At 39.0% G+C, this 57671-nt stretch carries 55 protein-coding genes (1 of these 55 running past the window's edge); 25 read left to right on the top strand and 30 right to left on the bottom strand.

Annotated features, from left to right (window positions below; all coding sequences use genetic code 11):
* Positions 1-358: the final stretch of an N-acetylmuramic acid 6-phosphate etherase gene (gene murQ / locus KP713_RS07635; protein WP_215770317.1), read on the top strand. The gene continues 554 nt to the left of window position 1, outside the view; only the last 358 of its 912 coding nucleotides appear in the window; its start codon lies off the left edge, out of view; its stop codon occupies positions 356-358.
* A 30-nt stretch (positions 359-388) separates the two neighbouring features.
* Here murQ and KP713_RS07630 read toward each other — a convergent pair whose 3' ends face one another.
* Positions 389-1231, bottom strand: coding sequence for a divergent polysaccharide deacetylase family protein (locus KP713_RS07630; RefSeq protein WP_215770316.1), 843 nt, complete (start codon positions 1229-1231; stop codon positions 389-391).
* Positions 1231-2463 (bottom strand): murein hydrolase activator EnvC, encoded by a 1233-nt coding sequence (gene envC, locus KP713_RS07625; RefSeq protein WP_215770315.1) that lies wholly within the window; start codon positions 2461-2463, stop codon positions 1231-1233. The genes KP713_RS07630 and envC overlap by 1 nt, the downstream gene beginning before the upstream one ends.
* A gap of 175 nt (positions 2464-2638) precedes the next feature.
* Between envC and KP713_RS07620 the strand changes: the two genes are divergently transcribed.
* Both KP713_RS07620 and KP713_RS07615 read left to right on the top strand, forming a co-directional pair.
* Positions 2639-3322: a 2,3-diphosphoglycerate-dependent phosphoglycerate mutase gene (locus tag KP713_RS07620; protein ID WP_005625827.1), complete on the top strand. Its 684-nt coding sequence runs from the start codon at positions 2639-2641 to the stop codon at positions 3320-3322.
* A 78-nt stretch (positions 3323-3400) separates the two neighbouring features.
* A complete protein-coding gene (locus KP713_RS07615; protein ID WP_215770314.1) occupies positions 3401-3997 on the top strand; it encodes a hypothetical protein in 597 nt (198 codons plus the stop codon).
* Positions 3998-4038: 41 nt separating this feature from the next.
* Here KP713_RS07615 and KP713_RS07610 read toward each other — a convergent pair whose 3' ends face one another.
* The 3 genes from KP713_RS07610 to lptM all read right to left on the bottom strand — a co-directional run bounded on the left by KP713_RS07610 (position 4039) and on the right by lptM (position 6242).
* Positions 4039-4668 carry a response regulator gene (locus KP713_RS07610; protein ID WP_048953116.1) on the bottom strand — a complete coding sequence of 210 codons (630 nt, stop codon included), beginning with the start codon at positions 4666-4668 and terminating at the stop codon, positions 4039-4041.
* Between the two features lie 164 nt (positions 4669-4832).
* Entirely contained in the window at positions 4833-6080 is a 1248-nt protein-coding gene (gene lysA, locus KP713_RS07605) for a diaminopimelate decarboxylase (RefSeq protein WP_215770313.1), read from the bottom strand.
* Between the two features lie 45 nt (positions 6081-6125).
* Entirely contained in the window at positions 6126-6242 is a 117-nt protein-coding gene (lptM, locus tag KP713_RS07600; RefSeq protein ID WP_080950702.1) for an LPS translocon maturation chaperone LptM, read from the bottom strand.
* Positions 6243-6339: 97 nt separating this feature from the next.
* On the opposite strand from lptM, the gene cyaY reads away from it, so the two are divergent.
* The 3 genes from cyaY (at position 6340) to proS (ending at position 10306) form a co-directional block, all read left to right on the top strand.
* The gene (gene cyaY / locus KP713_RS07595) at positions 6340-6645 is read left to right on the top strand and encodes an iron donor protein CyaY (RefSeq protein WP_140450067.1); all 306 of its coding nucleotides are present in this window, start codon (positions 6340-6342) and stop codon (positions 6643-6645) included.
* A gap of 1 nt (position 6646) precedes the next feature.
* A complete protein-coding gene (recQ, locus tag KP713_RS07590; protein WP_215770312.1) occupies positions 6647-8506 on the top strand; it encodes a DNA helicase RecQ in 1860 nt (619 codons plus the stop codon).
* An 84-nt stretch (positions 8507-8590) separates the two neighbouring features.
* Entirely contained in the window at positions 8591-10306 is a 1716-nt protein-coding gene (gene proS / locus KP713_RS07585) for a proline--tRNA ligase (protein ID WP_215770311.1), read from the top strand.
* Between the two features lie 47 nt (positions 10307-10353).
* Here proS and asnC read toward each other — a convergent pair whose 3' ends face one another.
* Positions 10354-10806: a transcriptional regulator AsnC gene (gene asnC / locus KP713_RS07580; protein ID WP_065265182.1), complete on the bottom strand. Its 453-nt coding sequence runs from the start codon at positions 10804-10806 to the stop codon at positions 10354-10356.
* Between the two features lie 153 nt (positions 10807-10959).
* Here asnC and asnA point away from each other — a divergent pair, with 153 nt between their 5' ends.
* A complete protein-coding gene (gene asnA, locus KP713_RS07575; protein WP_215770310.1) occupies positions 10960-11952 on the top strand; it encodes an aspartate--ammonia ligase in 993 nt (330 codons plus the stop codon).
* A gap of 117 nt (positions 11953-12069) precedes the next feature.
* Here the strand turns inward: asnA and slyD are convergent, their stop codons facing one another.
* The 3 genes from slyD to rraB are packed head-to-tail and all read right to left on the bottom strand — an operon-like array spanning position 12070 to position 13943.
* Positions 12070-12690, bottom strand: coding sequence for a peptidylprolyl isomerase (gene slyD / locus KP713_RS07570; RefSeq protein ID WP_215768178.1), 621 nt, complete (start codon positions 12688-12690; stop codon positions 12070-12072).
* Between the two features lie 54 nt (positions 12691-12744).
* Positions 12745-13467: an SIMPL domain-containing protein gene (locus tag KP713_RS07565; protein ID WP_215770309.1), complete on the bottom strand. Its 723-nt coding sequence runs from the start codon at positions 13465-13467 to the stop codon at positions 12745-12747.
* A 53-nt stretch (positions 13468-13520) separates the two neighbouring features.
* On the bottom strand, positions 13521-13943 hold the full coding sequence (gene rraB, locus KP713_RS07560; protein WP_005638439.1) for a ribonuclease E inhibitor RraB: 423 nt from the start codon (positions 13941-13943) through the stop codon (positions 13521-13523).
* Positions 13944-14051: 108 nt separating this feature from the next.
* On the opposite strand from rraB, the gene truD reads away from it, so the two are divergent.
* From truD to tusA, 6 genes are all read left to right on the top strand, one after another.
* On the top strand, positions 14052-15071 hold the full coding sequence (gene truD / locus KP713_RS07555) for a tRNA pseudouridine(13) synthase TruD (protein ID WP_215770308.1): 1020 nt from the start codon (positions 14052-14054) through the stop codon (positions 15069-15071).
* Positions 15072-15080: 9 nt separating this feature from the next.
* The gene (surE, locus tag KP713_RS07550; protein WP_005644202.1) at positions 15081-15821 is read left to right on the top strand and encodes a 5'/3'-nucleotidase SurE; all 741 of its coding nucleotides are present in this window, start codon (positions 15081-15083) and stop codon (positions 15819-15821) included.
* A 29-nt stretch (positions 15822-15850) separates the two neighbouring features.
* Complete coding sequence (locus KP713_RS07545) at positions 15851-16429, top strand: YqaA family protein (protein WP_009500691.1); 579 nt, start codon at positions 15851-15853, stop codon at positions 16427-16429.
* Between the two features lie 9 nt (positions 16430-16438).
* Positions 16439-16624: a hypothetical protein gene (locus KP713_RS07540; protein ID WP_215770307.1), complete on the top strand. Its 186-nt coding sequence runs from the start codon at positions 16439-16441 to the stop codon at positions 16622-16624.
* A gap of 23 nt (positions 16625-16647) precedes the next feature.
* On the top strand, positions 16648-17961 hold the full coding sequence (nlpD, locus tag KP713_RS07535; protein ID WP_215770306.1) for a murein hydrolase activator NlpD: 1314 nt from the start codon (positions 16648-16650) through the stop codon (positions 17959-17961).
* A 67-nt stretch (positions 17962-18028) separates the two neighbouring features.
* Positions 18029-18268 (top strand): sulfurtransferase TusA, encoded by a 240-nt coding sequence (tusA, locus tag KP713_RS07530; RefSeq protein WP_106013821.1) that lies wholly within the window; start codon positions 18029-18031, stop codon positions 18266-18268.
* A gap of 44 nt (positions 18269-18312) precedes the next feature.
* Here the strand turns inward: tusA and htpX are convergent, their stop codons facing one another.
* The 3 genes from htpX to KP713_RS07515 form a co-directional block, all read right to left on the bottom strand.
* Positions 18313-19167 (bottom strand): protease HtpX, encoded by an 855-nt coding sequence (gene htpX / locus KP713_RS07525; RefSeq protein ID WP_215770349.1) that lies wholly within the window; start codon positions 19165-19167, stop codon positions 18313-18315.
* Positions 19168-19314: 147 nt separating this feature from the next.
* Positions 19315-19704 carry a RidA family protein gene (locus KP713_RS07520; RefSeq protein ID WP_140585824.1) on the bottom strand — a complete coding sequence of 130 codons (390 nt, stop codon included), beginning with the start codon at positions 19702-19704 and terminating at the stop codon, positions 19315-19317.
* A gap of 50 nt (positions 19705-19754) precedes the next feature.
* Positions 19755-20498 carry an MlaA family lipoprotein gene (locus KP713_RS07515; protein WP_215770305.1) on the bottom strand — a complete coding sequence of 248 codons (744 nt, stop codon included), beginning with the start codon at positions 20496-20498 and terminating at the stop codon, positions 19755-19757.
* Between the two features lie 172 nt (positions 20499-20670).
* Here KP713_RS07515 and KP713_RS07510 point away from each other — a divergent pair, with 172 nt between their 5' ends.
* Positions 20671-22593, top strand: coding sequence for an ABC transporter ATP-binding protein (locus tag KP713_RS07510; RefSeq protein ID WP_048953123.1), 1923 nt, complete (start codon positions 20671-20673; stop codon positions 22591-22593).
* Between the two features lie 43 nt (positions 22594-22636).
* Here the strand turns inward: KP713_RS07510 and KP713_RS07505 are convergent, their stop codons facing one another.
* The 6 genes from KP713_RS07505 to glpT form a co-directional block, all read right to left on the bottom strand.
* A complete protein-coding gene (locus KP713_RS07505; RefSeq protein ID WP_048953100.1) occupies positions 22637-23311 on the bottom strand; it encodes a phosphoglycolate phosphatase in 675 nt (224 codons plus the stop codon).
* A 21-nt stretch (positions 23312-23332) separates the two neighbouring features.
* Complete coding sequence (rpe, locus tag KP713_RS07500) at positions 23333-24010, bottom strand: ribulose-phosphate 3-epimerase (RefSeq protein ID WP_048953099.1); 678 nt, start codon at positions 24008-24010, stop codon at positions 23333-23335.
* 124 nt (positions 24011-24134) lie between these two features.
* Positions 24135-25646 (bottom strand): glycerol kinase GlpK, encoded by a 1512-nt coding sequence (glpK, locus tag KP713_RS07495; RefSeq protein ID WP_215770304.1) that lies wholly within the window; start codon positions 25644-25646, stop codon positions 24135-24137.
* Positions 25647-25666: 20 nt separating this feature from the next.
* Positions 25667-26461: an MIP/aquaporin family protein gene (locus KP713_RS07490; protein ID WP_215770303.1), complete on the bottom strand. Its 795-nt coding sequence runs from the start codon at positions 26459-26461 to the stop codon at positions 25667-25669.
* A gap of 230 nt (positions 26462-26691) precedes the next feature.
* Positions 26692-27786 (bottom strand): glycerophosphodiester phosphodiesterase, encoded by a 1095-nt coding sequence (gene glpQ / locus KP713_RS07485; protein ID WP_005626929.1) that lies wholly within the window; start codon positions 27784-27786, stop codon positions 26692-26694.
* Positions 27787-27889: 103 nt separating this feature from the next.
* The gene (gene glpT / locus KP713_RS07480; RefSeq protein ID WP_005644150.1) at positions 27890-29332 is read right to left on the bottom strand and encodes a glycerol-3-phosphate transporter; all 1443 of its coding nucleotides are present in this window, start codon (positions 29330-29332) and stop codon (positions 27890-27892) included.
* Positions 29333-29625: 293 nt separating this feature from the next.
* On the opposite strand from glpT, the gene glpA reads away from it, so the two are divergent.
* From glpA to KP713_RS07450, 6 genes are all read left to right on the top strand, one after another.
* A complete protein-coding gene (glpA, locus tag KP713_RS07475) occupies positions 29626-31317 on the top strand; it encodes an anaerobic glycerol-3-phosphate dehydrogenase subunit A (RefSeq protein WP_215770302.1) in 1692 nt (563 codons plus the stop codon).
* Positions 31307-32605 (top strand): glycerol-3-phosphate dehydrogenase subunit GlpB, encoded by a 1299-nt coding sequence (glpB, locus tag KP713_RS07470; protein WP_215770301.1) that lies wholly within the window; start codon positions 31307-31309, stop codon positions 32603-32605. The genes glpA and glpB overlap by 11 nt, the downstream gene beginning before the upstream one ends.
* Positions 32606-32616: 11 nt before the next feature.
* Positions 32617-33897 (top strand): anaerobic glycerol-3-phosphate dehydrogenase subunit GlpC, encoded by a 1281-nt coding sequence (glpC, locus tag KP713_RS07465; protein WP_005632254.1) that lies wholly within the window; start codon positions 32617-32619, stop codon positions 33895-33897.
* Positions 33898-34056: 159 nt separating this feature from the next.
* Entirely contained in the window at positions 34057-36585 is a 2529-nt protein-coding gene (locus KP713_RS07460) for a class I adenylate cyclase (protein ID WP_215770300.1), read from the top strand.
* Positions 36586-36669: 84 nt separating this feature from the next.
* Positions 36670-37473: a serine O-acetyltransferase gene (gene cysE, locus KP713_RS07455; protein ID WP_048953091.1), complete on the top strand. Its 804-nt coding sequence runs from the start codon at positions 36670-36672 to the stop codon at positions 37471-37473.
* A 9-nt stretch (positions 37474-37482) separates the two neighbouring features.
* A complete protein-coding gene (locus KP713_RS07450) occupies positions 37483-38298 on the top strand; it encodes a shikimate 5-dehydrogenase (protein WP_215770299.1) in 816 nt (271 codons plus the stop codon).
* A 63-nt stretch (positions 38299-38361) separates the two neighbouring features.
* On the opposite strand, the gene KP713_RS07445 is transcribed toward KP713_RS07450, so the two are convergent.
* The gene (locus tag KP713_RS07445; RefSeq protein WP_215768181.1) at positions 38362-39186 is read right to left on the bottom strand and encodes a 5'-nucleotidase, lipoprotein e(P4) family; all 825 of its coding nucleotides are present in this window, start codon (positions 39184-39186) and stop codon (positions 38362-38364) included.
* Between the two features lie 223 nt (positions 39187-39409).
* On the opposite strand from KP713_RS07445, the gene ftsB reads away from it, so the two are divergent.
* Genes ftsB through ispF form a run of 3 tightly spaced genes read left to right on the top strand, consistent with a single transcriptional unit; the run spans position 39410 to position 40832 of the window.
* On the top strand, positions 39410-39688 hold the full coding sequence (ftsB, locus tag KP713_RS07440) for a cell division protein FtsB (protein WP_215770298.1): 279 nt from the start codon (positions 39410-39412) through the stop codon (positions 39686-39688).
* Positions 39688-40365: a 2-C-methyl-D-erythritol 4-phosphate cytidylyltransferase gene (ispD, locus tag KP713_RS07435; RefSeq protein WP_215770297.1), complete on the top strand. Its 678-nt coding sequence runs from the start codon at positions 39688-39690 to the stop codon at positions 40363-40365. The genes ftsB and ispD overlap by 1 nt, the downstream gene beginning before the upstream one ends.
* Positions 40362-40832, top strand: coding sequence for a 2-C-methyl-D-erythritol 2,4-cyclodiphosphate synthase (gene ispF, locus KP713_RS07430; protein WP_215770296.1), 471 nt, complete (start codon positions 40362-40364; stop codon positions 40830-40832). Before ispD ends, ispF begins: the two co-directional genes overlap by 4 nt.
* A 598-nt stretch (positions 40833-41430) precedes the next feature.
* Here ispF and KP713_RS07425 read toward each other — a convergent pair.
* On the bottom strand, positions 41431-43083 hold the full coding sequence (locus tag KP713_RS07425) for a phospho-sugar mutase (RefSeq protein ID WP_215770295.1): 1653 nt from the start codon (positions 43081-43083) through the stop codon (positions 41431-41433).
* A 235-nt stretch (positions 43084-43318) separates the two neighbouring features.
* Between KP713_RS07425 and dnaE the strand changes: the two genes are divergently transcribed.
* Positions 43319-46798, top strand: a complete 3480-nt coding sequence (gene dnaE, locus KP713_RS07420) for a DNA polymerase III subunit alpha (protein ID WP_215770294.1) — start codon at positions 43319-43321, stop codon at positions 46796-46798.
* A gap of 38 nt (positions 46799-46836) precedes the next feature.
* Here the strand turns inward: dnaE and ilvA are convergent, their stop codons facing one another.
* The 10 genes from ilvA to metN all read right to left on the bottom strand — a co-directional run bounded on the left by ilvA (position 46837) and on the right by metN (position 56646).
* A complete protein-coding gene (ilvA, locus tag KP713_RS07415) occupies positions 46837-48378 on the bottom strand; it encodes a threonine ammonia-lyase, biosynthetic (protein ID WP_215770293.1) in 1542 nt (513 codons plus the stop codon).
* Between the two features lie 8 nt (positions 48379-48386).
* On the bottom strand, positions 48387-48881 hold the full coding sequence (locus KP713_RS07410) for a GNAT family N-acetyltransferase (protein ID WP_215770292.1): 495 nt from the start codon (positions 48879-48881) through the stop codon (positions 48387-48389).
* A gap of 84 nt (positions 48882-48965) precedes the next feature.
* On the bottom strand, positions 48966-50804 hold the full coding sequence (ilvD, locus tag KP713_RS07405) for a dihydroxy-acid dehydratase (RefSeq protein ID WP_215770291.1): 1839 nt from the start codon (positions 50802-50804) through the stop codon (positions 48966-48968).
* 59 nt (positions 50805-50863) lie between these two features.
* Positions 50864-51082: an acetolactate synthase 2 small subunit gene (gene ilvM, locus KP713_RS07400; RefSeq protein ID WP_215770290.1), complete on the bottom strand. Its 219-nt coding sequence runs from the start codon at positions 51080-51082 to the stop codon at positions 50864-50866.
* A complete protein-coding gene (gene ilvG / locus KP713_RS07395; RefSeq protein ID WP_215770289.1) occupies positions 51082-52740 on the bottom strand; it encodes an acetolactate synthase 2 catalytic subunit in 1659 nt (552 codons plus the stop codon). Before ilvG ends, ilvM begins: the two co-directional genes overlap by 1 nt.
* Positions 52741-52902: 162 nt before the next feature.
* A complete protein-coding gene (locus KP713_RS07390; RefSeq protein WP_215770288.1) occupies positions 52903-53538 on the bottom strand; it encodes a DUF421 domain-containing protein in 636 nt (211 codons plus the stop codon).
* On the bottom strand, positions 53538-53993 hold the full coding sequence (locus KP713_RS07385; protein WP_215770287.1) for a DUF3290 family protein: 456 nt from the start codon (positions 53991-53993) through the stop codon (positions 53538-53540). Before KP713_RS07385 ends, KP713_RS07390 begins: the two co-directional genes overlap by 1 nt.
* 76 nt (positions 53994-54069) lie before the next feature.
* The gene (locus KP713_RS07380) at positions 54070-54891 is read right to left on the bottom strand and encodes a MetQ/NlpA family lipoprotein (RefSeq protein ID WP_215770286.1); all 822 of its coding nucleotides are present in this window, start codon (positions 54889-54891) and stop codon (positions 54070-54072) included.
* Between the two features lie 38 nt (positions 54892-54929).
* Positions 54930-55619, bottom strand: a complete 690-nt coding sequence (locus KP713_RS07375; protein WP_005629721.1) for a methionine ABC transporter permease — start codon at positions 55617-55619, stop codon at positions 54930-54932.
* Positions 55609-56646, bottom strand: a complete 1038-nt coding sequence (gene metN, locus KP713_RS07370) for a methionine ABC transporter ATP-binding protein MetN (protein WP_215770285.1) — start codon at positions 56644-56646, stop codon at positions 55609-55611. The genes KP713_RS07375 and metN overlap by 11 nt, the downstream gene beginning before the upstream one ends.
* Positions 56647-56821: 175 nt before the next feature.
* Between metN and gmhB the strand changes: the two genes are divergently transcribed.
* Positions 56822-57376 carry a D-glycero-beta-D-manno-heptose 1,7-bisphosphate 7-phosphatase gene (gene gmhB, locus KP713_RS07365; protein ID WP_140527968.1) on the top strand — a complete coding sequence of 185 codons (555 nt, stop codon included), beginning with the start codon at positions 56822-56824 and terminating at the stop codon, positions 57374-57376.
* Positions 57377-57671 lie beyond the last annotated feature (295 nt).

Below are 57671 nucleotides of genomic sequence, written 5' to 3'. Positions count from 1 at the left end.
AATTGAGACTATTGTTGGGCCTGAAATATTGACGGGTTCTAGCCGCTTAAAATCTGGTACCGCACAAAAAATGGTTTTGAATATGCTGACTACGGCAAGTATGATTTTACTTGGTAAATGTTACGAAAATTTGATGGTTGATGTACAAGCCAGTAATGAAAAGCTTAAAGCACGCGCTGTGCGTATTGTGATGCAAGTAACGGATTGTGATAAAGTGCTCGCTGAGCACACATTAATTGAAGCAGATCAAAATGCCAAACTTGCAATTATGATGATTTTGAGTAATTTATCGAAATTAGAGGCGAAGGCATTATTAGAAAGACATCAAGGTAAATTAAGAAATGCATTTTCCAAATAAGACAAAAAACCTGATTGTAAAATCAGGTTTTTATTTTGGAATTCCACGTAGTAATCCTACGGGTTCAAAAGGTTCCATTGAGGTTGGCGCAGGCATTTCTGTAAATAATAAAATAAATGGTTTAGGCGGGATTACTTTTTCATTGCGCCATAAGTTACCCATTCCGACAAGTTGGATATCTCCAGGTAAATTGTTAATTCCTGCTTGTAACACCGCAATGGTATTTGGACGAGGATGTCCTATCGCAATCGCGGTACCATGTTTCCTTGCATATTGAATTGCTGCTTGAAATTGATGTTGAACCTCAGCTAGTTCGTTACTGTCATCTAAAAATATGTGGCGATCTAATGAACGAACACCTTGTTCTTTTGCTATTTTTCCTGCTACAGATTTTCCTATTGTTCGACTATCTAAAAAGAATAAATGTTTTTCTTGAAGTGCGGTCATTAAATAAGTCATTAATTGGGGATCCGCTGTAGCTGCACTACCCATGTGATTATTCATGCCAATTGCATAATTCACGATATTTTTGGCTGTATTTACCCGATCATTGACCTGCGCTGAAGACATTCCTAAATGTAGTCCTCCATCTTCTATTTTCACCGCACTCATAGGTTGCATCGGCATATGAATTAAAATGTCTCGGCCTCGAGATTTTGCTTCTTGATTACGTGCTCGAGCATGAGGTGCAGCAGGAATAATTGCTACGGAAATTTCACGCGGCATTGCAAAAATAGCCGCATCTTCTTTGAGATGATAGCCTACATCATCAATAACAATAGCAAGTTTATTTTGCGCAAGGGAGATAGAAGTATAAAGTGCGGTAGAAAAAATGATGAAATTTTTCACCGTACTTTTTATGAGAAGTTTCATTAACGGATCCATCCAGCTGGATTCACTGGTGTGCCTTTTCGGCTAATTCCAAAATAGAGTGCGGAACGAGAGATTTCACCAGTATTACCCACTTGAGCAATAATTTGTCCAGCAGAAACTAGTTGACCAACTTTTACCAATACGGCTTGATTGAAACCATACAAACTTAAGTCGGTTTCTCCATGTTTAACGATGACCATATAACCGTAGCCATTCAAATACCCAGCTAAAATTACACGTCCAGCAGCAATGGCTTTGACTGCAGTTCCGGCTGCTGCCCCAATAACCATACCTTTCCAACGAACTTCACCTGCCTGAATCGTTCCAAAATTATGTAAAGTTGGCCCTGAAACTGGTGCTGAATATTGTTTTTTGGCAATCCCTAAACCACTTGTGCTGTTAAGCAATTGACGTTCTTGTGCTGTCGGTTGATAAGGTTTTGAAGTCCTTTTTTCTTCAGCTTTTTGTCGTTGTGAAAGCGCTTCACGCTCTCTTTTTTCTTGTTCTAAAGCCGCTTTTTCGGCACGTTGAATTTCTTGACGGAGCGCTTGTTCATTAGCCTTTAGGTTATCCAATTTATTTTGATCTCTCGCCAAATTTTTATTAAGTTCATTTAGTGTAGATTGACGTTCTTGTTGTGATTTTTGTAATTCTTGTTGCTGTTTTTTTTGCGTTAAAAGTTGATCTCGATGATTTTTTTGCTGACCTAAAATTGATTCTTTTTGAGATACAATTTGAGCTTGTGTTGCTTTTAAACTATCAATTATTTCGATTCGAACTTGGTTTAAATGTTGATAGTACACTTTCATGCGTTCTGCTTTTTCCGCATTTTTAGAAAACATTCTTTCAATGACGGAAGGATTTAAACCTGAGCGATAAATCATATCCATTTGTTTCGCTAAGCGTGTTTTTTGTTCAGATTCTTGTTTTTCCAATTGTTTGAGTTGTTTATCTGAATCAGAAATTTGCTTACGAATTTCTTTCAAGCTCATTTCTGTTTCATGTAACTCCCCCACGACAGCATTAATTTTACTTTCATGGTTTTTCAAATTAGCTTGCAACTTAGCTTGCTCGCGTTTTTGTTCAGCAATTTTAGATTCTTGTTGCTTAATTTGCTTTTGAATCTGGTTAAGATCGGAGGCATGGCTTATTGGGGAAAAAATCAACAAACCGCAGCCAAAAAGTGCGGTGAAAAATGGCGATATTTTTTTGTTTAATCCCGAATACAGCATAATTTTTCCTAAATTCTTAAAATCGCATAAATCTTATCATATTTGTTAAAAGGCAAAAAAGTTTAGCTCCTATTTTTTGCAAAAGATCAGGAAAACACGCCTTTTTGCTTTTAAACATACTCAATTTTTGCTATAAAGTGCGAGTTATCTTTTACTTAAATTTTAGGAGATTCTTATGGAATTAGTATTTATCCGTCACGGTTTTAGTGAATGGAATGCGAAAAACTTGTTCACTGGCTGGCGTGATGTAAATTTAACAGAACGCGGCGTAGAAGAAGCAAAAGCAGCGGGCAAAAAATTATTAGATGCTGGCTATGAGTTTGATATCGCATTTACATCTGTGCTAACTCGAGCAATCAAAACTTGTAACATCGTGTTAGAAGAATCCCATCAATTATGGATTCCTCAAGTGAAAAACTGGCGTTTAAATGAACGTCATTATGGTGCTTTACAAGGTTTAGATAAAAAAGCGACTGCGGAACAATACGGTGACGAACAAGTTCATATTTGGCGTCGTTCTTATGACATTTCTCCACCAGATTTAGATCCACAAGATCCAAATTCTGCACACAATGACCGTCGTTACGCAAATATTCCATCTGACGTAGTGCCAAATGCAGAAAACTTAAAAATTACTTTAGAGCGTGCACTTCCATTCTGGGAAGACCAAATTGCACCAGCAATGCTTTCTGGTAAACGTGTTTTAGTGGTTGCTCACGGTAACTCACTCCGTGCGTTGGCAAAACATATTATCGGTATTTCTGATGCTGAAATTATGGATTTTGAAATCCCAACAGGTCAACCTTTAGTGTTAAAACTTGATGATAAATTAAATTACGTAGAACACTACTACCTTTAATTTATCGCTTTATTTTTTTTAATTTAACATTCAAAGTGCGGTTAGTTTTAACCGCACTTTATGTTTAAGGAGACATGAATGAGAAAATTGATAACGTTCATTTTGGCATTGTTGCCATTTTTTACAACATCAGTTACTGCAGCACCAGTACATAAAAATCAAATAAATAAAAAAATTGTAGTAACCAAATCTTTAGATAAAAAACAACAAACTAAAAAAACGAAAGAAACTAAATTATTTCTAACCAAGAAAATGAGCACTAAAAATAAAAAACAAGCTGTGAAATTGACAGACAAAAAGCCCAAAGTTTTGGTAAAGGAAATTAGCTCGAAACCTAAGGTATCTATTGAGAAAAAACCGACAACAGTTGTTTCAACAAAACATGAAAAAACAGCAAAGGAGAAACCAGTTTATAAGCCAGTGATTGTGCCACAATGTAATGATTTTTCTGTGTCAAAAGTGCTATCTGATGCATTTAAGCAGCAAGGAGATTCAACCAAAACTAGCATGATGGTGAAACAAATTCTTCAAGCAAGAGAAACGCAATTTTATCCACAAAAAGGTATTAGAAGTTGCCATGCTTTAGTGGTGACGGATGGAAAAAGTTATCAAACAGATTACAGTGTTATTTTGAATGATAAAGGATTTTTTATCCAAGTAGAAAATGCTCAGTAGAAAAATGCGCTTGGCTTTTTAACCTTGCGCATTTTTGTAAACTATTTATTATTTTGTTCAAAAAAGAGTACAGTTGCAGCTACACGAGAGTGCACATTGAGTTTACGTAATAAATTACGAATATGTACTTTCACGGTTTCTTCTGAAATAAAAAGTTGGGCTGCAATTTGTTTGTTTGATAATCCTGTCGCAATTTGACGAAGTACATCCATTTCACGATCTGTTAAGCTATCTAATGGATTTTGCTCATGTCTTCGTTCAAGTAATAAATCTTTAATAGAATCACTTAAGATCACTTCACCTTGCGCTATTTGCTTAATTTGTTCTAGTAAGGTTTCGGGTTCTGTATCCTTTAGCAAATAGCCATCAGCGCCGGCGTCAATTAACGTATAAATATCATTTTTAGCATCAGAGACAGTTAAAATTAGGATCCGCGCATCAACGCCTTCTGCGCGTAATCCTTTGAGCGTATCTAACCCTGAAAGTCCTTTCATGTTGAGATCTAAAATGATCACATCAGGTGATGTTTGTAATGCCACAGAAATCCCTTCTGTACCGCTGCCTACGTCAGCCACCACTTCAAAGTTATCGTCTAATTCTATAAGTTGTTTAATGCCACGACGCATTAATGGATGATCGTCAATTAATAAAACGCTTAGTTTTTCTTGCATAAATTCCCCCTTAGTGACGATAAACGTGCCATTTTATAAATAATTTCTATTAGTTCCAATGACGAACCGATAGAAATTTGATTTTACGCATAAAGTTACTGTTTTTTAGGTATATTATAAGTGAATAAATTATATGGTTAGATTAAAATTTAATCAAAAGGTGATTAAATGGTTGACTCTAATGCCCAAAGTTCCTGTAAGGTTTCTCGACGACGAATTAAATAAGATTTATCGCCATCTACTAAAACTTCTGCAGAACGAGGTCTTGAGTTATAGTTTGATGACATGCTTGCTCCATAGGCGCCAGCTGAGCATTGAGCAATATAATCACCTTCAGAAATAGAAAGTTCCCGTTGTTTACCCAAGAAATCAGACGTTTCGCAAACTGGCCCCACAACATCATAAATGGCTTTTTCTCTTACTAAAGTGCGGTCAATTTCTACGATATTCATATAAGCCTCATACAACGCAGGGCGGATCATATCGTTCATTCCAGTGTCGGTAATCGCGAAATTACGACTTTCATTATTTTTTAGGTATTGCACTTTGGCCACTAAAATTCCCGCATTTGCAGAAATTGCTCTGCCAGGTTCAAGAATAATTTCAAGTTCAGGATAATTTTGTAGTTTTTCTAACAATGCATTCGCGTAATCACTTGGATGCGGTGGTGTTTCATCCGTATAAGTCACGCCTAAACCACCGCCCAGATCGAGATGTTTTAATTTTATTCTATCTTCTTTTAATTGTTCCATTAGGACAATTAAGCGATCCGTTGCATCTAAAAATGGTTGTAATTCAGTGAGCTGTGATCCTATGTGGCAATCCATCCCTGTTATTTTTATATTTGGCAACGTTGAGGCTAATTTATATACCTCTCGAGCTTCATTTACGCTTACACCAAATTTATTTTCTTTTAACCCTGTTGATATATAAGGGTGTGTATGCGCATCAACATCTGGATTCACTCGTAAAGATATTGGCGCAATCCTCCCCATCTCGCCTGCGATCTGGTTAATGTGTTTGAGTTCAGAAACTGATTCTACATTAAAGCAACGAATTCCAACTTCTAGTGCCCGTATAATTTCTTCTCGGGATTTAGCAACGCCCGAAAAGACTACTTTTGATGCATCGCCACCCGCTGCAAGTACACGCTCAAGTTCGCCTTGCGAAACAATATCAAAACCTGAACCTAGTTTTGCCATGATATTTAATACGCCGATATTCGAGCAAGATTTTACGGCAAAGCAAATTAAGTGAGGATGCTTACCGAAGGCTGAGTCAAAAGCATGCCAATGGCGTTCAAGTGTTGCGCGAGAATATACATAAAGAGGTGTACCGAATTGTTCAGCAAGCTGTTGAACCGAAATATCTTCAGCATAAAGCTTATTATTTTTATATTGGAAGAAATTCATGTTGTGTTCCTGTTTTTTATTTTAGGATTGTAACTGGATAATCGCTTATTTGGTTTGTTGTGCTTGTTCTTTTTCTGGGAAATATAAAGGACCTTTTACGCCGCATCCTGTTGCCATAATGCAAATTGCACTAAGCACTAAAATTGATAGTAGTTTTTTCATTTTTCTCTCTCTTACTTATTGGTAAATCCGCCTTTCACAAGCTTAAGAAAGGCTTTATAATTTGCCGCATTCTATCAGATTTAAACAGGAACATTTTATGAATATTGCAGAATTTCACCAAAATATTGAACAAGTTTGGCAAAAAATTGAAGAAAAATTAGAAGAGCAAGGTGCGGATATAGATTGTGAAACGCAAGGTTCAGTATTTACCATCACCTTTGATAATCGCACACAAATAGTGATTAACAAGCAAGAACCATTACTTGAGCTTTGGATTGCGAGTAAATTAGGTGGTTTTCATTTTGCTTTTAAAAATGGCGACTGGGTTTCTAATGACGGAAAACGTTTTTGGGATTGTTTAGTAGAAGCTTGTGCTGCACATGGCGAGAACGTGCAGTTCTAAGATGCTTGATTCTCCTTTATCACCAAAAATAATAGAAAAACCGACCGCACTTTCTGTTTTGAAATCGGTTTTCGGTTATCAATCTTTCCGTAAAGGACAGGAAGAAGTCATCAATGCCGCATTAAACGGACAAGATGCTTTGGTGGTAATGGCAACAGGGAATGGCAAATCGCTTTGTTACCAAATTCCCGCACTTTGTTTTGAGGGTTTAACTTTAGTGATTTCTCCGCTGATTTCCTTGATGAAAGATCAAGTGGATCAGCTTCAAGCTAATGGAATTGAGGCGGATTTTCTTAATTCTAGTCAGACTTTAGAACAGCAGCAACAAGTACAAAATAAGCTTATTTCTGGGCAACTTAAACTGCTTTATGTGTCGCCAGAAAAAGTGATGACGAACACTTTCTTTCAACTTATTTCTTATAGCAAAGTCAGCTTTATTGCGATTGATGAAGCACATTGCATTTCTCAATGGGGGCATGATTTTCGCCCTGAATATACCCAGCTTGGCGGTTTAAAAGCTAGTTTCCCTCATGCGCCGATTATGGCGCTCACCGCGACAGCAGATTATGCCACTCGCCAAGATATTTTGACTCACCTCAATCTAGAAAATCCACATATATATATTGGTAGTTTTGATCGACCAAACATTCGTTATACCTTGGAAGAAAAATATAAACCAATGGAGCAACTGACGCGTTTTGTGTTAGCTCAAAAGGGCAAGAGTGGGATTATTTATTGCAACAGCCGAAACAAGGTTGAGCGAATTGCGGAAAGTTTACGTAATAAAGGCGTCTCTGCTGCTGCTTACCACGCGGGAATGGAAACGGCACTGCGTGAGCGCGTGCAACAGGATTTTCAGCGTGATAATGTTCAAGTAGTCGTCGCAACCATTGCTTTTGGAATGGGGATTAATAAATCCAATGTGCGCTTTGTTGCCCATTTTGATTTACCTCGCAGCATTGAATCTTATTATCAGGAAACAGGGCGAGCAGGACGTGATGATTTACCTGCAGAGGCCGTTTTGTTTTATGAGCCAGCGGATTACGCTTGGTTACAAAAAATTCTTTTAGAAAAACCAGAAACGTCACAGCGTCAGATTGAGCAACATAAATTAGAAGCTATTGGTGAATTTGCAGAAAGCCAGACCTGTCGCCGTTTAGTGCTTCTCAATTATTTTGGTGAACATCGACAAACACCATGCAATAACTGTGATATATGCCTTGATCCTCCTAAAAAATATGATGGTTTAGTCGATGCACAAAAAGTAATGTCTACTATTTATCGAGTGGGACAATGTTTCGGTGCACATTATGTCATTGCGGTGTTGCGTGGAATGCACAATCAGAAAATTATTGAACGCCAGCACGATAAACTTTCAGTGTATGGCATCGGAAAAGATAAAAGCAAAGAGCATTGGCAGTCTGTCATTCGCCAGCTTATTCATTTGGGTTTTGTGCAACAGGTCATTGGTGAATTAAATCCAACGTTGCAACTTACTGAAAGTGCAAAAGCGATTCTGAAAGGTGAAGAACCATTAGAACTGGCAATGCCTCGTATTTCTTCAATCAGTAAAATTGTCCATAATCCACAACGTCAAGGTGTTGCAAATTACGATAAGGATTTATTTGCACGCTTGCGTTTCTTACGCAAACAAATTGCCGATAAAGGAAATATTCCACCGTACATTGTCTTTAATGATGCGACTTTGCAAGAAATGGCACAATATATGCCAACAAGCAATATTGAAATGCTGCAAATTAATGGCGTAGGCTCTATCAAATTAGAACGGTTTGGCCAGCCGTTTATGGCATTGATTCAGGAACATAAAGCAATTTTGGCGAAAGCGCAAAATAATCAGTAAGTATCGAAAGTGCGGTTAAAAATCACCGCACTTTTTGTTATACTTGCGCCAATTTTTTCAGTTCTTAGAATCTAAGGTTAAACAATGCGTACAAGTCAATATTTATTCTCCACCCTTAAAGAAACGCCAAATGATGCTCAGGTCGTGAGCCACCAATTAATGTTGCGTGCTGGTATGATTCGCCCGATGGCGTCCGGTTTATATAACTGGTTGCCGACAGGCATTCGCGTATTGAAAAAAGTAGAAAAGATTATTCGCGAAGAGATGAACAAAGGTGGTGCAATTGAGGTATTAATGCCAGTGGTGCAACCTGCGGAATTATGGGAAGAGTCTGGTCGTTGGGAGCAATATGGTCCTGAGCTCCTTCGTTTCGAAGACCGCGGAAACCGTAACTTTGTACTTGGTCCAACTCACGAAGAAGTGATTACTGATTTAGTGCGCCGAGAAGTTTCTTCATACAAACAACTTCCACTTAACTTATATCAAATTCAAACTAAATTCCGTGATGAAGTGCGCCCTCGTTTTGGTGTAATGCGTTCGCGTGAATTTATTATGAAAGATGCGTACTCATTTCACACTACACAAGAAAGTTTACAAGAAACCTATGATGTAATGTATCAAGTGTACAGTAACATTTTCAACCGTTTAGGGCTAGATTTCCGTGCGGTGCAAGCGGATACGGGGTCTATTGGTGGTTCAGCTTCCCATGAGTTCCAAGTGTTAGCTTCAAGCGGTGAAGATGACGTGGTATTCTCAACAGAATCGGATTTTGCCGCGAATATTGAGCTTGCTGAAGCGGTAGCTATTGGTGAGCTTCAAGAGCCAACCGCAGAAATGACACTGGTTGATACACCAAATGCGAAAACTATTAATGAACTTGTAGAACAATTTAAGCAACCAATCACTAAAACGGTGAAAACGTTGATTGTAAAAGGTGCCGATGAAAACCAACCGCTTGTTGCGTTGATTATTCGTGGTGACCATGAATTAAATGAAATCAAAGCACAAAAACATCCATTAGTGGCAGATCCTCTTGAGTTTGCCGATGAAGCAGACATTAAAGCGAAAATTGGTGCGGGCGTGGGTTCATTAGGTCCCGTGAATTTAAATATTCCTGCAATTATTGACCGTTCAGTGGCGTTAATGTCTGATTTTAGTTGTGGCGCGAATATCGATGGAAAACATTATTTCAATGTAAATTGGGAACGCGATGTAGCAATGCCTGAAGTATTTGATTTACGTAATGTAGTGGAAGGTGATCCAAGTCCAGATGGTAAAGGCACTCTTCAAATCAAACGTGGTATTGAAGTGGGCCATATTTTCCAACTGGGCAAAAAATACTCCGAAGCAATGAAAGCGACCGTTCAAGGTGAAGATGGTAAACCTCTTGTGATGACAATGGGTTGCTACGGTATCGGCGTAACTCGCGTGGTGGCTTCAGCGATTGAACAGCATCATGATGATCGCGGTATTATTTGGCCTTCAGATGAAATTGCACCATTTACTGTAGCGATTGTGCCAATGAACATGCACAAATCTGAAGCCGTGCAAAAATACGCTGAAGAACTTTACCGCACTTTACAATCACAAGGCGTAGATGTGATTTTTGATGATCGTAAAGAACGCCCAGGCGTGATGTTCGCCGATATGGAATTGATTGGCGTGCCACATATGGTGGTAATCGGTGAGAAAAACCTAGACAACGGTGAAATTGAATATAAGAACCGTCGTACCGGTGAAAAGAAAATGATTGCTAAAGATGAGCTATTGGCATTTTTAGAAGAGAATGTGAAGGCATAATTTTCTTATCAAGCAAAAGTGTGGTGAACGTTCACCGCACTTTTATTTTATGGCTTAATATCTCTTAAAATTGGATTTTGCATTGAAATCAAGGTTTCAGTGGACTGAATTTCATCTATTAACTGAATCTTGGTCGCCAAAACAGAATGTAATTCTGCAATTGTGTGTGTCATCACCTTTAAGAAAATCGAGTAATTGCCCGTTGTATAATAGGCTTCCACTACTTCATCGAAACTTTCTAGCTTTTTGATCACTTTCTCATAATCTTTTGCGCTTTTTAGAATAATGCCGATAAAACAGCATACGTCATAACCTAATTTACGCTCATCAATAATCACCTTCGTGCCTTCAATAATACCCGATTGGCGCATTTTTTCTACACGTACATGTATTGTTCCTGGGCTTACACCAAAGTTTTTAGCCATTTCGGCATAGGGAGTTCTCGCATCTTTGGTTAGTACACGTAAGATTTGCTGATCTAAATTATCAATGTTGTGCATAAAATCATCTCCTTTAGATTTTATTTAATTTTTATACCTTAGATTAGATAATATTTAACTTATAAAAGAAAGTAAATAAAATACTTGAAATAATGCTCGATTTTATTAAATAATACGTAAAGAATAAAACAACAGATTAAAAAGGTTATAAAAATGAAAAAGACATTTATTTTACAACAACAAGAAATCAGCTTTGTGAAGAATACCTTCACCCAAAACCTTATTGAACAACTTGGCATTATTGAAGTACAAGGTCCGATCTTGAGCCAAGTGGGTAACGGAATGCAAGATAACTTATCTGGCTTTGAAAAAGCCGTTCAGGTTAACGTGAAATGTATTCCAAATGCAGTATTTGAAGTGGTGCATTCCCTAGCAAAATGGAAACGCCATACCCTTGCTCGCTTCAATTTTAAAGAAGGCGAAGGCTTGTTTGTTCATATGAAAGCATTACGTCCAGATGAAGACTCTCTTGATCCAACTCACTCTGTTTATGTGGATCAATGGGACTGGGAAAAAGTGATTCCTGAAGGTCGTCGCAATTTTGAATATTTAAAAGAAACGGTAAATTCTATTTATCGTGCTATTCGCTTAACGGAATTAGCCGTAGAAGCACGCTTTGATATCCCTTCAATTCTTCCAAAACACATTACCTTTGTGCATAGCGAAGATTTAGTAAAACGCTATCCAGATTTAAGCAGTAAAGAGCGTGAAAACGCAATTTGTAAAGAATACGGTGCAGTATTCTTGATCGGGATTGGCGGCAAACTTTCAGATGGCAAACCTCATGATGGTCGAGCACCAGACTATGATGACTGGACAACTGAATCTGAAAACGGCTACAAAGGATTAAACGGTGATATTTTGGTATGGAATGATCAATTAGGCAAAGCATTTGAACTTTCCTCAATGGGTATCCGCGTAGATGAAAGTGCATTACGTTTACAAGTTGGTATAACGGGTGATGAAGACCGTTTAAAAATGGATTGGCACCAAGATTTATTAAACGGAAAATTACCATTAACTATCGGCGGTGGTATCGGTCAATCTCGCTTAGCGATGCTTTTACTTCGTAAAAAACATATCGGTGAAGTGCAATCAAGCGTATGGCCAAAAGAAATGTTAGAAGAGTTTGCCCATATTTTATAAGATAGGTATTAATACAAAGATACAAAAAACACGATGATTTCTCATCGTGTTTTTTATTTCAGAAAGCAATAGCAGACTTCATTACTAAAGTGCGGTAATGTTTTCGGCTGTTTTTAATTAATGACCGCCGCAGCCACAGCTGCCGTGACCGTGTCCATGCCCGTGACCACCGCCGCAGCATCCGCTGTGCTCGTGATCATGATCGTGATGGTGGTGATGACCACCACAGCCACAACCGTGACCCTCTTCGTCATCATCGTGGTGGTGGCTATGCGCACCGTGAACGTGGCCGTGTGCGATTTCTTCTAACGTTGCTTCACGAGTTGCGACAACTTCAACGGTGAAGTGTAATTCTTGACCCGCTAACATGTGATTTCCATCAACCACAACTTCATCGCCATCGATTTCAGTAATCACCACTGGAACTGGACCAATGTCAGTATCTGCTAAGAAACGCATGCCGACTTCAAGCTCATCAACACCTTGGAATACATCTTTTGGTACACGTTGAACCATATTTTCGCTGTATGCGCCGTAACCTTCTTCAGGTTGTACACGTACTTCAAATTTGTCGCCTACTTTTTTACCTTCAAGCGCTTTTTCAAGACCGATCACTAAATTATTGTGGCCCTGTAAATATTCTAGTGGTTGATTCGCTGGAGCTTCATCTACCAATACGCCATCTTGTGTGCGAACTTGGTAAGCAATGCTCACCACTACATTTTTTGCTACTTTCATTATGTTTTCCTTATAAAAAATCGGTTAAAAAAAGTTGTACCATTGTAGCGAAAATTATTCCGCGCGCAATGCAATTCGCGCACTAATGCGTGCTTTTATTTTCTCTTTACCATTTTCCAGATAACCATCGCCAGAAGAATCCACCGCACTCATATCGGCAGATTTCGCCATCGCCATCATATAAGGCCTTGGGCTCATGGTTTGTTCATTCACGGAAGACACATCTAAATCTAAAATTTTATAGCCTTTCATATTCAACGAATTTTGAATTAATGTGGCTTTGTTTTTAAATTTATCCAATGCGGCTTGAGTTAATTCATTTTCTAAACTCATTAATTTTTCTGATGAAATAAGTGCATTCGTACTTTCCACCGCCATAACGCCATCAAGCTCACTGATCACTTTAGAGATGGCTTGGAAATCTTTGCTCTCTAATACAAGTTCTACACGGTCAATCCAGCCAGATTGTTTGCCTTGATTGTTATAACGCACACTGGTATGACGAAAATGATCTTTAATTTCTACCGCACTTTCGTTTTTCGCGATAGAAAGTGCTTTGCTTAATTTCTCATTGATCGTTTTATTTAAGGTTGAAAGAGAAGTGCCTTCCGCTTGATAAAAAAGCGTAACCTGTAACAAATCTCGTGAAACTTCTTTTTCAACTTCAGCATTAAAAGAAACAATATTATTTTGCACCGCACTTTGCGGATTATCCGCCAATGCAGGCACAGCAAAAGGCAACGCCAATAATGCTAAGGAAAGCGATTTTAATTTCATATTGAAACTCCTAAAAAATAACCGCACTTATTAAGTGCGGTTAAAAAGAATAATTAATGCACACGAGGCTCTTCGACATCCTCGTCATCAAAAAATTCCCCATCATCGCCGTATTCATCGTCATCGGCATTCGGATCTTCAAAATAGGTGCCCCAACCATCATAAATGCCTTTATGTTTTTCTAATAACGGAAGGATTTCTTTTTGTTGCGCATCAATAATTTCCGCTTTTAATTCTACTTCACTGATAATGTCAAAACAGAAAATTGGTTTGCCATCATCATCTTCAAATTCTTCCGCTTCGGAAACTTCATAACCAGCTTTAAACGCATCTACTGCGATTTTTTCTAACAAATCAAAATCGTGATGAGCAATGTGATGCTCAATAATATAAAGCGCATCCGGGTCACTACCATCGTTAAGTAAATCAGCGATAATTTCACGGGTTTCTGCTTGTAATTCAGCCAATTTTGACATAATAAAATCCTTCAACAAGAACAAAAGTGCGGTTATTTTAGTGGATAAATCACCAAAAGTCGCATAAAATTTCGCGCAATTATTTTCTATAAAAAAGAACCCTTAATCATGCTCGAACAACTCCCTTATTTGGCATTAAAAACACCGCCAAAAACCACCGCACTTTTAAAGGCTGAATGCACGGATTTTATTGTAAAAGAGCATTTAGGCTATGAAATGTCAGGCGAAGGTGAGTTTGTTGCGTTATATGTACGCAAAACAGATTGCAACACCTTATTTGTTGGCGAAAAATTAGCTAAATTTGCCGGTGTTTCTGAACGCAATATGGGATATGCGGGGTTGAAAGATCGTCGAGCGGTGACAGAACAATGGTTTTGTTTACAAATGCCAGGAATGGAAACGCCCGATTTCAGTCAATTTGAATTAGATGGCGTAGAGATTTTAACGGTTACTCGACATAACCGAAAAATTCGAACGGGTAGCCTTGAGGGAAATTATTTCGATATTTTATTGCGTGGCGCAGAAGAATCTGATGAGTTTAAAGTGCGGTTAGATTTTGTGGCAAATTTTGGTTTCCCCAATTATTTTACGGAACAACGTTTTGGTCGAGATGGTCATAACCTCACGCAAGCATTGCGTTGGGCGCAAGGAGAAATTAAGGTAAAAGATCGCAAAAAACGCAGTTTTTATCTTTCCGCCGCGCGCAGTGAAATTTTTAATTTAGTTGTGGCGGAACGTATTGCAAAGGGCGCAACAAATGAAGTTTTGCCAAACGATATTGTGCAATTAGCCGGTTCGCACAGTTGGTTCAAAGCGGACGAAAAAGAAGACTTAAATGCCTTGCAAGTGCGGTTAGAAAATCAAGATATTTTACTCACCGCCCCTTTAATTGGCGAAGATGTGTTGGCCGCAAGCGATATTGAAAATGAAATTGTAAGTAAACATTCAGTTTTCGATCCTTTAATGAAACAAGAGAGAATGAAGGCAGCGCGTCGTCCATTATTAATGAAAGCAAAAGCGTTTTCTTGGGCATTCGAGCCAGAAGGCTTGCGTTTGAAATTTTATTTGCCATCGGGCAGTTATGCCACGGCATTAGTTCGTGAGTTAGTAAATTACACAGAAGCATAAGGAAGTACAATGCGAATTTTAGTCAGTAATGATGACGGTTTTCACGCGGAAGGCATTCAAGTTTTAGCAACAGAATTAAGAAAAATTGCAGAAGTCATTGTTGTTGCACCTGATCGTAATCGAAGTGCAGCATCAAGCTCGCTTACATTAGTGGAGCCACTTCGCCCACGCCATTTAGACAATGGCGATTATTGTGTGAATGGTACGCCAGCAGATTGTGTACATTTAGCGTTAAACGGATTTTTATCTGGCCAAGTGGATTTAGTGGTATCGGGCATTAATGCAGGTTGCAATATGGGCGATGATACGATTTATTCTGGCACATTAGCCGCAGCTCTTGAAGGGCGTCATTTAGGCTTGCCTGCTATTGCGGTTTCATTAGATGGTCGTCAACATTATGAAACTGCAGCACGAGTGGTGTGTGATCTCATTCCAAAATTACATCATCAATTATTAAATCCTCGTGAAATTATTAATATCAATGTGCCAGATTTACCTTTTGAAGAATTAAAGGGTTACAAGGTGTGTCGTTTGGGTTACCGTGCTTCGTCTGCAGAAGTCATTAAACAAAGGGATCCTCGTGATGAAACGATTTATTGGATTGGCCCTTCAGCATTACCTGAGGATGAAAGCGAGGGAACGGATTTCCATGCGGTGAAAAATGGTTATGTGTCTATCACGCCAATTCAAGCAGATCTTACTGCGCATCATTCACTTTCGGCTTTACAAGATTGGTTAGAGCAGGAATAATGGCGCGTTTTACCAAATAGAGAAGAAATATGAAAATTTTCGGTACGATGTACGATAAAACCATGCAATGGTCAACGCATCGCTTTGCGACTTTTTGGCTATCTTTTGTTAGTTTTATCGAGGCGATATTTTTTCCTATTCCGCCTGATGTGATGTTGATCCCAATGTCTATGTCAAAGCCAAAAAGTGCGGTGAAATTTGCATTTTATACGGCAATTGCTTCTGTCATTGGTGGGGTTATTGGTTATGCAATTGGTTATTATGCAACGGATTGGGTAGAAAACATTGTACAACAATGGGGATATGGTGCGCATTGGGCAAAAGCCATAAATTGGTTTGAGCAATGGGGCGTATTAGTTGTGTTTGTAGCGGGTTTTAGCCCAATTCCTTACAAGGTATTTACTCTCTGCTCTGGGGTAATGCAAATGGCATTTTTCCCTTTTGCCATTACCGCATTTGTTTCACGTTTAGCGCGTTTCTTGCTGGTGGCAAAATTAGCCGCTTGGGGCGGTGAAAAATTCGCAGCAAAATTGCGAAAATCTATTGAAATTATAGGTTGGTCAGTCGTTGTGCTGGCTGTCATTGCTTACTTTATATTGAAAAACTAGGATAGAAAAATGAATAAATTAGGTCTTATTTTAATGGCTGGATTCGTATTAGTTGGATGTGCATCAGAACCAGTTAAAGATCCAGATGCGTTGTCAAACGGCATCATGCAACCAGTAGAAGGCACAGGCGCTGTTGCTGGCGGTAGCTTTATGCCAGAAATTCAAAAAAATACAATGCCAGCGCAAACGAAATAATAAAGGAACAATAAGGAATTGTTATGAAAAAATCATTTCTCTTACTCCCTTTGAGTCTTGTTGTATTATCGGCTTGTACCTCTAATTCTCCCGCTCCAATCAGCAATGCTGATGGCAATCTTTCCCCTGGCATCATGCAACCAGTCAATGGCGAAAGTGCGGGCGGTTCTTGGCAACCAGAAATTCAAAAAAACACGGTACCAGCGATGGGCGGTGTACCAACAAGCGTGCAAACTCCACAGCCAAATTTCCAACCAACCTATCAACAGCCTGCCATGCCAGCAGCGCCTACTCAACCGGCATTCAAACCTGCACAGCCAGCATTTCAGCCAGCTCAAAAACCAGTAGCGCCAACACCAGCTCCTGCGCCAGCTGTGCAAACAAAAACTATCACTAAAACAGTTTCTGATTGCGTAGGTTCACAACATATTAATGTTCCACGCAATCCAAATACCAATGCACCAGATTATAGCCAAATTGAAAAAGGCTCTTACAAAGGCAATACCTATAAAGTGAACAAAGGCGATACCATGTTCTTAATAGCCTACCTGGCAGGGATTGATGTAAAAGAATTAGCTGCATTGAACAACATGACTGAGCCTTATAGTTTGAGTCTAGGACAAACTTTAAAAATCTCTAATTGTGGTACAAAAACCGTGACAACAACGGTTCCTGTAAAACAACCTGCGGCAGCAACGACAACAACTACTGCGGCTGTATCGACAACACCAGCAGAACCGGCAGTCACCTATACGCCAGGCGCAAACGGTACGCAAATAGGATCAGATGGCACAATCATTGGCCCAATTAAATCTGGTGCAGGTGTAGCGAATAGAGCACCAGCAATGGTACCGGTTGCGACAACACCAGTTGCCCCTGCGACAACACCATCAGCACCAACTACGCCAGTAGATAACACCAATAGCACACCGATTAATGCCAATGTTGTTGCGCCAATCGCATCAAATGTTGCATGGCAATGGCCGACTTCAGGTAATATTATCCAAGGTTTCTCAGATACTGATGGTGGAAATAAAGGAATTGATATTAGTGGTTCTCGTGGACAGTCTGTTAAAGCGGCTGCATCAGGTCGCGTCGTGTATGCTGGCAATGCTTTACGTGGTTACGGTAATTTAATCATCATCAAACATAACGATGATTTCTTAAGTGCTTATGCGCATAACGACAAAATTCTTGTAACCGATCAACAAGAAGTTAAAGCTGGTCAAGAAATCGCAAAAATGGGTAGCTCCGGTACAAATACTGTGAAGCTTCATTTTGAGATTCGTTATAAAGGTAAATCAGTTGATCCTATTCGCTATTTACCAAGACGTTAAGCTAAGTTATAGAGTGCGGTAAAAATACTGTGGTTTTTACCGCACATTTTTAATGATAAAAAAGAAAATGTCTGAAATTATTATTACTCAAACCCTTGATACCATGGGGCTTCGTTGCCCAGAACCTGTCATGCTTGTACGTAAAAATATTCGTCATTTAAATGAGGGAGAGGTATTACTTATTATTGCTGATGATCCAGCCACAACGCGTGATATTCCTAGTTTTTGTCAATTTATGGATCATACGTTGTTGCAAAGTGAAGTCGGAACACCACCATTCAAATATTGGGTGAAGAAAGGAAAATAAAAAATCGGTCATCACGAAAGGGTGACCGATTTTTTATCTATTTTTTAAAGATTACGTAATGCTTCAATGCGTTTTTCAAGCGGTGGATGGCTCATAAAGAGTTCACTACGTTTGCCATTAATCATGAAAGCATTGAGTGAACCTTCAAGGTTTTGTGGTTCATGTAATTGTTGTAAACGCTGTAATGCCATAATCATTTTTTCTTTGCCGACAATGCTTGCAGAACCCGCATCTGCTCGAAATTCACGATAACGTGAGAACCACATTGCAATAATGCTAGCAAGTACGCCAAATACCATCTCTAACACCATTGACACTAAAAAATATAAGCTAGAACTACGCGTTTCCTCACCGTTATTATTACGTGAGCTTGCGACTGCTGTTGCAATAATACGTGATAAGAAAATTACAAAAGTATTTAACACACCTTGTAATAAAGCCATAGTTACCATATCACCATTTGCTATGTGAGAAATCTCATGAGCAAGTACGGCTTCCGCTTCTGCTTCTGTCATGTTATTCAATAAGCCAGTACTCACTGCGACTAATGAATTACTTTTTGTTGCACCGGTTGCAAAAGCATTGACATCTGGTGAATGGTAAATTGCTACTTCTGGCATTGGAATCTCCGCAAGTTGTGCTTGTCGAGCAACGGTATCCATTAACCAATGTTCTGTTTGGTTACGAGGTTGAGTAATAACTTCTCCATCAACTGAACGCAATGCCATTGTTTTTGACAGAAATAAAGAAATTAAAGATCCGGCAAAACCAAATAGTAAGGCCATAATTAAAACACCACTGGTACTGTTTCCAGCTATGCCTGTGACACTTAAAATAATTCCCAGCACCAACATAACGGCCATATTGGTAGCAAGGAAAAGAAGAATACGCATCATAATATGTTCTCTCTAAGTTAGGATTAATCTTCCTCTTTTAGTGGGGAAGGGTTATTAAAATTCAAGGTAGAATAGAAAAATTTATATAAAAATGCGGTCAGAAACACGCAAGTTTATGACCGCATTTTTGATAATTGGTTGCAGAAGTTATTATTTTCGTATTGCAATGGCTTCGATTTCTAACCCTACATCTTTTGGTAATCGCGCTACTTCTACGCAAGAGCGTGCGGGAAAGTGAGGATGATGATTTTCTTTGAAAAAACGTTCATATTCAGCATTTACTGCTGTGAAGTCATTGAGATCTTTTACAAAAACTGTTGTTTTGACAATATCTGCCACAGTTAAACCTGCTTGTTCAATGATTGCTTTTATATTTTCTAAGGATTGGCGTGCTTGTGCTACGATGTCTGTTGGTATATCGCCTGTTGTTGGATTGACAGGAATTTGACCCGATGTAAGTACTAAATTGCCTAAATCAATGGCTTGAACATAAGGGCCAATTGCTGCAGGGGCATGCTCGGTATGAATAATTGTTGTCATGGTTTTTTCCTTAATTAATAAAAGTGAGGAGAAAATTACCGCACTTTTGTTTATTGATCAATTTCTTTTAGCACATCATCAGGAAGTGCCTCTTGATGATCTTCAGCTTTTCCATCACTGACTTTGAATTGAAGATTTTGGTAATAAGCCTCGCGAAATGTTACGTATGGATCTTGGGCTTGACGTAATAGCTCTGCGTTATCCAGATTTTTAGCACGGGTATCTACAGCTTGAACACCATATTTAACGAGGGACCATGGCCCGCCTATCCATTCCCAGAAAGGATACATATAAGTGGCATCTACTACGGCACCAGTTAATTGGCGCGGTGTAGTGGCATTATAGATAGGTAAAACAATATATGTGCCAGCATCAACGCCATAGCTTCCAAGTGTTTCACCAAATCCGCGTTGGTGATCAATACGTAATTCTTTACTTGCACTCGCAAAATCAACAAAACCACCTAAACCAAATATAGTGTTGATCCAAAAACGGTTAAAATGTACAAAGGCTTTTTTCGGTTCACCTTCAATTAATCGGTTTACAAAGCTTACAGGCTCATCAAGATTGTTCGCCATACTTGTAAGGCCTGAAGAAACGCGCTTAGGGACGTAATTATTCCAGCCCTTAGCTACAGGTTCAAGAACATAACGATCCATCACATTATAGTTAAACTTCCACATTGTTCTATTGAACCCTTCAAGGGAGTCATTACGTTCTCCATCAGGTTTATTTGCACATCCTGTTAGTAAGAATGTACCTAAAAGTGCGGCTAAAATTGCTTGTTTTTTCATTCATAATCTCCAGTATAAAATTTGGCTTATTCTACCTAATTTGCCTAGTAACAACAAAATAAATCTGCCGTAAGTAGTTATTTCTTACTGATTGAAATTGATTTTGTAATAAGTTTTGCATATTGAACATAATGTTGCAAAATAAGCAAAAATTAAGATGTGTTTTAGAAAAATGATTGTATTTAATAATATTTCCTTAAAGCGTGGACAAACGGAATTACTCGACAATGCGGTAGCTACGATTACCCCTAAACAAAAAGTTGGTTTAGTGGGTAAAAATGGTTGTGGTAAATCCTCTCTTTTGGCGTTGTTAAAAAAAGAACTTCAGCCAGAAGGCGGAGATGTGACTTATCCATCAAATTGGGCGGTATCTTGGGTGAATCAAGAAACGCCTGCACTGGATGTTTCTGCAATTGATTATGTAATTCAAGGTGATCGAGAATATTGCCGCTTACAGCAAGAATTAGCTTGGGCGAATGAACAAAACGATGGTAATGCGATTGCACGTATTCACGATAGACTTGATGCTATTAATGCGTGGACAATTCGCTCTCGTGCGGAAACACTTTTACATGGTTTGGGCTTTACTCAGGTAGAAACCAGTCATGCTGTGAAATCCTTCTCCGGTGGTTGGCGAATGAGATTGAATTTAGCACAGGCGTTGCTTTGCCCGTCAGATTTATTGTTACTTGATGAGCCGACGAACCACTTAGATTTGGAGGCAGTGATTTGGTTGGAACGTTGGTTAGTGAATTATCAAGGTACATTGGTGCTGATTTCTCACGACCGTGATTTTCTTGATCCGATCGTGAATAAAATTTTGCATATTGAACATCAAAAACTGAATGAATACACCGGTGATTATTCGTCTTTTGAGGTGCAGCGCGCGACTAAACTTGCACAACAGGTTGCGATGTATCGACAGCAACAACAAAAAATTGCTCATTTACAAAACTATATTGATCGCTTTAAGGCAAAAGCGACTAAGGCAAAACAGGCGCAAAGTCGAGTGAAAGCGTTAGAACGAATGGAACTTATTGCACCAGCTTATGCAGATAATCCCTTCACCTTTGCATTTCGTTCCCCTGCTACTTTGCCAAGCCCTTTAGTGATGATTGAACAAGCTAGTGCGGGTTATGGAGAAGGGGAAAGTGTGGTTGAAATTTTGAGTAAAATTAAACTTAATCTTGTGCCAGGTTCACGCATTGGTTTATTGGGGAAAAATGGTGCAGGTAAATCAACTTTGATTAAACTTTTAGCTGGAGAGCTGACCGCACTTTCAGGCAATGTTCAACTTGCTAAAGGTGTACAGCTTGGTTATTTTGCTCAACATCAGTTGGATACGCTTCGTGCGGAAGAATCTGCGCTTTGGCATATGCAAAAAATCGCACCAGAACAAACTGAACAACAGGTACGTGATTATCTTGGTAGTTTTGCTTTTCACGGAGATAAAGTGAATCAAGCGGTGAAGTCCTTTTCCGGTGGTGAAAAAGCGAGATTAGTTTTAGCATTAATTGTATGGCAACGCCCAAATTTGCTGTTATTGGATGAGCCAACTAACCACTTGGATTTAGATATGCGCCAAGCTTTAACAGAAGCCTTGGTTGATTACGAAGGTTCGCTAGTTGTTGTCTCTCACGATCGTCATTTACTACGTAATACGGTAGAAGAATTTTATTTAGTACATGATAAACAAGTGGAAGAATTTAAGGGGGACTTAGACGATTATCAGAAATGGTTAACCGAACAAAATAGTCAATTGATATCCAAATCTAATGATGAAATTGAAGCTACAGAAAATGCTACTTCTAACCAAAATCGTAAAGAACAAAAACGCCGTGAGGCGGAATTACGTCAACAAACCGCACCATTTCGTAAAAAAATTGTTCAGTTGGAAGACAAAATGGATAAGTACTCTCAACAACTTGTAGAGATCGAAAATCAGCTGTCGGATTCAGAGCTTTATAATGCAGAAAATAAAGAAAAATTAACCGCACTTTTGAATGAACAAGTGACAGTGAAAAAGTCGTTAGAAATAGTGGAAGCAGATTGGATGATTGCGCAGGAAACGTTGGAAGGAATGTTGAATCTTTAGATTGAGTTAGGGCGGAAAACTGCCGCCCTATTTTAAAGATATCTTACAAAATTGTTAGTAACTGAGAAAAATCATCGAATACCCAATCTGGGTTGGAATCGCTAATAGGCATATTATAGTTATACCCATAGGTTAATCCGACAGCGGGGCAACCTGCTGCGTGTGCAGCAAGAATATCATTTTTAGAATCACCAACAAAAAGTATTTGGCGTGGTTCAACACCGAATTTCCCACATAAATAATAAAGTGGCCCTGGATGGGGTTTGATTGCAGGTAGTGATTGTCCACCAAGCATTTCGCTAAATAAATGATCAATACTAAATGCGGACAACACAGGTTGAACATGACGTGTTGGCTTATTTGTTACGACTGCAAGCGTATAGCCTTTTTCTTTTAAATTTTCTAAAGTTTCCTTCACATTGGGATATAAACGGCTGATATTGCATAAATTTTCACCGTAGTAAAAATTAAACCGCGCTTTTACTTTTTCAATCTCAGACACTGTTAATTCTCGACCGCTTTGAGCACAAGCCCAATCTAATGCTCGGGCAATTAAGACAGGTGCACCGTTGCCAATCCAAGTGAGTACTAATTCTTCGGATGCTTGAGGTAAGCTAAATTCAGTTAATGCAGAGTTTACTGATAAGGCTAAATCTGGCAGGCTATTTACTAAGGTTCCGTCTAAATCAAATCCAATAAGTTTAAATTGTGTATTCATTTGTTATCTCTTCTAAAAATATTATTGGGCTTTCATATTTGATAATTGTGTACGCATTTGATCTATTACTTGTCTATAATCGGATTTTCCAAAAATGGCTGAGCCCGCCACAAACATATCAGCACCTGCAGCAGCAATTTCTGCAATATTATCGACTTTAACACCACCATCAACTTCGAGACGAATATCATAGCCACTGTTATCAATAATTTTACGTGCTTGTTGAAGTTTTTGTAAGGTTGCAGGAATAAAGGATTGACCACCAAAACCTGGGTTTACTGACATTAATAATACAATGTCAATTTTGTCTAACACATAATCTAAATAACTTAGTGGTGTTGCGGGGTTAAAAACTAAACCAGATTTACAACCGTGATCACGAATGAGTTGTAAAGTGCGGTCAATATGTTCGCTAGATTCTGGATGAAATGTAATATAGTTTGCCCCAGCTTTGGCAAAGTCAGGAATAATTCTATCCACAGGTTTTACCATTAAATGTACATCAATTGGCGCGGTAATCCCATAATCCCGTAAGGACTGGCATACTGCGGGGCCAAAAGTGAGATTAGGCACATAATGGTTATCCATCACATCGAAATGAATGACATCTGCGCCAGCATTAAGCACACGTTGTACATCATCTCCAAGTCGAGCAAGATCGGCAGACAGAATAGAGGGGGCAATGAGATAAGGTTTCATGATGATTCTCCATTGAGAAAATAATATCTTTAGTTTACTGATTTGAGATAAAAAAACCAATAAAAAACGACCGCACTTACGATCGTTTTGAAGTAATGAACATTTGAAAATAGGCAATAAAAAATTATTCTTCATCCTCTTTTGCCCATTCTAATGAGCGTTTAACGGCTTTTTTCCAGCCTTTGTAGCGACGTTCGCGTTTTTCATTGTCGCTGTCTGGGCTGAAAGTGCGTTCTACACGGGCTTTATCACGAAGCTCGTCTAAATCTTTCCAGAAGCCTGTTGCTAAACCTGCAAGGTAAGCGGCGCCTAGCGCAGTCACTTCTTTTACAACTGGGCGCTCAACATTTACATCTAAAATATCAGCTTGGAATTGCATTAAGAAGTTATTGTTGGTCGCGCCACCATCTACACGGAGGTATTGTAAGCGTTCACCTGAATCTGATTGCATAGCCTCTAAGACATCGCGGGTTTGGTAAGCAATAGATTCTAATGTTGCACGAACAATATGATTACGGTTTGCACCGCGAGAAAGGCCAAAAATTGCACCGCGCGCATATGGATCCCAATATGGTGCACCTAACCCAGTGAAAGCTGGAACAACATATACGCCATTACTATCAGTTACTTTTTGTGCAAAGTATTCAGAGTCAAAACTATCGTGAACAATTTTGAGTTCATCACGGAGCCATTGGATTGATGCACCCGCGATAAATACTGAACCTTCTAAGGCATATTCTGGTTCGCCTTTTGCATTACAAGCAATGGTTGTGAGAAGTCCATTTTTGGATGTAATAGCTTTGTTACCTGTGTGGAGCAACATAAAGCAACCTGTGCCGTAAGTGTTTTTGGCTTGGCCTGCATGTACGCAAAGATGTCCGTAAAGTGCAGCTTGTTGGTCACCTGCAATCCCTGCAACAGGAATACGAACACCGCCTTTACCACCGATATTGGTTTGGCCGTAAATTTCAGAAGAGTTGCGTACTTCAGGTAACATTGAACGTGGAATATTCAAGATTTCAAGCATCTTGTCGTCCCATTGTTTGGTATGAATGTTGAATAACATGGTACGAGATGCATTGGTGTAATCGGTTACGTGCACTCGGCCTTGAGTCAGTTTCCATACAAGCCAAGTATCAACGGTACCAAATAATAATTCGCCTCGTTCTGCTTTTTCTCGAGCACCTTCAACATTATCCAAAATCCATTTCACTTTTGTACCAGAGAAGTAAGGGTCAACCACTAAGCCTGTGGTATTGCGAATGTATTCTTCATGACCATCGGCTTTTAATTTATCGGTAATGTCTGCAGTACGGCGACATTGCCATACGATAGCGTTATAAACAGGCGTACCAGTTGCTTTTTCCCATACAATGGTGGTTTCACGTTGGTTGGTGATACCGATAGCAGCAATTTCATCAGATGTAATGCCCGCTTTGGCAACGACTTCGTTTAAGGTTGAGCTTTGAGTTGCCCAAATTTCCATAGGGTTATGTTCTACCCAGCCTGCTAGAGGGTAGATTTGGGTAAATTCACGTTGTGCAATTTCAACCACATTCGCATTATGATCTAATAATACTGCGCGAGAGCTTGTTGTGCCTTGGTCTAATGCAATGATGTATTTTTTGTCTGTCATAGTATTACTCCTTCAAATAATTATTCGCAGCCGCAATTACAAGGTAAATTGCCGCCAATTGCTTTTTTGTATAACCATGCACCAGCTAATGCGCCTAAAACGGGTGCAACCATTGGAACGATAAAATAAGGGATTTCGCGTCCGCCAGTTAAAGCGAGTTCACCCCAGCCAGCGAGATAAGCAAAGAATTTTGGTCCGAGGTCACGTGCTGGATTCATGGCAAAACCTGTTAATGGGCCCATGGCACCGCCGAGAACTGCGATTAATACACCAATTAATAATGGCGCAAGTGGACCACGAGGTACACCGTTTCCATCGTCAGTTAATGCCATAATTAATGCCATAAGAATTGCAGTAATCACAAATTCCACAGCAAAGGCTCCACCAATGCTTAAACTTGGATGAGGATAAGTGGAGAATGTACCCGCAAGGCTTAAACTTTCTTGTGTACCACGAACAATGTTGTGGGCTGTTTCATAATCAATAAAAACATTGCGGTATAAGGCATAAACTAATGCTGCAGCAAAGAATGCGCCGAGCATTTGTGAAATGATGTAAGGAATTACTTTTTTGCCGTCAAAGCAAGCAAATTTCCAAAGGGCAATGGTTACTGCTGGGTTTAGATGTGCACCAGATAAACCAGCTGTTGCATATACTGCAAGTGCAACGCCCATCCCCCACATAATGCTGATTTCCCACAAGCCAAAACTAGCGCCTGCTACTTTTAGTGCTGCAACGCAGCCCACACCAAAGAAAATCAATAAGGCTGTACCTAAAAACTCGCCGATACAGTTCGCTTTTAATGATTTATCCATAGATCACTCCTTAGAAGTGCGGTTGAAATGAAGGGTGTTTTCCCTAAATAAAAGGGAAGAAGAATCTATTAAAAAAGAATACGGAGTGTTTTGAAATAGCCTCCTTATTTGAATTCTAGGTTAGAACACCTAGATTGACGATGATGTCACTCTGTTAGAGTAACTTTTGGCTTCTACGATATGGAAACCTAGTTAACCGTGGGTGTGTTTACCCACGGTTGTGAGGGATATTATTTTTTCCCTTTTAAGAATTCCACTCCAGTATCTGGGAAATCAGTAAATACACCTGTTGCACCTGATTTATTCAATAATGCATCGTACATTTGATTTACATCTGTGAAGAATTCTGGCAACGCGTCTTTACGCACTGTATATGGATGAAGTTCAACTTTGTATTGAGCAAGCTCTTTTACTAATGGTGTGTATACAATGTTGCCTGGTTTAGATTGTTCTTTATCTACTAACATATACCAACCCGGACCAACACCATCAGCATATTTTACCACTTCTGCCATTGCACCTGGTTTAAACATCCAATCGTAATCGTAGTTTACCCATTTACCTTTCGCATCTTTTTCTTGCGTTTCTTTCCAATCTGTATAAGCCACTAATTGAACTAATTTCAAATCCATGCCCATTTTTGGAAGTAATTCAGTTTTGATACGTTTTAACTCATTAAAGTCGAAAGTTTGTAAGTAAACCATATCGGTTTTCTTATCATAGCCATATTTTTTCAATACTTTGAGCGTTTCAGCCGCAATATCTTTGCCATTTTGATGGTGGAACCAAGGTGCTTTGATTTCTGGATAAATCCCTACTTTTTTGCCAGTCGATTTTTCTAAGCCTTGGATAAATTCAATTTCATCTTCAAAGGTGTGAATTCTGAAGTGTGATTTCCAAAGTGGGAAACGACCAGGATAAACTTGTGCTTGTTTGCCATCTTTGGTTTCAAAGTTTTCTGTCATTTCTAAACTTTGAATTTCTTTTAAGGTAAAGTCGATGACATAGTAACGACCATCTTTACGGTGACGATGTGGGAATTTTTTCGCTACATCAGTCAAGCCATCTAAAAAGTGATCGTGAATAACCACTAAACGACCATCTTTAGTCATGGCTAAATCTTGCTCTAAATAATCAGCATGTTGTGCAAACGCAAGTGCTTTAGATTCTAAAGTATGCTCTGGTAAATAACCGCTAGCACCACGGTGAGCAATAATGATTTTGTCTGATTTCATTTGGGTATTTGCCATGCTTGATGAATGGCTGCTACAACCTGCTAGTACGCCAGCTGCTAATAAAGAAAGCGCTAAAGTTTTAAGTTTCATAAGTATTTTCTCCTTAAGAGTGCGGTAAATTTTTATGGTTTTTTTAGATTTTAGTTACAAAAAAGGCGACTAAGCCATTTGCTCGCCGCCTTTTTTAAACTAATTATTTAGTACCGTAAGTATCGCCTAATTTAGCCTTATGTTTTCCTTCTTCAACCATTACGATTAAGAGTAATAACACCGCTAATACGCCACCGCCGATCATTACGTAGAAACCACCGTCCCATCCGTAATGTTGAGCAGCCCAACCGATAACTGCTGATGCAGAAACTGTACCACCTAAGTAACCGAATAAACCGGTGAAACCTGCTGCAGTACCTGCTGCTTTTTTCGGTGCTAACTCAAGAGCATGTAAACCGATTAACATTACAGGACCATAGATTAAGAAACCGATTAAAGTCATTAAAATGAAGTCTGTTAATTGGTATGGGTTTTGATACCATGCGCTGTAGTTTGCTAATTCGGCTTCTGGTGTAGCTGGGTTCATCCAGTACGCAACAACCGCTGCAGTTGTTAAGATCATGAAGATGAAACCTGTTAAACCACGTTTACCTTTGAATACTTTATCTGATACCCAACCACATAATAATGTACCTGGAACCGCTGCTAATTCATAGATTGTGTATGCCCATGCAGTACCTTTGATGTTGAAGTGTTTTACTTCACTCAAGTAAACTGGAGACCATTTTAATACGCCGTAGCGGATTAAATATACGAACACGTTAGCAAGTGCGATGTACCATAACAATTTGTTTTTCAATACATAAGTTACGAAGATTTCTTTTGTGCTTAAATCATTTTCGTAAGTTTTTTCGTTATAGTCATCAGGGTAGTCATTACGCCATTTTTCGATAGATGGTAAACCACAGGATTGTGGAGTATCACGCATCACGAAGTAAACTGGAATTGCACAGATCATTGCTGCAATACCCGGATAGTATAGAGATTGTTGCCAAATGTCTTTTGCTTGTGCTTCGATACCATGAGTGCTGAAGAAGACGGCACTTGCTAATAGCACCATTGCACCAGGCATCATACCACCGATATTGTGTGCTGTATTCCAGATAGATACGATAGTACCGCGTTCTGATTTAGACCACCAGTGCACCATTGTACGACCACATGGAGGCCATCCCATACCTTGGAACCAACCATTTAAGAAGATCATCGCCCACATGATAGCGATGCCAGAGGTTGCCCATGGGAATAGACCCATTAAGGTCATACATAAACCAGATAGTAATAAACCAAATGGTAGGAATACACGAGGGTTAGAACGGTCAGACATACCAGCCATGACGAATTTTGATAAACCGTAAGCAAGACCAGCTGCAGAACCGATTACACCAAGCTCAGCTTTTGTATAAAGACCAGCTTGAATTAAACCAGGTTGTGCTAAGTCAAAGTTTGCACGCACGAAATAGTATGCGGCATAACCAAAGAAGATCCCTGCGAATACTTGCCAACGTAAGCGTCTATACGTGGAATCAATTTTTTCCGCTGGAAGTTCCGCAATATGCGGAGCGGGTTTAAATGGACCAAACATAATTTTTCTCCAACTTTGTAATTATGTGTTATTGAAATTTACCCTTCAGATAGTAAGGGATGTGCTGCATCATAAAAGAAAATAAAAAATAAGAAAGTAGTAAAATGCAAAAATGTGAAGTGTTTCACAAAAATTTTACTTTGTCTGAGCGAATGCGAAAATTATTGTGATCAACTTCACAAATTCATTTTCTTTTCCGCTCAAAATGTTGTTAATTTAAGCATACTTAAATACAATACTCTCTGTATTTTTTATATTACTTTTTTGTTAAATTTTGGGAATTGGGGGTAAACATGGGATTATCGCCTAGCATGTACAAAGATGTTGGAGATTTTTCGCCACTCAGTACCGATGTCATTATTATCGGTGGTGGCGCAACGGGTGCTGGTATTGCGCGTGACTGTGCACTTCGTGGTATTGATTGTATTTTATTGGAACGCCGCGATATTGCAACCGGTGCGACAGGACGTAACCACGGATTATTACACAGTGGTGCACGTTATGCCGTAAACGACCAAGAATCTGCTGAAGAATGTATTAAAGAAAACCGCATTTTGCGCAAAATTGCGCGCCATTGCGTAGATGAAACGGAAGGCTTATTTATCACTTTGCCTGAAGATTCTCTCGACTATCAAAAAACCTTCCTTGAGAGTTGTGCAAAATCTGGAATTGATGCGCAAGCCATTGATCCTGACTTAGCTAAAATTATGGAGCCTTCTGTAAATCCAGATTTAGTGGGCGCTGTTGTTGTGCCAGATGGCTCTATTGACCCATTCCGTTTAACTGCCTCTAATATGATGGATGCGACAGAAAACGGCGCAAAAATGTTCACTTATTGCGAAGTAAAAAATTTGATTCGTGAAGGTGGAAAAGTGATTGGTGTGAATGTGTACGATCATAAAAATCGTAGAGAACGCCAATTTTTTGCACCGTTGGTTGTGAATGCTGGTGGTATTTGGGGACAAGGGATTGCGGAATATGCCGATCTCAAAATCAAAATGTTCCCTGCGAAAGGTGCATTGCTCGTAATGGGCCATCGTATTAATAAACTTGTCATTAACCGCTGCCGTAAACCAGCTGATGCGGATATTCTTGTTCCAGGCGATACAATTTGTGTTATTGGTACAACGTCAAGTCGTGTGCCTTATGATCAAATCGATAACATGCAAGTGACGCCAGAAGAAGTGGATATTCTTTTCCGTGAAGGTGAAAAACTTGCACCTAGCTTGCGTCATACTCGCGTATTACGTGCTTATGCTGGAGTGCGACCATTAGTTGCGAGTGATGATGATCCATCAGGTCGTAATGTGAGCCGTGGTATTGTGCTACTTGACCACGCAGAACGCGATGGCTTAGATGGCTTTATTACAATCACTGGCGGTAAGTTAATGACTTATCGTTTAATGGCTGAATGGGCGACCGACCTTGTTTGTAAAAAACTCAATAAAACGGCTCGTTGTGTCACTGCGGAGCAACCTTTGCCAGGCTCTACTGAAAGCCGTCAAGAGACCAATCGAAAAGTCATTTCATTACCAAGTACTATTCGTTATTCTGCTGTGTATCGTCATGGTTCACGTGCTACTCGTTTGCTTGAAAAAGAACGTTTAGATCGTTCAATGGTTTGCGAATGTGAAGCGGTGACAGCTGGCGAAGTTCGCTATGCGATCGATGAACTGGGCGTAAATAACATTGTGGATTTACGTCGTCGTACACGTGTTGGTATGGGTACTTGCCAAGCTGAACTATGTGCATGTCGTGCTGCGGGCTTAATGAACCGTTTTGAAGTAGCAACACCAACTCAATCAACCACTCAACTTTCTGCTTTTATGGAAGAACGCTGGCGTGGTATTGAGCCGATTGCTTGGGGTGAAGCTATTCGCGAAGCCGAATTTACATCTTGGATGTATGGTAGCGTATTAGGTTTAAATGATGTGAAACCGCTTGATGAACAAGCACAACAAGGGACGGATAGCAATGAATTTTGATGTAGCCATTATTGGCGGTGGTTTGGCGGGTTTAACCTGTGGCATCGCCCTTCAACAACGCGGCAAACGTTGCGTGATAATCAACAACGGTCAAGCAGCCATTGATTTTGCATCCGGCTCTTTAGATTTATTAAGCCGTATGCCATCAACGCCAAATGGAGAAGGTCGCGCGGTAGAAAATTTAAAAGAAAATATCACCGCACTTCGCAATGAATTACCTGCTCACCCTTATAGCTTATTGGGCACAGAGAAAGTGCTTGCTAAAGCGCAAGATTTTGAACGTTTAGCTAATGAATTAAATCTTGATTTAATTGGTTCTACGGAAAAGAACCATTGGCGTGTAACAGGCTTAGGTAGTTTACGTGGTGCGTGGCTTTCACCAAATAGTGTGCCAACTGTACAAGGTAATGAACGTTTTCCGCATAAACGTATTGCGGTGCTAGGAATCGAAGGTTATCACGATTTTCAACCTCAACTTTTGGCGGCGAATTTGGTGTTAAATCCACAATTTGAGCATTGTGAGGTCATCAGTGGTTTCTTAAATATTCCACAATTAGACGAGCTTAGAAAAAATGCTCGTGAGTTCCGTAGTGTAAACATCTCTCAACTTCTAGAGCACAAACTTGCGTTCAATGATCTCATTAAAGAAATTATTGAATCAGCGCAAGGTGCAGAAGCCGTATTTTTACCGGCTTGTTTTGGTTTAGAAAACCAAGAATTTATGACCGCACTTCGTGATGCAACTAAGCTCGCATTATTTGAATTGCCAACGTTGCCACCATCATTACTCGGTATGCGTCAACGCATTCAATTACGCCGTAAATTTGAATCCCTTGGTGGTTTAATGATTAACGGTGATAGTGCATTGAGCGCAACATTTGAAGGAAATCAAGTACGTTGTATCAATACTCGCTTGCTCGAAGATGAAGAAATTACCGCAGATAATTTTGTACTAGCTTCAGGTAGTTTCTTCAGTAAAGGACTCATTTCTGAATTCGATAAAATTTATGAGCCGGTTTTTGAATCCGATATTATCGGTGTTGAAGGGTTTAACGATAAAGCTCGTTTCACTTGGACTGCTCATCGTTTTGCTCATCCACAACCTTATCAATCTGCTGGTGTGGCAATTAATGCTCAATGCCAAGTGCAAAAGAGCGGTCAATATTTAACGAATTTATATGCCGTCGGTAATGTAATTGGTGGGTTTAATGCGCTTGAACTGGGTTGTGGTTCAGGTGTCGCAGTTGTAACTGCCTTGGCGGTTGCTGATGAAATCTTGGCGAAATAAGGGGGAATAATATGGATAATAATATTCAACGACTCATTGATAGTGCAAAACAATCCCTTAATTCACCTGAAAGCCATAAATATATCGACGAAAGTTTTGAAAGCTGTATTAAATGTACGGCTTGTACTGCTGTTTGTCCGGTTTCACGCAACAATCCGCTTTATCCTGGCCCAAAACAATCAGGCCCAGATGGTGAGCGTTTACGCTTAAAATCAGCAGAACTTTACGATGAAGCACTTAAATATTGTACCAACTGTAAACGTTGTGAAGTGGCTTGTCCATCTGATGTGAAAATCGGTGATTTAATTGTGCGTGCGCGTAATAATCACTTAGCGCAGTCTAAAAAACCGTTAATGAATAAATTGCGTGATGCGATTTTAAGTAACACGGATGTAATGGGGAAAATCAATACTCCATTAGCGCCGATTGTAAACACCATCACAAGCCTAAAAGCGACCAAATTTATGTTGGAAAAAACGCTTAAAATTAGTAAAGAACGTACTTTACCTAAATATGCGTTTGGTACGTTCCGTAGCTGGTATATGAAAAATGCGTTACAAGACCAACAAAAATTTGAGCGTAAAGTCGCGTATTATCATGGTTGCTACGTTAACTATAATAATCCACAGCTTGGTAAAGAATTCCTAAAAGTGTTCAATGCGATGAACATTGGGGTGATGCTATTAGAAAAAGAAAAGTGCTGTGGTTTACCATTAATGGTGAACGGTTTCCCAGAACGTGCTCGTAATATCGCACAGTTCAATACCGATTACATTGGAAAAATGGTAGATGAAAATGGACTAGACGTGATCAGTGAAGCATCAAGCTGTTCACTTAATCTGCGTGATGAATACCATCATATTTTAGGTATCGACAATGCTAAAGTGCGTCCGCATATTCATATGGTGACGCCATTCTTATACCAGCTTTTCAAAGAAGGTAAAACATTACCGTTGAAACCACTTAAACTTCGAGTAGCTTATCACACCGCTTGTCACGTAGATAAAGCAGGTTGGGCACCTTATACTTTAGAAGTGTTGAAAAAAATTCCTGGTTTAGAAATTATTATGTTACCTAGCCAATGCTGTGGTATTGCTGGGACTTACGGTTTTAAATCAGAAAACTATGAGGTTTCACAATCTATTGGTAAAAACCTATTCGATAATATTAACGAAGGTGGGTTTGATTACGTCATATCTGAATGCCAAACCTGTAAATGGCAAATTGATATGTCATCCAATGTGACCTGTATTCACCCATTGACCTTACTCTGTATGTCGATGGATGCTTAATTAAGAAAATGTTACACCTTAATCATCTATATTCTGGATTAAGGTGTAATGAATTGAATGATAGAATAGTACCGCGCTATTTCGTTTAATTCTTTTGCTTTCCTACACCTCAAGTGGTAAATTACCTGGTAAATTTTGCTGTTCTGGTAAGGACGCCGCTTGGAATATAATCTTGAACGAGCCAAACAATGGGTAAAGGCTTTAGATAAACGTCGTTTTGAACGAGCGTTACTGGGTTCTGGCGATGCGTTTCAACATGTGTTATCAATAGTTCCTTTACTTTTACAGAGTAATCACCCACAGCTTCCTGGCTATGTCATTCATGCTCCATCAGGGGTTTCTGGTTTCCATATTTCTGATTATCAAAAGCGATGGCTTGTTAATGAATACGGTATTAATTATGCCGATTGTAAATATATAAATCATCAAAGTGCGGTAAATTTTCGATCTGTTTTGCCTCCTATTTTAGGTGTGTATGTGATGGGGAGTTTTGGTTCTATTAGCCAAACTTCATCTTCTGATTTAGATACTTGGATTTGTGTCCGTGATGGCCTTAGTTCAGATGAATGTACGCTTCTCACCAAAAAAGCTAAACGTATTTCTGAATGGGCGACTCAGTTTAATGTAGAAATTAATTTCTATTTAGTAGATCAACAACGTTTTCGCCATGAACATTATGCTGATTCACTCACCGCTGAAAATAGTGGATCCGCACAGTATATGTTGCTGTTGGATGAATTTTATCGGTCAGCAGTTCGTTTAGCGGGTAAACCTTTGTTATGGCTACATTTATGGGTTGAAAACGAAAAGGATTATGAAAAGGAAGTTGAACGACTGATTGAATCTGGGGAACTCGATCCAAATGATTGGGTTGATTTTGGTGGTTTAGGTCAATTCTCGGCGAGTGAATATTTTGGGGCTAGCTTATGGCAGCTTTATAAAGGAATTGATTCTCCTTATAAATCAGTACTCAAAATTTTACTACTAGAAGCTTATTCTAAAGAATATCCTAATACCTGTTTAATCGCACGCACCTTTAAGCGCGATTTACTTTCAGGTTGTGCTAATCCAGATCACCATTTTGATCCTTATATTGCTATCCTTTCAAAAGTTACTCAATATTTAACCGCACTTTCTGAATTTAAGCGCCTTGATTTTGTACGTCGTTGTTTTTATGTGAAAGCAACGAAGGATCTTGCGCTTTACCAAGCAGATAATTGGCGTATCCGTTATATGGAAATTTTGGCACGGGAATGGGGATGGTCTGATGAAACTGTACAATTCCTTAATTGTCGCCCACTCTGGAAAATTAAAGCAGTAAAAGAAAATCATGATAATGTGGTGAAGTTTTTGATGCTGAGTTACCGTAACTTAGTTGAGTTTGCTCGAAAACATCGAATTCACTCAAGTGTTGTACCACAAGATATTAATATTCTTTCACGTAAACTTTATACGGCCTTTGAAGCAATTCCGGGTAAGGTCACTTTACTCAACACGCAAATTTCCCATAATTTGTCGGAAGATCATATTACTTTCTTAGAAGTACGAGGAAATAAGCATTTTAAAGATGGCTGGTATCTTATTAATCAGTCGCCAAATCATATTATGTTTTCTAAAGAGCGAGTGATTGAATATGGTGAGAGCTTAAATAAACTCGTCGCATGGGCATATTTTAATCGTCTTTTAACTGAGAAGACGCACTTATCTATTTTCAGTAAAAAAGTGAGTTCAGCAACATTACATCGTTTTGTAAATAATCTTCGAGTGGCATTTCCAAGTACTGTTACGCCTCAACCAAGTAATAGCGATTTATTAAATCAGTGTGAAATTCGTAGTTTGTTTATTGCAATTAATCTGACGGTAGATCCAACAGCGAATGTAGAAGAAGTATTAACAGATATTTCATCAAGAGATTTATTTAGTTTTGGTGCAATGGAGCAAAGCCTTGTAGGAAGTATTGATTTTACTTATCGTAATATTTGGAATGAAATTCGTACCCTTCATTTTGAAGGTCAAAATGCGATTTTGTTTGCTCTAAAAGTGCTTTCTAACAAAATTTATCGTGGAGTGAATCGACCTGATTCGATTCAAGTATATTGTTATAGCAAACGTTATAGACAAGATTTATGCCAGCTTGTTAGCGGGTTAGTTAATCGTTGTGTGAGTATTCAGGTTGGAGAGACGTCATTAAGTCATTCCTCTCGTTTACGTGTTGCAGGTAAAAATTGGCAATTCTTCTTTGAAGAGCGTGGTATCACTTTACAAGAAATCCAGAGTGATTCTGCGCTTGATGATATAAAAAGTGCGGTAGATTTTGATGAAGTTTTACAAAATCCTATTAAGGATAGTGAAATGAGCCAAGAGAGCCGTTGTTATCCAGCAGAAATGGATGCATTTGCTCGAGAAGGTTTCTTACAGTTTTTCTTTGAAGATAATCCAGATCACAGTTTCAATGTTTACATTTTAGATGAAGCTAATCGTCTTGAAATTTATCGCCGATGTGATGGTGAAAAGGATGATAAAGTGCGTGAGATTAATCAACTTTACCAAAATGCTAAGCATGAGGGAGATAATAATCCTTATAATATCATTTTGCGTAATTTTAATTATCCGCAATTTTATCAATTACAAAATGGTGAAAAAGGAAGGGTGATAGTTCCTTTTCAATTTCGTTTAGCTAATGTTTAGTTGATATTGCGTTATAATTTTTGTTGAATAAATTAAGATATGGCCAGGCTTGCCAATAAAGTGGGCGGAGAAAGGGGATATAATATGACATTAGAGGTATGGCAGTACATCCGTCAAGAGGCCAAAATGCTCGCAGAGCATGAGCCTATGTTAGCAAGTTTCTTTCACTCTACTATTTTGAAACATCAAAATCTTGGTAGTGCGTTGAGTTATTTACTTGCTAATAAATTAGCGAATCCTATTATGCCAGCGATCTCTTTACGAGAAATCATTGAAGAAGCCTATCAAGCTAATCCTTCAATTATTGATTGTGCAGCAAGTGATATTAAAGCTGTGCGTCAGCGCGATCCAGCGGTAGAATTGTGGACTACGCCATTACTTTATTTAAAAGGTTTCCATGCTATTCAGAGTTATCGGATTACACATTATTTGTGGAATCAGAATCGAAAAGCGCTTGCGCTTTATCTGCAAAATCAGATTTCAGTAGCCTTTGATGTAGATATTCATCCTGCAGCTAAAATTGGTCATGGCATCATGTTTGATCATGCCACAGGAATTGTCGTAGGGGAGACCTCTATAATTGAGAATGATGTGTCTATTTTGCAAGGCGTAACACTTGGTGGAACAGGTAAAGAATCTGGTGATCGTCATCCCAAGGTACGTGAGGGCGTGATGATTGGTGCTGGAGCTAAAATTTTAGGTAATATCGAAGTAGGAAAATATGCCAAAATTGGGGCTAATTCAGTTGTGCTTCATCCTGTACCAGAATACGCGACAGCTGCTGGGGTACCGGCGCGAATTGTTGGGCAAGATAAAGCTGCAAAACCTGCATTTGATATGAACCAATATTTTATTGGACTTGATGATGGTATGAATTTAAATATTTAGAAAAGTAAAATGATAAATAAAGATACTCAACTCTGTATGTCGTTGTCAGGACGACCAGGTAATTTTGGAACCACATTTCATAATTATTTATATGAAAAGTTAGGATTAAATTTCATTTATAAAGCCTTTACGACACAAGATATTGAACATGCAGTGAAAGGTGTACGAGCATTAGGTGTTCGTGGTTGTGCTGTTTCTATGCCGTTTAAAGAAAGTTGTATGCCTTTTTTAGATGAAATCCATTCTTCAGCAAAAGCGATAGAATCAGTAAATACTATTGTGAATGATGATGGTTTCTTGCGTGCTTATAACACAGATTATATTGCTATTGTAAAATTAATTGAGAAATATCAACTGAATAATTATGCTTCCGTGATTGTACAAGGCAGTGGCGGGATGGCGAAGGCCGTTGTTGCTGCATTTAAAAATAGGGGCTTTGAGAAGGTTAAAATTTATGCTCGCAATGCAAAAACAGGGCGATATTTAGCCGCACTTTATGGTTATGAATATATTGATTCGTTGGTAAATCAGTGTGCAGAAATTCTTGTAAATGTCACCCCGATAGGCATGAAAGGTGGAAAAGAAGAAACTGAGTTGGCTTTTCCACAATCTATGATTAATGCTGCAAATATCGCTTTTGATGTTGTTGCTATTCCGGCTGAAACCCCCTTTATTCGTTATGCAGAATCTAAAGGGAAAAAGGTTATTTCAGGTGCTGAGGTTATTGTTTTACAAGCGGTTGAACAATTCGAACTTTACACGCATCAGCGTCCAAATAATGAATTAATAGAAGAAGCGGCAGTATTTGCAAGAACAAGAAGTTAAATAAAATCTCCATTAAATAACATTTAATGGAGATTTTTTATCAACTACTATTAATAAAGCAGACTATTTACCATCCCATGCTTGTACGGCATCTAGACGTGCTTTAATTTTGCCTTGAGTATCTTTTTTAAAGTAACCGTCAGCTAATCCACCTTCCCAGCCACCGTAATTTGCATTTGGTAATACAATAAAGGTTTTACCAAATTTAGCCTGATTTTGTTGTACAAATGAACGACGTTCGTTGTTACTTTTTCCGTAGACTGTATCACCGAAATCGTCTAGGTTATCGCCAGCGTAAAGAACAATCTCATAGCCTTGTTTTTCAATCTCGGCAAAACGCGCAGCTTTAGCAGATTTATCTTTTTTAAAGTAAAAGGATGAATCATCTAAGCCTTTAAAGCCAAGACGTTTCATATCGTCAATGGTACCGGTTTTTTCTGTGCTATCTTTACGGTTAGTCACGTAAAACATTTTACCGTTATGTGAATTTACATAATTATTAAATTCTACTGCGCCAGGGATAGCTCGGGATTGGCGAGCTTCAACCCAACGTGTCCAATCTTTTCCATCAAATGGTTTATTGTTTTTTACTTGCCAACCAGCATAAAGGCTGTTATCTAACATGGTTTCATCTAAGTCAACAACAACCGCTTTTTTCTTTCCTTTAGTAACTTTTGCGTGATCAAAGGCAACTTTTGCTGCATTGTACGCTTGATAAGCTAATGCTTGGTATTCACCCGAATCTTGCATCCAGTTTAATCCGAGAACAGCTTGTTGTTGCAATTGTGCATTAGCATGTTCCTTTGAATCCATTGAATGAGTACTACATCCAGCGAGAACAAAAGCAGAAATTGCAGCAAGTGCGGTCATTTTTAAGGTTGTTTTCATGTTAAATTATTCTCCATATTAAGGCAGTTAAATACTGTGGGGAGTATATCAAGTCTTTTGGTTTTTTACTTCATCTTCTCTGAATATCTCTTTAGTTTGTGATATGGATCACATTTTTTCTTTTCATTTTGTGACGAATATGTACAGCATTTTTTTATGCTATCGCCTTTCCTCTTTTTTCACGGTAAACTATCAGCATTTTTTCTTGTATAAGATAAAGATTATGCGACTTTTGATTCTTATTCTTTTCGCCATATTGGCACTGTTTCAATATGATTTATGGTTTGGGCGCAATGGATTTGGGGATTATCGTGAAACTGCGGTAAAAATTGTAGAAAATCATGCTGAAAATGAAAAACTTTCCCAGCGTAATCAACGTATTAATGCGGAAATTCAAGGATTAACAAAGGGGTTTGAATCGATTGAAGAACGAGCAAGGATGCAGCATGGTATGGTAAAAGAAAATGAAGTGTTTTATCACATTGTGAAAGAGAATAAATAATGGATCGTCCAATTGTTGTTGTATTACCTGCAGCTGGAGTAGGCTCGCGTATGCAAGCGGATAAACCAAAACAATACCTAGCGTTGTTAGGTAAAACGTTGTTAGAACATACGCTTGATATCATGCTAACTCATACAGCGATTTCGAAGATTATATTAGTCGTGAGTAAAGATGATCCTTATATAGCCAATTTATCACTTTCACCTAAAATTCAATTGGTAGAAGGTGGTGAAACGAGGGCTGAATCAGTGCTAAATGGTTTGAATGCAATTTGTGATAAAAATGCTTGGGTACTAGTACATGATGCGGCTCGTCCTTGTTTACAGCATACTGATATTGATAAATTATTAACCATTGATGATGAACAGGGGGCAATTTTAGCAATTCCCGTAACAGACACAATTAAGCGTTCAGATAATCAACAACGTATAGTTGTGACTGAAGATCGTAGTCAGCTTTGGCATGCTCAAACACCACAATTTTTTCAAGTGGAATGCTTGAAAAAAGCACTTTCTACCGCCCTGCAGCAAGGGGTTCAAATTACGGATGAGGCTTCAGCAATGGAGCATGCGGGTTTTCGACCGCACTTGGTAGCTGGTCGTAGTGATAATTTGAAAGTCACTCGTCCTGAGGATTTGGCATTAGCTGAATTTTATTTAACAAGGAATAAATTATGATGAGAATTGGACATGGGTTTGATGTTCATGCTTTTGGAGAGAATCGCCCATTAATTATCGGTGGTGTAGAAGTACCATATCACACTGGTTTTATAGCACATTCGGATGGCGATGTGGCTTTACATGCCTTGACTGATGCAATTTTAGGCGCGGCAGCACTAGGTGATATTGGCAAACTTTTCCCTGATACAGATATGCAATATAAAAATGCAGATAGTCGTGGTTTATTACGTGAAGCTTTTCGTCAGGTTCAAGAAAAGGGATATAAAATTGGGAATGTTGATGTAACTATTATTGCTCAGTCACCCAAAATGCGCCCATATATTGATGCAATGCGTGTAAAAATTGCTGAGGATTTACAATGTGATATTGAGCAAGTCAATGTAAAGGCCACGACCACGGAAAAATTAGGTTTTACAGGGCGAAGTGAAGGCATCGCCTGTGAGGCCGTTGCATTGTTAGTATAGTGATATATCGTAAGTGCGATAGCGTGCCTAAAAGAATTTTATCGTATTTCAAATTTTGTGATCTAGATCACAGTTTCTAGAGGTGAAAAGTCATACCATACATCTGCACAGTAAGTTTGTTGTTAATGACGCAAGCTATAAATCAAGATTTAGGCACAAGAATGGACGTTTGTGCCATTTGGCATAGAGCTGTGCATCTTGCCTATTGGGTTTGGCGGACTGTTGTCTGACATTCCCGAACGATATCCTAATCAATGAAATGATAATGAGTGAGTCGCTCACCTTTATTATGAAGTGGCCATTGATGATAGGACAACATCCATAACTGGATGTGGGGCAAATGGAGGGCTTCAGTCCGCTTCTTTGTCCACCAACCTTGTTGTTAGGTGCGATATTGTTAGTTGTTGTTGGTTAATGGAATGTTTATATGGGGTGTAACGATGTAACCATTCCATTAGTCAAACTATCTCAAATTCTAATTTTTATTAATCTATTAGTCATCCTTGTAATTCTAATTTTATCTGCTGATATTTATTGGGTTTCAGATATAAAAAAACGCACTTTCTACAAAGTGCGTTTTATTTTTAGAAACGATTAATTAGCAAGCTTGTTTGCCATAAGCATCTTGGCGAAGAATGTGACGAACACCTTCATCAAATTCTGCTAATACGCGCTCTGCATCTTTTGGATCTTTACCGCGCGCATCCAAGTAGAATTTAATTTTTGGTTCAGTACCTGAAGGACGAGCAATTAAGCGTCCGCCATTTTCCAAGTTGAATACAAGGATATCGCTTTGACGATCTGTTTTAGTATGGTCGATAAATTGTGCCACTTTCACGCCAGCGATTTCTGCTGGTGGCTTGTTGCGAAGTGCGGCCATTAATTTTCCGATTTCTGAAAGATCGCTTACTCGAATAGAGATTTGTCCACTCACATAAGCGCCAAATTCTTTAGTAAATTCATCAGCATAATCTGCTAAAGTTTTGCCTTGTTTTTTCAAGTTACGTACAAGATCTAAGAACACGATTGCTGCAGAAATACCGTCTTTATCGCGTACTTTATCTGGGTCAACTAAATAGCCCAATGCTTCTTCAAAACCAAACAATAAGCCAGATACTTTACCGATATATTTGAAACCGGTTAAGGTTTCTTCTGATTGGAAACCGTATTTTTTCGCAATTTCAGCGAGCGCAGGAGAAGAAACAAGTGAGCAAGCCAATGTGCCTTGTTTACCTTGATATTGTTTTGCTAAGTACCAACCTAAGAAACAGCCTACCACATTGCCGTGTAGTGATTTCCAGTTGCCTTGTGCATCAGGCACAGCAACCGCTAAACGGTCTGCATCTGGGTCATTAGCAATGATAAATTCAGCATTCTTTTCTTTTGCCACTTTAATTGCTAAATCCAATGCACCTTTTTCTTCTGGATTTGGGAAGTTCACGGTTGGGAATGTACCATCTGGCCAAACTTGATCTGCAACTACGTGTGGTTGTGGTAAGTCTGCTTTTGCCAGTGTTTTACTTAAAACTTCATAGCCAACACCGTGCATAGCGGTATAAACATAGTTAATGTCGCAAGCTGGCTCTTTAGCTAATGATGCAGTTTTTGCAATGTACGCATCTACCACTTCATCATTTAACACCACATAATTATCGCTACGTGGTAAATCTTGGATATTGCCTGCCGCAACTTTATCAATTAATGCTGCGATATCTTTATCCGCCGGTGAAACGATTTGACCGCCGCCATTTGCTTTACCTAAATACACTTTATAGCCGTTATCTTCCGGTGGGTTATGGCTCGCTGTCACCATCACACCGGCAGTGGTATCAAAATATTGGATCGCATAAGCTAAAACTGGCGTAGGTAATTTGCGTGGTAATAAATAAGCTTTTACACCTGCACCCGCCATAATTTCAGCGGTGTCACGAGCAAATACATCAGAATTTTTACGACCATCGTAACCAATTACGATTGATGGTTCTTTATCATAACCTTTTAAATATTCCGCCAAACCGCCAGCAGCTTGAGAAACTAAAACTCGGTTCATCCCCATTGAGCCAGCTTGTAAACGGCCACGTAAACCTGCCGTACCAAATTGTAAACGACCATCAAAGCGCGTATGTAATTCTGCTTCTGCTGCTTTATCTCCGCCTTTTGCTGCATCTAAAAGTGCGGTTAATTCTGCACGAGTTTCTGCGTCAGGATCTTGGTTTAACCAATTTTGCGCTACATGAAAAAGAGTTGTCATAGGATCATCCTTATTCTCTTGAAATAAATAAATCGCTGCTAGACTAGCCGAAATCACCCAAAATGGGAACGGATAATTATCAAAATTTTGATCTACTTAACATTTTTTGTTCACGCAATCGGTTATCCGAGCTAATTAGGAAAGCCATTTGTTGCATAGGCATTTATTTGAAAAATTCGCTATAATACCGCCTCAATATTTACGGCAAAATTTAACCGCACTTTAAGGATTTTCAATGTCATCCCAGCCTCGTTTCGTCCATCTTCGCACGCACACAGATTTTTCGATGATTGACAGTATCGTCAAAGTGAAACCGCTAGTAAAAGCCTGTGCTGCTAATGAAATGGTTGCAATGGCACTAACAGATTTTACAAATTTTTGCGGTGTGGTGCGCTTTTATGGCGAGATGCTTTCTTTAGGGATGAAGCCAATTATCGGGGCAGATGTAAAAGTCAAAAGTACATTATGTGGCGATGAATACTTTGATCTGACTTTGTTGGCTAAAAATAATGAAGGCTATAAAAATATTACTTTATTGTTATCAAAGGCTTACCAGCGAGGTTATAACGACTTACCTTATATTGATCAAGATTGGCTTATTGATTATCGAGAAGGGGTGATTATCTTATCTGGTGGTATACAGGGAGATGTGGGAAAGAAATTATTAAAAGATAATGCTGATGAGATTGAAAGTGCGGTCGCATTTTATCAAGAATTTTTTCCCGAGCATTTTTATCTTGCTCTTAGCCGCACAGGAAGAGCGGATGAAGAAAGTTATATCCAAGCAGCACTAAAATTAGCTGAACATTACCATTTACCGTTAGTTGCTACAAATGATGTGGTATTCCTCAAGCAAGATGATTTTGAAGCCCACGAAATTCGTGTAGCGATTAGAGATGGTTATACTTTAGATGATCCTAAACGCCCAAAACGTTATACCTCCGAACAATATTTCCGTTCAGAAGAGGAAATGTGTGAGTTATTTGCAGATATTCCCTCAGCTTTAGAAAATACGCTTTTAATTGCTCAGCGTTGTAGTGTAACGCTTCGTCTTGGTCAATATTTTTTACCAAAATTTCCAACGGGTGAATTGAGCACGGAGGATTTCTTAATAAAAAAAGCCAGAGAAGGACTAGAGGAGCGTTTAGCATTTCTATTTCCGGATGAGAAAATTAGGGCCGAAAGACGGGCAGAATATGATGAACGTTTAGAAGTGGAATTAGGTGTTATCAACCAAATGGGATTCCCTGGTTATTTCTTGATTGTGATGGAGTTTATTCAGTGGTCAAAAGATAACGATATTCCAGTGGGACCAGGACGAGGTTCAGGGGCTGGTTCTTTAGTTGCCTATGCATTGAAAATTACCGATTTAGATCCGCTTGAGTTTGATTTGCTATTTGAGCGTTTTTTAAATCCTGAACGGGTATCTATGCCTGACTTTGACGTGGATTTCTGTATGGATGGTCGAGATCGTGTTATTGAGCATGTAGCTGAAACTTACGGACGCGGTGCAGTATCACAAATTATCACCTTTGGTACCATGGCGGCAAAAGCGGTGATTCGCGATGTAGGGCGCGTATTGGGACATCCTTATGGTTTTGTTGATCGTATTTCGAAATTGATTCCTCCGGATCCAGGAATGACGCTCGCAAAAGCGTTTGAAGTTGAGCCACAATTGCAAGTGGTGTATGACAGTGATGAAGAGGTTCAAGCCTTAATAGATATGGCGCGTAAGTTGGAAGGTGTAACCCGTAATGCGGGTAAACATGCGGGAGGCGTAGTAATTTCTCCAACTTTAATTACGGATTTTGCGCCGCTTTATTGCGATAATGAAGGGCTTCACCCTGTTACCCATTTTGATAAAAGCGATGTGGAATATGCAGGGCTTGTGAAGTTTGATTTCTTAGGATTACGTACTCTGACTATCATTAAGTGGGCATTAGATATGATCAATGCTCGCATGGCTCGAGAAGGTAAGCCACTTGTTGATATTGCTGCGATCCCTCTAGATGATCATGAATCTTTTGAACTGCTTAAACGTTCTGAAACTACAGCTGTATTCCAGCTAGAATCTCGTGGTATGAAAGATTTGATCAAACGCCTTCAACCTGACTGTTTTGAAGATATTATCGCATTGGTAGCATTGTTCCGTCCTGGTCCTTTGCAGTCAGGAATGGTGGATAATTTTATTGATCGTAAACACGGACGAGAAGAAGTATCCTACCCTGATGCAGAATATCAACATGAAAGCTTGAAGCCCATTCTTGAGCCAACTTACGGTATTATTTTGTATCAAGAGCAAGTTATGCAGATTGCGCAAGTGTTGGCGGGTTATACGTTGGGTGGAGCAGACTTATTGCGTCGAGCGATGGGGAAAAAGAAACCAGAGGAAATGGCAAAGCAGCGTTCTGTGTTTAAAGAGGGGGCGATAAAAAACGGTGTTGATGGTGAGCTTTCCATGAAGATTTTCGACTTGGTGGAAAAATTTGCTGGCTATGGTTTTAATAAATCTCACTCCGCTGCTTATGCCTTGGTATCTTACCAAACCCTTTGGCTCAAAACCCATTTCCCTGCAGAATTTATGGCAGCGGTAATGACATCTGAAATGGATAACACGGATAAAATTGTGGGTTTATATGATGAATGTTTACGTATGGGATTAAAGGTTGCTCCACCAGATATTAATGTGGGTAAGCATCATTTTAGTGTTAATGACCAAGGTGAAATTGTATATGGTATTGGCGCAATTAAAGGTGTGGGGGAAGGCCCGATTGAGGCACTTGTGACCGCTAGAAATGAAGGGGGAATTTTCAAAGACTTATTTGATTTATGTGCTCGAGTAGATTTGAAGAAAATTAACCGCCGGACTTTTGAAAGCCTAATTATGTCCGGTGCCTTTGATAAATTAGGTCCACATCGCGCCGCACTTTCTAAGAATTTAGAAGATGCCCTTAAAGCATCTGATCAACATGCTAAAGATGAAGCAATGGGACAAACGGATATGTTTGGGGTACTAACTGAAACCCACGAAGAAGTCGAGAATGCCTATGCGAATACCCCTCCTTACTCAGAAAAACAAATTCTTGATGGTGAGCGTGAAACACTAGGGCTTTATTTAAGTAGTCATCCTGTAAGCCGATATTTAAAAGAATTATCTCATTACACATCAATACGTTTAAAAGATTTGACTCCAAATCGTCGTGGGCAAATAAGTACTGCCGCAGGATTATTAGTTTCGTCTCGTATAGCTATGACTAAAAAAGGTAATCGACTCGGTATTGCAACATTAGATGATCGTTCTGGTCGTTTAGATTTAACTTTATTTGGTGAAAGTTTAGAGCAATTTGGTGAAAAGTTACAAAAAGATACAGTAGTGATTGCTTCTGGACAGATCAGTGTTGATGATTTCTCAGGTGGCTTAAAAATGACGGTGCGAGAGTTAATGACCTTAGATGAGGCTCGTTCCCGTTATGTCAAATCCTTAGCTATCAGCCTTTCTGAGCATCAAATTACACCAAGTTTCATTAAACAACTTAAAGCATTACTTGAGCCAGTGAGTGGTGGAACGTTGCCCATTAACGTGTATTACCAAAGTCCGAAAGGTCGTGCTTTGTTACGTTTGGGTGTGCAATGGTCGATTATTCCAACAGATGAAATTCTGACGGAATTAGTGAATTTACTTGGCGAAAGTGCGGTGGAATTAGAGTTTGAATAATACAAAGGCGTGAAAAATATCACGCCTTTTTTATAAGATTAACGTAAGAAATAACGATAAGATTTGCTTTCTGTTACATCTTCAAAAACATAATTGAGTTGAGCAAGTGCCTGTTCAAATTCTGCTTGTTCGCGTTCTTCAATTTGGAAACCAGCAAGGATATTTCCATAGTCTGCGCCGTGGGCACGATAGTGGAATAATGAAATATTCCAACGATTTTGTAATGTTTCCAAGAATTTCAATAACGCACCTTTTTGCTCAGGGAATTCGAACGTATATAAGCGTTCGTTATCATTGGCTGCTCGCCCCCCCATTAAATAGCGAACGTGCGTTTTCGCAATATCATCATCAGACATATCCTCAACATCAAAACCATTTTTAGTGAGGTCTGCAATAATATCTGCTCTTTCTTGCTCATTTGTCGTTCTTACCCCAACAAACACACAAGCGCGTTTATCATCTGCATAGCGATAACTGAATTCGGTTACAGCTCGGTTACCTAATATATAAGCAAATTTTAAGAAACTACCGGGTTGTTCAGGCATGGTCACGGCTAATAAAGCTTCTCGGTTTTCACCAATTTCACAACGTTCGGATACATAACGTAAGGTGTGGAAATTCAAGTTCGCGCCAGACAAAATTGCCGCCATATTTTGGCCTTCAATATGGTTTTGTTTCACATATTTTTTCAAACCGGCTAAACCTAATGCACCTGATGGCTCTGCAACAGCACGAACGTTCTCAAACAAATCTTTCATTGCTGCGCACACTTCGTCACTATCGACCAATACCATATCATCAAGATATTGTTGGCATAGGCGAAATGTTTCGTCACCAATACGTTTTACGGCAACGCCATCCGCAAATAATCCAACATGGGTTAAATCTGTTGGCTCGCCTTTATCGAGAGCGGCTTTTAAGCATGCTGAATCCTTTGATTCTACACCGATGATTTTAATTTCTGGCATAAATTGCTTAAGCAAAATTGCCACACCAGCAGCTAAACCGCCTCCACCGACTTGTACAAACACATAATCCAAATCTGCCACTTGTTGTAGCATTTCCATCGCTAACGTGCCTTGTCCAGCGATCACTAATGGATGATCGAATGGTGGAATAAATGTCATATTTTTTTCTTTTGAAAGCTCAATCGCTTTTGCTTTGGCTTCATCAAAATTAGCACCGTGCAACAATACCTCACCACCAAATCCACGCACTGCATCCACCTTAATGCTTGGCGTGTTTTGTGGCATCACGATCAATGCTTTTAAGCCTAATTGTTTCGCTGATAATGCCACGCCTTGCGCATGGTTACCAGCAGAGGCGGCTATTACGCCTGCTGCTTTTTGTTCTGCTGAAAGGCTAGAAATCATTGCGTAAGCGCCGCGTAGTTTAAAGCTATTTACTGGCTGACGGTCTTCACGTTTAATCCAGATATTATTGTGCAGTCGTTCAGAAAGTTTTCCCATTTTTTGTAAAGGGGTCACTTGAGCGGCTTCATATACTCTGGAGCCAAGTTTGACAATCGCGTTGACATAATCACTTTGGTTCGGTTGTGGGTTTGTAAGTAGGTTTTTCATGAGTTACTTTATAATTTATTAAATTCATCAAATGCTGAAAATAATTTTTGATAACAAAACATTTTTTCATTAGAAATTGAATCAATGATTTGTTTAGGTTTAGTAGATAAAATATAGTTAGTTATTTTTTGAGAAGCTAAGTTATCAATACTAATAACTGACTCAATATATAAGTTTTTAAAACTAGACCCCCTAAACATATTGGTCAAAAATTCAATTAAAGCTAATTTAGCTATTTCTTTCCCAAAGCCTTTGTTTTGAAATTTTTCTGGGACGGCATACCCTATTTGAAAACAAGGAGTGTCATTAATTGGCTCTACAAGAACAAAATTACAAAAAGATAGAATTTCTCCTTCGTTTACAATTACATAAGTAAACCTAGGTATGCCTTCAGGTTTATCAAAAAACATATGTAATTTACTATTTGTACAATTACCTAAAGTTATTCTATTCTTTGAAAGTTCTTCTTGTAAGGATAATAATCCAATCATTGGGTCTGACATACTAATCCCTTGTTATATGAATAAATCTGCTAAAAATACAACAAGATGGTATGAGTTAGAAACAATGCACACCATTTTGTTGAGTTATTTCAATAAAGTTTTATCACGCACAGCGCCTTTATCTGCAGAAGTGGCAAAGTGGCCAAACACTTTTAAAGTAAAGGATACTTCACGTTCACGGTGTGCTGGCTGCCAACCTTTTTGATCTTGTTCAGCTCTGCGTGCTGCGAGTTCATCATTACTGATTTCTAAGTTAATTGCACGATTTGGAATATCAATGTTGATAATATCGCCATCGCGTACTAAGCCGATTGCACCGCCTGAAGCGGCTTCTGGTGAAGCATGTCCAATAGACAAGCCTGATGTACCACCAGAGAAACGTCCGTCCGTTAATAAAGCACATTTTTTGCCCAAGCCCATCGATTTTAAGTAACTGGTTGGGTATAACATTTCTTGCATACCCGGTCCGCCTTTAGGGCCTTCGTAACGGATAACAACGACATGACCTTCTTTGACTTTACCACCCAAAATGCCGGCAACCGCATCTTCTTGGCTTTCAAATACTATAGCAGTGCCGGTGAATTTCCAAATAGATTCATCTACGCCCGCGGTTTTAACGATACATCCGTCTTCAGCGAGATTACCGAATAATACGGCTAAGCCACCTTCTTGCGAGATCGCATTTTCTTTATTGCGAATACAACCATTTACACGATCATTATCGACGGTATCCCAGCGACAATCTTGTGAGAATGCTTGAGTCGTGCGGATACCTGCAGGGCCTGCACGGAAGAATTTATGTAATTCTTCATCTTGATTGCGAATAATATCGTATTGGTCTAGTTGTTCTCCCATGCTCATTCCAAGCACGGTGTGTGTATTTTTATGAATTAACCCAGCGCGATCTAATTCACCCAACAATCCCATAATACCGCCTGCACGATGTACGTCTTCCATGTGATATTTATTGGTGTTTGGTGCAATTTTGCTTAAACAAGGTACTCTGCGCGATAAACGGTCAATATCTTCCATTTTAAAATCTACACCTGCTTCTTGTGCTGCCGCTAACAAGTGTAAAACTGTATTGCTTGACCCCCCCATTGCGATATCGAGGCTCATTGCATTTTCAAAGGCATCAAAGGTACCGATTGAACGAGGCAATACGCTTGCATCATCTTGTTCGTAATAGCGTTTGCACAGCTCAACAATTTGACGACCTGCTTTTAAGAATAATTCTTTGCGGTCTGCGTGAGTAGCTAACATAGAACCATTACCTGGTAAAGATAAACCTAAGGCTTCAGTTAAGCAGTTCATAGAGTTTGCGGTAAACATGCCAGAACAAGAACCACAGGTTGGGCAAGCGCTACGTTCAATGACATCAATGCGTTCATCTGACACATTCGGATCGGCGGCCTCAATCATCGCATCAACCAAATCTAAGCGGATTAATTGATCAGAAAGTTTTGTTTTGCCCGCTTCCATTGGACCGCCTGAGACAAAAATTGTCGGAATGTTTAAGCGCATTGCCGCCATTAACATTCCTGGAGTGATTTTGTCACAGTTGGAAATACACACCATCGCATCAGCACAGTGCGCATTGACCATATATTCCACGCTATCAGCGATCAAATCACGGCTTGGTAAGGAATAAAGCATCCCCCCGTGTCCCATCGCGATACCATCATCCACCGCAATGGTATTAAATTCTTTTGCTACGCCGCCTGCTTTTTCAATTTCTGCGGCAACAAGCTGTCCCATATCTTTTAAATGCACGTGACCAGGTACGAATTGAGTGAAAGAGTTCACCACCGCAATAATCGGTTTACCAAAGTCATTTTCTTTCATCCCTGTTGCACGCCATAAGGCACGTGCGCCTGCCATATTACGACCTTGTGTACTAGTCGCTGAACGTAGTTTTGGCATAAATAATCTCTCCGAGTAAAATTTTGTTAGAGTAGTGTGCAATGCCTTGCACTTAATTCTTATTTTATTTCGTTTACATCTGGCAATTTCGCCAACTGATTCACTAATAGATCTAAAGTGCGGTCAGATTTTACGGTGATTTTTAACTGCACTTGGGTTTCAATCAGTATCATTTCCATCGTTGTAACAGTAAATCCGCGGTGACGTGCTATGCGTAAAATGCGTTCTAGCACTTCAGGACGATGGCGAGCGACGAGTTCCAGTTTATATTTATTCATTAGTTCATCTCCTCTACTATATCCGCGTTACATGCACCCGGTGGAACAAGTGGCCATACACATTCATCAGGTGGAATACATACTTGTAATAAATAGGCTGTTTTGCTGTTTAATAATCGGTTGAGTGCCGCATCCACATCATCAGCTGACTCAATACGTTCTGCAGGAATACCGAACGCGTTAGCAAGCATTACAAAATCTGGGTTGTCATCTAAAATGGTTTCACTGCGACGTTTATTCCAGAATAAATCCTGCCATTGACGAACCATACCTAAGCGTTGGTTATCCAACAGCAAAATTTTTACTGGTAAATTGCCACGTTTGATTGAACCCAATTCTTGGATATTCATCATGAGTGAGCCATCACCCGTAACCAAAATGACTTCATCTTGTGGACGTGCTTTTTTTGCCCCCACTGCGGCTGGCAGACCAAATCCCATTGTACCGAAACCAGCCGAAGTAATGTAGTTCTCTGGCGCAAAATGCTTCATGTGTTGCGCTGACCACATTTGATGCTGCCCCACATCGGTACAAATTACCGCATTATTTGGTTTGCGATTAGAGAGGGTGTTGAGTAATGCCCAAGGATCAATCGGGCGATTGTCTTGATTTTCAATATAAGTGAAATCTAATTTTGCTTTGAAATTTCTGATTTGTTCACGCCAAGGTTCAATATCAAGATCTTGTTTGAGTGCATTAAGTGCTTGGATTAAATCCCCTTGTAGGGCAACATCTGCACGGCGTAATTTATGAATTTCCGCTGCATCAATATCACAATGAATCACTTTAGCGTGAGGAGCAAAGGTATCGAGTTTACCTGTGACACGATCGTCAAAACGAGCACCGCATACGAGTAATAAATCACTTTCTTGCACGGCAAAATTAGCAGCTTTCGTACCATGCATACCAATCATTCCCATATACACATCATCGTTTGGATCAATTGCACCTAAACCTTTTAAAGTGGAGACTGATGGCATTTGTGTCTGGGCTAAAAATTCGCGTAAGGCAGGAACAGCCTTCGCCATACCAACCCCGCCACCCACATAAAGCACCGGTTTTTTAGCATTTTTTAATAATTCTTTTGCTTCAGCGAGTTTATCTACTGAAAGTGCGGTTGGTTTTTCTGGTGTTTTAACATAGGCTTTTACATTCTCAGGCACTTCACCAATTTGAATATCGCGAGGCACATCAATAAGAACTGGGCCGGGGCGTCCACTTTGGGCAATTTCAAAGGCTTCCGCAAAAACATCGGCTAATTCATCCGTACTTTGCACGATAAAACTGTGTTTAGTGCAAGCAAGGGATAGCCCTAGAACATCAGCTTCTTGGAACGCATCCGTGCCGATTAATGGAGAGGAAACTTGACCGGTAATGGCTACAACTGGAATGGAGTCCATCATGGCATCGCCTAATCCAGTGACTAAATTGGTGGCGCCAGGGCCTGATGTCGCAATACAGACGCCCACTTTTCCTGTGGAGCGAGCATAACCAATCGCTGCGATGGCAGCCCCTTGTTCATTACGACAAAGTAAGTGATCTAAGCCTGCGTCATAAAGGGCATCGTAGGTTGGCATGATTGCGCCGCCTGGATAGCCGAAAAGAGTCGTGACATGGTGTGCTTTCAGGCACCCCATGATGAGTTGTGCACCTGTCATTGTGTTTGTTTCCGGGTCTTTTATTATTTTTGTCTAAGCTTTCATTGTAACGAAATTTTATAGCATTGGTAGGGCTAGCCTGAAAAAAAGTCAAATATTGAGACAGAAATTTAAAAAAAAGACCAATAACTTAAATTATTGGTCGTGACTTTCATCAGTGGATTAGGTTGGGTCATAAAGGTGTGTAATTAATTGACCATTCAAATATTCACCAATATATACCTGATTTACAGTGAGTTTATTAGTATCTAATTCAGCATGAACCCAATTTTCATCACGGTTGATAATATCAAGAATATCGTAATCAATTTGGCCATCAATAATTAATGGATAGCGTAAATCTTCATCTCCGTATTGAATGATTGAGAGTTGCCCATTTTGTTCAAGTACAGCTCGCTTTACAGTAGAGATTTCATATACACCAGCGGCACGGAGTTTAAACATTAAATCATGAGCAGAAATACCATTTTTCATACATTCATTAGTTTGTACTTTGCCATCTGAAATTACCCAAACTGGGCTCCCATCGATAATATTTTTCACAAATCGGTTATGATTTTTGATAAAACGTAGTGTAAAAATTAATAATGTCCATAAAATGAGAACAAGGGAAAATTGTAGTATGCCAATATTGTCATTATAAATGACAGCGCCAATAATGCCACCCAGTACATAATTTTGTACTTGATCCATGGCTGATGTTGGAGCAAGGTTTCCCTTACCCATTAAATTAATCTGTAAAACAAGACCAATAATGCCCATTGTAAGTTTTATAGCAAGAAATGAATAACTTTCCATTATTTATTTTCCTTATCAATAATATTGATATTCGGGTTGACTAAATTGATTTCAGAGAGTGTATAAGCAGTAAAATCATTATTAAAATTTACCTGATAGTATTTATCCTTAATATTTAAGATCATACCATTTGTAATTTTTTGGCTATTTACTCGTAGATCCTCAAATTGTAAATTTTGTGATGTTTTTACTGAGTTCAAAAATGTAACAATGCGAGAAGTATCATTTGCATATACTTGATTTTGTTCATATTGATTATATTGAATACCAAGTAAGAGAATAATTAAGAGCAGAAAAATAATACTGAGATCTCGGTATTTGGTTTCTAAACGATGGCGCAGATATAAACTTGTGACTAACAGAAGCGCACCAAGTGAAGTAAAAATTGAGATGTATTTAAAATAATCTTGAAAATACATACGGTTTTCTAAATAGAAATAAGTAAAAAAAGACATAAAAATATCCCAAGCTTAGATAAGAAAATCCCTTGCAGAGCAAGGGATTTCGTAATGAGTGAAAGTGCGGTAGAAATTACCAACCTTTTACAACACCATCTTTAAAGTGTTTTTTAGCTTCTTGGTAAACTTCTTCTGTTTGGTAAGATTTTACGAAGTCTTGAACAGCTTTGCTGTCTTTGTTATCGGTACGAGAAACGATAATGTTCACATATGGAGAATCTTTATCTTCTACAAATACACCGTTATCTTGAGCATTTAAGCCTACTTGACCCGCATAAGTATTGTTTACTACAGCTAAATCAACATCGTCTAATGCGCGTGCTGCAACAGAGGTATCTACTTCAGTGATGTTTAATTTTTTCGGATTTTCAACAATATCTAATACAGTTGAAAGAAGGTTATTTGCATCTTTTAATTTGATTAAACCTTGTTTTTCAAGAAGAATTAATGCTCGGCCACGGTTTGTTGGATCGTTAGGAACAACAACTTTAGCACCTTCTTGTAATTCATTCACATTTTTGATTTTTTTAGAATAGCCCGCTAATGGATAGACGAAAGTATTACCCACGATGACTAAGTTATTTAAATTTTTCGCTTTTGCATCTTCATCTAAATAAGGTTTATGTTGCATTGCGTTTGCATCTAAATCGCCTTTAGATACCGCTTCATTTGGTAATGCGTAGTCATTGAATTCAACGAATTGAACGTCTAAACCATATTTTTCTTTAGCGACTTTTGCTGCAATTTCTGCAACTTGGTGCTCAGGACCAGACATCACACCGACTTTGATTTTAAGTGGTGCAGCTGCAGCTTCAGTTTTTTTATCTTCTTTACAGCCTGTTAAAACGAGAGCTGATGCGATTGCAGTGATTGCAAAAAGTTGTTTTAATTTCATAGGATTTCCTTCCTGTTTAAGTTAAGAGTTGTGTTTAATTAACGATGATCCACTTTTTTAGCCAGTGTATCGCCGAGTTTTTGGCTAATCATAACGAATAGCACAATAATAATGGTTGCCACCCAAGTGACATAAGGCATATTGCGATATACGCCGTAGTTGATGGCGAGGCTACCTAAGCCACCGCCGCCTTGCGTCCCTGCCATTGCAGAGTAACCAACTAAAGTGACTAGAGTAAGTGTGATGCCATTAATTAGTGTCGGTAGTGCTTCTGGCAAATAGAATTTACGTACAATTTGCCATTTAGTCGCGCCCATTGCTTGAGCGGCTTCGGTTAAACCATTTGGAATTTCCATTAATGCATTAGCAGTTAAGCGAGCTACGAATGGCATCGCACAAATACTTAATGGAATAATTGCTGCTGTTGTACCTAATACTGTTCCCACGATAAAACGTGTTACAGGTAATAAGATTAAGAGCAAAATAATAAATGGAATAGAACGCCCAATATTAATGATCGTGTTTAACACAAAATGAGTGCGGTTATTTTGTAAAATCTCATTTTTTCCAGTTAAGAAAGTCCATACACCAACTGGCACCCCGACTACTACGGCAAGTAAAGTAGATGCAAAGCTGATATAAATAGTTTCATAAGTTGCGGTTGCGACAACACCCCACATTTGAGGCGTTAATTGCTGGCTGAATGTTGCCAAGAAATCATTGAACATAACCAAGCACCTCCACGCGCACGTTGTTTTCCATTAAATAAACTTTGGTTTGTGTAATGGCATCTTCATCGCCTTCTACTTCAGCAATGGTATAACCAAATTTCACGCCTCCAGCATAATCAATTTGTGAGGTTAAAATACTGAGCTCCACGCCAAATTTTTTTGATGCCTGAGAAAGTAACGGTGCATCGACTGAGCGACCGGTAAACTCAAATTTGATAATTGGATACGCTTTGCTATGCTTCGGCGTATTAGTAAGATTTTCCAAATATTCATCAGGTAGACTGATGTGGAAAGTCGAACGAATAAACTCTTGTGCTAATTCTGTTTTAGGGTTTGCAAAAATTTCACTGACAGTACCTTGTTCAACTAGGCGACCTTGATCAATAACAGCAACTTGATCACAAATCTGTTTAACAACTTCCATTTCATGGGTAATCAACAAAATCGTAATACCTAAAGTGCGGTTAATTTCTTTTAATAATTTAAGAATAGATTGTGTCGTTGCAGGATCTAGTGCGCTAGTGGCTTCATCACATAATAAAACTTTAGGATCGCTCGCTAAGGCGCGCGCAATGGCTACACGTTGTTTTTGTCCACCCGAAAGATTACTTGGGTAAGCATCACATTTTTCGCTTAAACCAACAAGATCTAAAAGTGCGGTAATTTTTTCTTGTATTTTTGCTTTTGGCTCACCTTCCAATTCTAAGGGTAATGCCACGTTTTCAAATACGGTGCGAGAACTTAGTAAATTGAAATGCTGAAAAATCATTCCAATTTGACGACGAGCACGTACTAACTCGCGATCAGAAAGTCCTGTTAATTCTACGCCGTCCACAATAACGGAACCGCTAGTTGGTTTTTCTAATAAGTTTACACATCGAATTAATGTACTTTTTCCTGCGCCAGATGCGCCAATTACTCCGCAAATTTGACCTTTTTCGATGTTTAATGAGACATTATCAAGCGCAGTCAATTTCTTGCTAGGCAGCTCAAAAATCTTCGTTATATTGCTTAGCTTAATCATATAAGCCCTTTTTATTTGCTATTTTTAAATCTGTTTCGGTATTCTAGACGTCTAGATTGCTATGTCAATATGTCAGATTATCTTTTTTAGACAGATTGGTTATGAGTTATATTTGCTAATTGCTTGGATTAAATAGATAATTTTCGTCAATTTGATACGTATGAAAGGTAAGGGAATGAATAAGGCTATTTTTTTAGATCGCGATGGTACGTTAAATATTGATTACGGTTATGTACACGAAATTGATAACTTTAAGTTTATTGATGGTGCGATTGATGCACTGCGAGAATTAAAGAAAATGGGATATATGTTGGTGTTGGTTACTAATCAATCTGGAATTGCGCGTGGCTATTTTTCTGAGGAGCAGTTTTTACAGTTAACAGAATGGATGGATTGGTCATTGGCTGAGCAAGATGTGGATTTGGATGGTATTTACTATTGCCCACATCATTCTGAGGGAAACGGTGAATATAAAGAAGACTGTGATTGCCGGAAGCCTAAACCAGGAATGCTATTGCAAGCGATCAAAGAATTAAAGATCGATCCTACGCAATCTATTATGGTTGGAGATAAAGTTGAAGATCTAAAAGCGGGAATTGGCGCGAAGGTGAAAATGAACGTATTAGTTCGTACAGGTAAACCAGTAACAGAGGACGGAGAGAGAGTAGCAGATTATGTGTTAGATTCTATCGTTGATCTTCCTAGAATTTTAAAACGCTTAAAAAAATAGCTCAAAAGATCTATATTTTGCTCTAATCGCTTGCGCTTTAATCAAAAGATCATTTTTTTAAATATTTTTACAAAAAAGTACTTGCAAGGGATTTGAAAATCCCTATAATGCACCGCACACAACGACGCACTGTTGTGAAGTTTTTAAGTTTCCAAGTGCGTCGTTGTTTTTTGCTCTTTAACAATATATCAGACAATCTGTGTGGGCACTTGTTGATTGACTTGTTTTAAAATATTTTTAATTTTGAAGTCTTAATAGGTGCTTAACTGAAAATTCATAATTACTTTTTAAGTAG

The sequence above is a fragment of the Haemophilus sp. SZY H36 genome (assembly GCF_018829625.1).
Lineage (GTDB): Bacteria > Pseudomonadota > Gammaproteobacteria > Enterobacterales > Pasteurellaceae > Haemophilus > Haemophilus haemolyticus_K.
Note: the sequence above shows the minus strand (reverse complement) of the source record. Positions and strands in the feature narration are given on the sequence as shown.

What these genes read in the sequence shown, in the direction of transcription:
- KP713_RS07630 (WP_215770316.1), bottom strand. Translation starts at nt 1,231, where the DNA reads ATGAAACTTCTCATAAAAAGTACGGTGAAAAATTTCATCATTTTTTCT.
- envC (WP_215770315.1), bottom strand. Translation starts at nt 2,463, where the DNA reads ATGCTGTATTCGGGATTAAACAAAAAAATATCGCCATTTTTCACCGCA.
- KP713_RS07620 (WP_005625827.1), top strand. Translation starts at nt 2,639, where the DNA reads ATGGAATTAGTATTTATCCGTCACGGTTTTAGTGAATGGAATGCGAAA.
- KP713_RS07615 (WP_215770314.1), top strand. Translation starts at nt 3,401, where the DNA reads ATGAGAAAATTGATAACGTTCATTTTGGCATTGTTGCCATTTTTTACA.
- KP713_RS07610 (WP_048953116.1), bottom strand. Translation starts at nt 4,668, where the DNA reads ATGCAAGAAAAACTAAGCGTTTTATTAATTGACGATCATCCATTAATG.
- lysA (WP_215770313.1), bottom strand. Translation starts at nt 6,080, where the DNA reads ATGAATTTCTTCCAATATAAAAATAATAAGCTTTATGCTGAAGATATT.
- lptM (WP_080950702.1), bottom strand. Translation starts at nt 6,242, where the DNA reads ATGAAAAAACTACTATCAATTTTAGTGCTTAGTGCAATTTGCATTATG.
- cyaY (WP_140450067.1), top strand. Translation starts at nt 6,340, where the DNA reads ATGAATATTGCAGAATTTCACCAAAATATTGAACAAGTTTGGCAAAAA.
- recQ (WP_215770312.1), top strand. Translation starts at nt 6,647, where the DNA reads ATGCTTGATTCTCCTTTATCACCAAAAATAATAGAAAAACCGACCGCA.
- proS (WP_215770311.1), top strand. Translation starts at nt 8,591, where the DNA reads ATGCGTACAAGTCAATATTTATTCTCCACCCTTAAAGAAACGCCAAAT.
- asnC (WP_065265182.1), bottom strand. Translation starts at nt 10,806, where the DNA reads ATGCACAACATTGATAATTTAGATCAGCAAATCTTACGTGTACTAACC.
- asnA (WP_215770310.1), top strand. Translation starts at nt 10,960, where the DNA reads ATGAAAAAGACATTTATTTTACAACAACAAGAAATCAGCTTTGTGAAG.
- slyD (WP_215768178.1), bottom strand. Translation starts at nt 12,690, where the DNA reads ATGAAAGTAGCAAAAAATGTAGTGGTGAGCATTGCTTACCAAGTTCGC.
- KP713_RS07565 (WP_215770309.1), bottom strand. Translation starts at nt 13,467, where the DNA reads ATGAAATTAAAATCGCTTTCCTTAGCATTATTGGCGTTGCCTTTTGCT.
- rraB (WP_005638439.1), bottom strand. Translation starts at nt 13,943, where the DNA reads ATGTCAAAATTGGCTGAATTACAAGCAGAAACCCGTGAAATTATCGCT.
- truD (WP_215770308.1), top strand. Translation starts at nt 14,052, where the DNA reads ATGCTCGAACAACTCCCTTATTTGGCATTAAAAACACCGCCAAAAACC.
- surE (WP_005644202.1), top strand. Translation starts at nt 15,081, where the DNA reads ATGCGAATTTTAGTCAGTAATGATGACGGTTTTCACGCGGAAGGCATT.
- KP713_RS07545 (WP_009500691.1), top strand. Translation starts at nt 15,851, where the DNA reads ATGAAAATTTTCGGTACGATGTACGATAAAACCATGCAATGGTCAACG.
- KP713_RS07540 (WP_215770307.1), top strand. Translation starts at nt 16,439, where the DNA reads ATGAATAAATTAGGTCTTATTTTAATGGCTGGATTCGTATTAGTTGGA.
- nlpD (WP_215770306.1), top strand. Translation starts at nt 16,648, where the DNA reads ATGAAAAAATCATTTCTCTTACTCCCTTTGAGTCTTGTTGTATTATCG.
- tusA (WP_106013821.1), top strand. Translation starts at nt 18,029, where the DNA reads ATGTCTGAAATTATTATTACTCAAACCCTTGATACCATGGGGCTTCGT.
- KP713_RS07520 (WP_140585824.1), bottom strand. Translation starts at nt 19,704, where the DNA reads ATGACAACAATTATTCATACCGAGCATGCCCCTGCAGCAATTGGCCCT.
- KP713_RS07515 (WP_215770305.1), bottom strand. Translation starts at nt 20,498, where the DNA reads ATGAAAAAACAAGCAATTTTAGCCGCACTTTTAGGTACATTCTTACTA.
- KP713_RS07510 (WP_048953123.1), top strand. Translation starts at nt 20,671, where the DNA reads ATGATTGTATTTAATAATATTTCCTTAAAGCGTGGACAAACGGAATTA.
- KP713_RS07505 (WP_048953100.1), bottom strand. Translation starts at nt 23,311, where the DNA reads ATGAATACACAATTTAAACTTATTGGATTTGATTTAGACGGAACCTTA.
- rpe (WP_048953099.1), bottom strand. Translation starts at nt 24,010, where the DNA reads ATGAAACCTTATCTCATTGCCCCCTCTATTCTGTCTGCCGATCTTGCT.
- glpK (WP_215770304.1), bottom strand. Translation starts at nt 25,646, where the DNA reads ATGACAGACAAAAAATACATCATTGCATTAGACCAAGGCACAACAAGC.
- KP713_RS07490 (WP_215770303.1), bottom strand. Translation starts at nt 26,461, where the DNA reads ATGGATAAATCATTAAAAGCGAACTGTATCGGCGAGTTTTTAGGTACA.
- glpQ (WP_005626929.1), bottom strand. Translation starts at nt 27,786, where the DNA reads ATGAAACTTAAAACTTTAGCGCTTTCTTTATTAGCAGCTGGCGTACTA.
- glpT (WP_005644150.1), bottom strand. Translation starts at nt 29,332, where the DNA reads ATGTTTGGTCCATTTAAACCCGCTCCGCATATTGCGGAACTTCCAGCG.
- glpA (WP_215770302.1), top strand. Translation starts at nt 29,626, where the DNA reads ATGGGATTATCGCCTAGCATGTACAAAGATGTTGGAGATTTTTCGCCA.
- glpB (WP_215770301.1), top strand. Translation starts at nt 31,307, where the DNA reads ATGAATTTTGATGTAGCCATTATTGGCGGTGGTTTGGCGGGTTTAACC.
- glpC (WP_005632254.1), top strand. Translation starts at nt 32,617, where the DNA reads ATGGATAATAATATTCAACGACTCATTGATAGTGCAAAACAATCCCTT.
- cysE (WP_048953091.1), top strand. Translation starts at nt 36,670, where the DNA reads ATGACATTAGAGGTATGGCAGTACATCCGTCAAGAGGCCAAAATGCTC.
- KP713_RS07450 (WP_215770299.1), top strand. Translation starts at nt 37,483, where the DNA reads ATGATAAATAAAGATACTCAACTCTGTATGTCGTTGTCAGGACGACCA.
- KP713_RS07445 (WP_215768181.1), bottom strand. Translation starts at nt 39,186, where the DNA reads ATGAAAACAACCTTAAAAATGACCGCACTTGCTGCAATTTCTGCTTTT.
- ftsB (WP_215770298.1), top strand. Translation starts at nt 39,410, where the DNA reads ATGCGACTTTTGATTCTTATTCTTTTCGCCATATTGGCACTGTTTCAA.
- ispD (WP_215770297.1), top strand. Translation starts at nt 39,688, where the DNA reads ATGGATCGTCCAATTGTTGTTGTATTACCTGCAGCTGGAGTAGGCTCG.
- ispF (WP_215770296.1), top strand. Translation starts at nt 40,362, where the DNA reads ATGATGAGAATTGGACATGGGTTTGATGTTCATGCTTTTGGAGAGAAT.
- KP713_RS07425 (WP_215770295.1), bottom strand. Translation starts at nt 43,083, where the DNA reads ATGACAACTCTTTTTCATGTAGCGCAAAATTGGTTAAACCAAGATCCT.
- dnaE (WP_215770294.1), top strand. Translation starts at nt 43,319, where the DNA reads ATGTCATCCCAGCCTCGTTTCGTCCATCTTCGCACGCACACAGATTTT.
- ilvA (WP_215770293.1), bottom strand. Translation starts at nt 48,378, where the DNA reads ATGAAAAACCTACTTACAAACCCACAACCGAACCAAAGTGATTATGTC.
- KP713_RS07410 (WP_215770292.1), bottom strand. Translation starts at nt 48,881, where the DNA reads ATGTCAGACCCAATGATTGGATTATTATCCTTACAAGAAGAACTTTCA.
- ilvD (WP_215770291.1), bottom strand. Translation starts at nt 50,804, where the DNA reads ATGCCAAAACTACGTTCAGCGACTAGTACACAAGGTCGTAATATGGCA.
- ilvM (WP_215770290.1), bottom strand. Translation starts at nt 51,082, where the DNA reads ATGAATAAATATAAACTGGAACTCGTCGCTCGCCATCGTCCTGAAGTG.
- ilvG (WP_215770289.1), bottom strand. Translation starts at nt 52,740, where the DNA reads ATGACAGGTGCACAACTCATCATGGGGTGCCTGAAAGCACACCATGTC.
- KP713_RS07390 (WP_215770288.1), bottom strand. Translation starts at nt 53,538, where the DNA reads ATGGAAAGTTATTCATTTCTTGCTATAAAACTTACAATGGGCATTATT.
- KP713_RS07385 (WP_215770287.1), bottom strand. Translation starts at nt 53,993, where the DNA reads ATGTCTTTTTTTACTTATTTCTATTTAGAAAACCGTATGTATTTTCAA.
- KP713_RS07380 (WP_215770286.1), bottom strand. Translation starts at nt 54,891, where the DNA reads ATGAAATTAAAACAACTTTTTGCAATCACTGCAATCGCATCAGCTCTC.
- KP713_RS07375 (WP_005629721.1), bottom strand. Translation starts at nt 55,619, where the DNA reads ATGTTCAATGATTTCTTGGCAACATTCAGCCAGCAATTAACGCCTCAA.
- metN (WP_215770285.1), bottom strand. Translation starts at nt 56,646, where the DNA reads ATGATTAAGCTAAGCAATATAACGAAGATTTTTGAGCTGCCTAGCAAG.
- gmhB (WP_140527968.1), top strand. Translation starts at nt 56,822, where the DNA reads ATGAATAAGGCTATTTTTTTAGATCGCGATGGTACGTTAAATATTGAT.